Raw genomic sequence first — 52,463 nt, 5'->3', positions numbered from 1 at the left:
TGCACTCGACGCTGGGCTACCTGCCGCCCACGGCCTATGAACGGAAAACCGCAGTACAGCACCCTATCGAGGTGTCCGGTATTACTTGACCACTACACTGCCCTGCATCGCGCCAAGCACACCACCACCGCCAGGCCACAGACAAAAAAATCGGGCGCCGAAGCGCCCGATTTTCAAACGTTGAAGCCCGAAAAACTTATTCGGCCTTCTCGTTCAGCAGTGCCTTCATGGACAGGCGCACACGGCCCTTTTCGTCGGTCTCGAGCACCTTGACGCGCACGACCTGACCTTCCTTGAGGTAGTCGGACACGGCATTCACGCGCTCGTTGGCGATCTGGGACACGTGCAGCAGACCATCGCGGCCCGGCATGATGTTGATGATCGCGCCGAAGTCGAGGATGCGGACGACCGGGCCTTCGTAGACCTTGCCCACTTCCACTTCAGCGGTGATCGCCTCGATGCGGCGCTTGGCTTCCTGGGCACCTTCGGCGCTCACGGAAGAGATCGTCACGTTGCCGTCGTCGGTGATCTCGATGATGGTGCCGGTCTCTTCCTGCAGACCACGGATCACCGCACCGCCCTTGCCGATCACGTCACGGATCTTCTCCGGGTTGATCTTCAGGGTGATCATGCGCGGGGCGAAGGTGGACACTTCACCACGGGCTTCGCCGAGAGCCGACTTCATCAGACCCAGGATGTGCATGCGGCCTTCCTTGGCCTGAGCCAGGGCAACCTGCATGATTTCCTTGGTGATGCCGAGGATCTTGATGTCCATCTGCAGGGCGGTCACGCCCTTGTCGGTGCCGGCCACCTTGAAGTCCATGTCGCCCAGGTGATCTTCGTCACCCAGGATATCGGTCAGCACGGCAAAACGGCCGCCGTCCTTGATCAGGCCCATGGCGATACCCGCCACCGGCGCAGACAGCGGGACGCCCGCATCCATCATCGCCAGCGAGCCGCCGCAGACGGAAGCCATCGAGCTGGAACCGTTGGATTCGGTGATCTCGGACACCACGCGAACGGTGTAGGAGAACTCTTCCTTGCCCGGCAGCACGCCAGCCAGGGCGCGCTTGGCCAGACGACCGTGGCCGATCTCGCGACGCTTGGGCGAGCCGAAGCGGCCGCATTCGCCAGTGGAGAACGGGGGGAAGTTGTAGTGCAGCATGAAGCGCTCGCGGTATTCACCGGCGACCGCGTCGATGATCTGCTCGTCACGGCCGGTGCCGAGGGTGGTGACCACCAGCGCCTGGGTTTCGCCACGGGTGAACAGGGCGGAACCGTGGGTACGCGGCAGCACGCCGACACGGATGTCGATCGGGCGGACGGTGCGGGTGTCACGGCCGTCGATACGCGGCTCGCCCGACAGGATGCGGCCACGCACCACCTTCGATTCCAGATCGAAGATGATGTTGTTGACGGTGTTGGTGTCGTATTCGCGGCCTTCGGCGGTCAGGGCGGCATGCACTTCGTCGCCGATGGCCTTCAGCTGCTGGGAACGCTCCTGCTTGGCGGTGATGCGGAAGGCATCCTCGATCTTGGCGGCGGCGATTTCGGTGACGCGGGCGATCAGGGCCTCGTCCTTGGCCGGGAGCTGCCAGTCCCACTCGGGCTTGCCAGCGACTTCAACGAGTTCGTTGATGGCGTTGATGGCGGCCTGCATCTGGGTGTGGCCGAACACCACACCGCCCAGCATCACATCTTCCGGCAGCTCGAGGGCTTCGGATTCGACCATCAGCACGGCGGTTTCGGTACCGGCGACCACCAGATTCATCTGGCTGGTCTGCAGCTGGGTGGCGGTCGGGTTGAGGATGTACTCGCCGTTGGCGTAACCCACGCGACAGGCGCCGATCGGGCCAGCGAAGGGGATGCCGGCGATCGCCAGGGCGGCGGAGGCGCCGATCATCGCCGGGATGTCGGCGTCGACTTCCGGGTTCAGGGAGACGACCTGGACGATGACCTGGACTTCATTGTAAAAGCCGTCCGGGAAGAGCGGGCGGATCGGACGGTCGATCAGGCGGGAGGTCAGCGTTTCCTTCTCGGTCGGACGGCCTTCGCGCTTGAAGAAACCACCGGGGATACGGCCGGCAGCGTAGAACTTTTCAACGTAATCAACGGTAAGCGGGAAGAAATCCTGGCCCGGCTTGGCATTCTTGGCGGCAACCACGGTCGCCAGCACAACGGTGTCGTCAACATTGACGAGCACGGCACCATGGGCCTGGCGGGCAACTTCGCCGGTTTCCAGGATGACGGTGTGGGAACCGTAGGTAAAACTCTTCTTGATTGCGGTAGGCAAGGGATGTCCTTTCATTCAATCGGCAGGCGGCAAACCACAACCGCGCGCGTAGCCGAGGTAAAAACGCCGTTTTTCTCTGGCGCACAGATATGACAAAGCCGGCGAAGCCACACGGACTTACACCGGCTGTGCCCATGACCAGCCCTGCGCGTTCGGCAGGATTGTCATGTTCGGTAACGAAGCTACTTCTATCCGCTTACTTGCGCAGGCCGAGGCGGGAGATCAGCTCACGATAGCTGTCGACGTTCTTGCGCTTCAGGTAGTCGAGGAGCTTGCGACGCTGGCTCACCATCATCAGCAGACCACGACGGGAGTGATGGTCCTTGACGTTAGCCTTGAAGTGGCCGGTCAGATCGTTGATGCGGGCGGTAAGCAGAGCGACTTGCACTTCCGGAGAACCGGTATCGCCCTTGGCGCGCTGGTAGTCGCCAACGATTTGCGCTTTTTGTTCAGTGGAGATTGCCATTGTTTAACTCGGTTAGTTGTAGCCTTGCGAAGCGCGCGATTATACCAACCGCGCGCAGGATTACTCAAGACATTTCATTGATTTCCGGTGGCCATCAAACGTGTCGGCACCAGCAGCCCGCCTTCGGAAAGCGTCCCCACACCGAGAAAACGCGTGCCGTCGTAGGCCCGGTACATCGCACCAACCACCCCCTCGATCCCCGCAGCCGACTGGCCGTGGGTGAAACTGCGGGTCTGTACGGCATCGAACGCGAGCTGCGGCAGATGCCCCAGCAACGCGTCCACCGACGCCAGACGCCCTTCCCTGTCCTCAGCCGGCAAGGCTTCGAGTTCTGCCAGCGAGATGCTGCCGTTCAGATCGAAAGGCCCGATCCGCGTCCGCCGCAGGGCGGTGAGATGCGCCCCGCAACCCAGGAATGCACCCAGATCCGAAGCCAGCGTACGCACATAGGTGCCCTTGCTGCATTCCACGCGCACCACCAGGCTGTCGCCATCCCGCGAGAGCAGGTCGAAGCGATGGATGGTGACCCGTCGCGGCTCGCGGGGAATCTCGACGCCCTCGCGGGCATATTCATACAGCGCCTTGCCGTGATGCTTGAGGGCCGAGTACATCGGCGGCACCTGTTCGATGTCGCCGCGCAGCCGGTCGATCGCCTCGGCAAGGGCCGCATCGGTGACATCCACCGGGCTGCGGGCCAGCACCTCGCCTTCGGCATCGGCAGTGGTGGTGGTCACACCGAGCAACACCGTCGCTTCGTAGGCCTTGTCGGCGTCGAGCAGAGTCTGGGAGAACTTGGTCGCCTCGCCGAAGGTGAGCGGCAAGAGGCCGGTCGCCATCGGGTCCAGCGTGCCGGTGTGGCCGCCCTTCGCCGCGTTCAGCAGCCAGCGGGCCTTCTGCAGTGCATTGTTGGAGCTGATGCCGGTCGGTTTGTCGAGGAACAGCACGCCATGCACGGCACGGCGCGGAATGCGTCGCTGAGGGGGCTTGGCCAAACGGGAAATTCCTGAAAAGGCACCGCAGACTGCGGCGCCTGAAGACTCAACGGGACGGATCCGGCGTGTCGGATTCAGGCTTCTCAGCCCCCTCCTCACCCGCATCGTCGGCGTAGTGACGGTCGGACTCGATGGCCTTGTCGATCAGCGCCGAGATCCGGTTGCCGGTTTCCACCGACGGGTCGTAGACAAAATGCAGCTCGGGCAGCGTATGGATGCGCACGCGGCGGCCGAGCTCCCGGCGAAGGAAACTACTGGCCCGACGCAGACCCCGCAGGATCTCGTCGAGGCCTTCCTGGCCGGTCATCGAGGTGAAGAAGACCTTCGCGTGGGCGTAGTCCGGCGTGAGCTCCACGTCGGTCAGGGTGATGAAACCGACGCGGGGATCCTTCACCTCAAGGCGGATCAGTTCGGCCAGTTCGCGGCGGACTTGCTCCGCCACGCGTTGGCCACGGGAAAACTCCTTGGGCATGGCTTAGAGCGTCCGGGCGACTTCCTGGATTTCGAAGACCTCGAGTTGGTCACCTTCCACCAGATCGTTGAAGTTGCGAACCTGCAGGCCGCACTCGTAGCCAAACTTGACTTCCTTGACGTCGTCCTTGAAGCGCTTGAGCGATTCGAGTTCGCCGCTGTGGATGACCACGTGGTTGCGCAGCACGCGAACCTGGGCGTTCCGCTTGACCAGACCTTCCAGCACGTAACAACCGGCGATGGTGCCGACCTTGGAGATCGTGAAGACCTGACGGACTTCGACCAGACCAAGCACCTGCTCGCGCTTTTCGGGGGCCAGCATGCCGGACAGCGCGCTCTTCACCTCATCCACGGCGTCGTAGATGATGTTGTAGTAGCGGATATCGACACCGAAGGTCTCGGCCAGCTTGCGGGCGTTGGCATCAGCACGGATGTTGAAGCCGATGATGACCGCACCGGAAGCCTGCGCCAGGTTGACGTCGGATTCGCTGATCGCGCCGACACCACCGTGGATGACCTGCACCCGGACTTCTTCGTTGGACAGCTTGACCAGCGACTGGGCCAGCGCTTCCTGGGAACCCTGCACGTCGGCCTTGATGATGAGCGGCAGCGACTTGACCTCGCCCTCGCCCATCTGTTCGAACATGCTTTCGAGCTTGGCAGCCTGCTGCTTGGCCAGCTTGACGTCGCGGAACTTGCCTTGACGGAACAGGGCGATTTCGCGCGCCTTGCGCTCGTCGGCCAGGGCCACGACTTCGTCACCGGCACCCGGCACTTCGGAAAGACCGAGGATCTCGACCGGAATCGACGGGCCAGCCTCATCGATGGGCTTGCCGTTCTCGTCGAGCATCGCACGGACACGACCGAAAGTTGCACCGGCCAGCACCACGTCGCCACGCCGCAGCGTGCCGGACTGGACCAGCAGGGTCGCCACCGGGCCGCGGCCCTTGTCGAGGCGGGCTTCGATGATCAGACCCTTGGCCATGCTTTCGCGCGGCGCGGTGAGTTCGAGCACTTCGGCCTGGAGCAGGATGGCTTCGAGCAGGTCGTCGACGCCGGTACCGGTCTTGGCGGACACTTCCACAAACATGGTGTCGCCGCCATAGGCTTCCGGAACCACGCCTTCGGCGATGAGTTCCTGGCGCACGCGCTCGGGGTTGGCGCCCGGCTTGTCGATCTTGTTGACCGCCACGATCAGGGGCACTTCGGCCGCCTTGGCGTGGTGGATGGCTTCCTTGGTCTGGGGCATCACGCCGTCGTCGGCTGCAACCACCAGCACGACAAGGTCAGTGGCCTTGGCGCCACGGGCACGCATGGCCGTAAACGCTTCGTGACCCGGGGTGTCGAGGAAGGTGACCATGCCACGCTCGGTTTCCACGTGGTAGGCGCCGATGTGCTGGGTGATGCCACCTGCTTCACCAGCGGCAACCTTGGCGCGCCGGATGTAGTCGAGCAACGAGGTCTTGCCGTGGTCGACGTGACCCATGACGGTGACGACGGGGGCACGGGGCTCCAGCGGCACATCCTTGTGCTCGACATTCTCCTCGAGGAAGGCATCGGGATCGTCCAGCTTGGCGGCGAGCGCCTTGTGGCCCATCTCCTCGACGACGATCATCGCGGTGTCCTGGTCGAGGACCTGGTTGATGGTGACCATGGAACCCATCTTCATCAGGGTCTTGATCACTTCGATGGCCTTGACGGACATCTTGTGGGCCAGATCGGCCACCGAGATGGTCTCGGGCACGTGGACTTCACGGACGATCGGTTCGGTCGGGGCGACGAAAGCCGTCGTTTCCTGATGACGGCCGTTGCCGCGACCGCCGCTGCGGCCACCGCCACGCCAGCCGCCGGCGCCGCCGGTGGTGTCGCCACGGGTCTTGATACCGCCACGACGCTTGGCGTCGGCGGGGACTTCCTTGCTGACGACCTTCTTGACATCCTTGCGGACGCCCTTGTCTTCGGTCTTGGCGGGCTTGTGCAGCGTGCCGGACTTCGGCGCGGCCTCACCTTCGATCTTCGCCTTCTCGGCGGCAGCGACGCGCGCCTTTTCGTCTTCAGCGCGCTGCAGCATCGCGGCGCGGGCACGGGCTTCACGCTCCTGCTTTTCCTTCAGATCGGCAGCCTGGCGGGCAACCAGTTCGGCGTGGCGCTGGGCTTCGCGTTCACGGGAAGCCTTTTCCTCGGCGCTCAGGATCGAACCGGCCACGACGCGGCGAACCGGGGTCGACGGACGAGTCTCGCCCTTCGGCTTGACGGGTTCGGACGGAGCAGCAACCGGGGCCGGAGCCTCGGGCTTGACTTCGGCGACGACGGGTTCGGGTGCCGGCGGCGGCGCCACGACAACCGGCTCGGGTTCCGGCTCGGGAACCACCTCGACCACGGGCTCGGGCTCAGGTGCCGGCGGCGGCGCCACGACAACGGGCTCCGGTTGCGGCACCGGCTCGACCACGCTTTCAACGATGGGTTCGACCACCGGCTCGAGCTGTTCGGCGGCAGTCGCGCCAGCCGGCGTTTCGGTCAGCGGAGCGTCGTCGCGCTTGATGAAAGTGCGCTTCTTGCGAACTTCGACCTGCACCGTGCGAGCACGCCCGGTGGAGTCGGTTGCACGGATCTCGCTGGTCTGCTTGCGCGTCAGCGTGATCTTCGACTTGGCTGCCGTCTCGCCGTGAGCGCGACGCAGAAAATCGAGGAGGCGAGTCTTGTCCTGCTCGGAGAGCAGGTCGGATTCACGCACCTTGTCGACGCCAGCCTTCTGCAACTGCTCGAGCAACACGGAGGCCGGCATTTTGAGTTCGCCGGCAAATTGTGTAACGGTTGTCTGTCCCATCTTGAACCTCCGGGTATTACTCGAACCAGTGCGCGCGCGCCTTGGTGATCAGATTCTTGGCCCGCTCTTCGTCCAGCCCCGACATTTCCATCAGTTCGTCCACCGCCAGATCGGCCAGTTCGTCGCGGGTATGAACGCCACCCTGGGCCAGTTTGGCGGCCAGGGGCTTGTCCATGCCCTCGAGGTCCAGAAGGTCCTCGGAGACGGTTTCCAGCTGCTCTTCGGTGACGATGGCTTCGGTGAGGAGCACGTTGCGGGCGCGATTGCGCAGCTCGTTCACCGTTTCTTCGTCGAAGGATTCGATTTCCAGCATTTCAGCCAGCGGCACATAGGCGATCTCCTCGAGAGACGAGAAACCCTCGTCGATCAGGATGTCCGCCACTTCCTCGTCCACGTCCAGCCTGGAGATGAACAGTTCGCGTACCGTATTGTGCTCTGCCTGGGATTTGCGCTCCGACTCGGCTTCGGTCATCAGGTTGATGGTCCAGCCGGTGAGTTCGGAGGCGAGCTTCACGTTCTGGCCGTTACGGCCGATCGCGATTGCCAGGTTGTTTTCGTCCACCACCACATCCATGGCGTGGGCTTCCTCGTCCACGACGATGGAAGACACTTCGGCCGGCTGCAGCGCGCCGATCACGAACTGGGCGGGCTCCGGCGACCACAGCACGATGTCGATGTTCTCTCCGCCGATCTCGTTGCGCACCGCGGTGACGCGGGAGCCACGGAGGCCGACGCAGGTGCCGATCGGGTCGATGCGCGGGTCGTTGGACTTCACGCCGATCTTGGCGCGCAGGCCGGGATCGCGGGCGCAGGCCTTGATCTCCAGCAGACCATCGTCGATCTCGGGGACTTCCAGTTCGAACAGACGAATGACGAATTCCGGCGCGGTGCGCGAGAGGATCAGCTGCGGGCCGCGGGCGCCGCGATCGATGCGCAGCAGGTAGGCCTTGACGCGGTCGCCCACGCGCAGGTTTTCCTTCGGGATCATCTGATCGCGAGGCAGCACGGCTTCGAGGCGACCCACTTCGATGATCGCGTTGCCACGCTCCATGCGCTTGATGGAGCCGGAGATGATGAACTCCTTGCGCTCCAGGAAGTCATTGAGGATCTGCTCGCGCTCGGCGTCGCGGACCTTCTGGAGGATGACCTGCTTGGCAGCCTGGGCACCAATGCGGCCGAAGTCGATGGGCTCGAGGCCTTCCTCGACGTAGTCGCCCACCTGGATCTCCGGGTATTCTTCGCGAGCGTCGATCAGGCCCATCTGGGCTTCGTCGTTCTCCACGTCCTCGTCGGGCAGCACCTGCCAGCGACGGAAGGATTCGTAATCGCCGGTTTCCCGATCGATGGAGACGCGCACATCGGCGTCGTCGTTGATGCGCTTCTTGGTTGCCTGGGCGAGAGCGGACTCGAGCGCCGAGAAGACGATCTCCTTGGAGACGTTCTTCTCACGGGCAAGTGCATCAACCAACAGCAAAATTTCGCGGCTCATACCTGCAAACCTCCAAATTCCTTAAAACCTGGGCACCAGGCGGGCCTTTTCGATATCTTCAAACGGGATCGCCATCGATCCCTTTTCCGTTTCCAGGGTGACGACGCCATCTTTCAGGCCCTGCAGCACCCCGGCAAAATTACGCTGATTGGAAATGGGCATGGCGAGACGGACCTGCACCTCCTGACCGGCGAAGCGCTCGAAATCGGCCGGCTTCTTGAGGGCCCGATCCAGACCGGGCGACGACACCTCAAGGCGGTCGTATTCGACGTTCTCGACTTCGAAGATCCGGGTCAGCTGATTGCTCACGGTGGCGCAATCATCCACCGTGATGCCGTTCGGCGAGTCGATGAACACCCGCATCAGCCGGCCACGGGGAGAGGTCTCAAAATCGACCAGCTCATAGCCAAGACCTTCAGCGGTCTGCTCGATCAGTTTCAGCAGCTCCATGCCCACACTTCCTAAACCACAAATAAAAAATGGGCGAAACGCCCATCCCTGTTAATTCGACCGGATGTCGGCTCTTTCGAGCCGATTCGGTTCCTTCGAACCGATAAAACGTGCTAAGTATAGCAGCCCGCCGAGGCGGGCGCAATTTCCACCCTCAAAACAAGTCGTGCACTAGCCCGGGCGACGCGCCGGGCGGGCCGGTTTGCGGGCTTTTCCGGGTTGCCCGACAGGCTTGGGAAGGCCAGCGAGGGCGCATACATCCTCGACCGCCATGTCTTCCCACATTCCGCGCTTGAGGCGCGACGGCAGCACCACCGGCCCGTAGCGCACGCGCATCAGGCGGCTCACGGTGAGGCCCATCGCCTCGAACATCCGGCGGACTTCGCGGTTGCGGCCTTCCGACAGGGTGACCCGGTACCAGTGATTGGCGCCTTCGCCGCCCGCGTCGAGCAGGGTGTTGAACTTGGCGGGGCCGTCTTCGAGCTCGATGCCGGCCAGCAGCGCCTGCTTCTGGACATCGTCGAGCTCGCCCAGCAGCCGCACGGCGTATTCCCGGTCAAGCTCGTAGCGGGGGTGCATCAGCTTGTTGGCGAGGTCGCCGTCATTGACGAACAGCAGCAGGCCGGACGTATTGAAGTCGAGCCGCCCCACCGCGATCCAGCGCCCCTTGCGCAGGTTGGGCAGGCGATCGAAGACAGTCGGACGGCCTTCGGGGTCGTCACGGGAGACGATCTCGCCTTCCGGCTTGTGATACAGCACGACGCGCGGGATGCGCGGCGCGAAGCGCAGCGGCATCAGCTTGCCATTGACCCGCACCCGATCGCCGGGGCCGACCTTCTGGCCCACATCGGCGGGTTCGCCATTGACCGAGATGCGACCGGCGACGATCCACTCCTCGATCTCCCGACGGGAGCCGATGCCGGCCGCAGCGAGCACCTTGTGCAGGCGCTGGGGCTCGGTGTAGGTGGTGTCCTGGGGCTTCTTGCGGCGCTCGCCCTCGGCTGCCGGCGGCAGTTCGTTGCTGACCAGCGGATAGCTGTCGTCGCCACCGCCGAAGCCCACGTTGCCCTGACGCTTGGCACGCCAGTTGCCGCGGCCAACGCCCAGATCGGACAGGCCGATCGCCGAGGCGTTGCTCTTCGGCTGACGGAAGCCGTCGTCACGCTCGGCGCGGGGTACGCGACTGCCGTCGCCCTCGGGTCGACCGCGGCCACGGCGTCCGCCCTGGGGCTGACCTGCTGCGGCGCCCTGGGGGCGCGGGCCATTGCCGCCGGGGCGGGCAGGACCGCCGGGCTTGCCGGTCTTAGCCCTGAACGGCTTGTTCTTCGGTTTTTGGGAGGTCGACAAGATCCATGATCCTCAAGAAGTCGATTTTTTGTGAAGTACATCGAGGTACATACAAGCCGCCTAAAGCGGAACAATCACAAAAAATCATGGTGTTACTTATAAATCGGCGCCCGCTTAACATCCAGAATGGTACATTGAAGCAATCGAAACGCGCGTACACGGCGCGTACACCGACGAAATTCCAGGGCCCAAACGGTGACCGCCATCAACGAATCATCAACTGACAACCGGGCACAGCCTTCGCGAGTGCGGCTCACGCTGGATCGCATCCGTCGCTTCACCTGCCCGCCGGACAAGGCTCAAGCCTTCCTCCGAGACCTGATCGCACCGGGGCTTGGCATCCGCGCAACGGCCGGTTCCAAATCCTACATCTTCCAGTCCAAACTGAAGGACGGCCGGACGGTGCGTATCACCATCGGCGACTGGCACACGCTGGACATTGACCAGGCGCGAGAAGCCGCACGACAACTTCAGGTGGTAGTGGATCAGGGGAAAGACCCCCGTCAGGAGAAGCGAAAGCAGACCGCCGAGGCCGTCGCACAGCTCGAACGGGACCGCCTGACACAGGCGCCCGCACTCGAAGCGTGGGCGCATTATATCCATGCGCGCCGCCACCATTGGGGAGAAGCGCACATTGCCTGCCATGAGGACGCAGCCAAGCCCGGCGGCGAGCCCCGCCCCCGCGGCCGGAAGGGCCTCACACAGCCCGGCATTCTTCGCACCTTGCTGGAGCAGCCCCTAAGCCAACTCCGGGCGCCCACCATCGAGACCTGGCTTAAGGCAGAGGCCGCTGTGCGCCCCACCCGCGCCCGGCTGGCCTACAGCATCCTGCGCGCGTTTCTCAACTGGTGCGCCGAGACGGACGAATACCGCGACCAGGTCGACCCCACCGCCTGCACCACCAAGGCTGTGCAGCAAGAGCTGCCGAAGAAGAAGGCCAGGAAGGACGCGCTACTACGGGAGCAACTCGCAGCGTGGTTTCAGGAGGTGCAGCGCCTGCACAGCCCCGTGGTGTCGGCCTACCTGCAGGGCGTCCTGCTGACCGGTGCCCGCCCCGGGGAACTGTGCATCCTGAAGTGGGATGACGTGGACTTCCAGTGGAACAGCCTGACCCTGCGCGACAAGGTTGAAGGGGATAGGACGATACCCCTCACGCCCTACTTCGCTGCCCTGCTGCGCAACCTGAAGGCCAGGAACGAGACACCGCCCCGGCAGCCCACCCGACTGAAAAAGGGTCACCAGGAAGAGGCCGCCGCCGCGGCTCCGTGGAAGCCCTCCCCCTGGGTGTTCAGCAGCTCGCAATCTGCAACCGGCTGGCTGCAGGACCCGAGCAACCAACACAAGCAGGCCTGCCGCCGTGCGGGGATCGAACACCTCACGCTGCACGGCCTGCGCCGCAGCTTTGGCTCCCTGGCCGAATGGACCGAAACCCCGGCCGGCGTGGTAGCGCAGATCATGGGGCACAAGCCCAGCGCCACCGCCGAGAAGCATTACCGGGTTCGGCCGCTCGACCTGCTGCGCATGTGGCACAGCAAGATCGAGGCGTGGATGCTGGAACAGGCCAGGCTTGAACAATCGGCAGGCTCGCAAGCGCCAGCCCCCCGGGCGGTGGCCTGAACCGTCCCAATGGATTACACTCTAAACGATGCTCACCGTTGCCGAACTCTCCGAGTACATGCGCACCGCCGACAAGCTACTCAGCGCTGCTGAGCGGCAGGACGTTATCCGCTACCTGGCAGAGAACCCCAAAGCCGGCGACCTCATGGAAGGCACGGGGGGCGTGCGCAAACTGCGCTGGGGGCGAGGCGGGCAAGGCAAGAGCGGCGGGGTGCGCGTCATCTACTACTTTCACGATGAGGCCATGCCCCTGTATCTGCTGACGCTGTTCGCCAAGGGCGACCGCGCCAACCTGAGCAAGGCTGAACGCAACGAGCTGGCAGACCTGACCGCCTTGCTCGTGAAGGCATGGAAAGGAAAACGACTATGAGCACCGCTTTTGAGAGCATCAAGCGCGGGCTGCTGGAGGCCATTGAGCACGCCGAAGGCCGCGCCCCCGAAACCCGCATCCATCGCCCCAAGCCGGTGGACGTGAAGGCACTTCGCGCAAAGGTGGGCATGACCCAGGAGCAATTCGCCGCCCGCTTCGGCTTCTCCACCGCAACCCTTCGCCACTGGGAACGGGGCGACCGCGCCCCGCACGGCCCCGCCCTCGTGCTGCTGAATGTCATCGACCACAACCCCAGAGCCGTGATCGAAGCCCTCAGTGCATGACGGTCCGCGTAGGGCCGGGGTACAAACATGCGGCTAGGGCACAGGCCGAACGATCATGCCGCGCCTAGCCTTTGGCCGGGCGAAAAGTCGGACACCTTCACCGGCCTGGCGCGGCATCGCGATGAAGGAACGCCACGAAGGGGCGGACCATGGTGAAACTCACTCCAGAGAAACAAACGGAAGTCGATCAGATATTTTCAAAGATATACGCGGGACTGCCACCAGAGGCAAAAGCTAAGATCGATCAGATCAAGGCAGAGGGCGCCCAAGAAATCAGAGATCTCGAAAGCGAATTTGAAGCCCGCATCAAGCAACTCGAAGCGGGCGGTTGCCGACTTATCCCCATCGCGGAGTTAGTCTGGGGAGCAGCGTTTGCCGCACGTCGGGCAGAGCCCTTGGAGTCACGCAAGGATCTGGCCTCTTACGAGTCTGGAAGGGCTTTCATTCGGGCAATCAAGGCTGCCCTCTTAGACGGAAGCCTTGTTGCCCGCGAACAGGGCAGCGGGATTCCCATAAGTGATCGCGCGTGGTGCCTGGAGAACGACACCCTCTTGTCACTGCCGAAAATGATGCCTCATGACCGGCTGATGGTTCGAACAGATGAGGTAAGGGCTTGGCTCGAGAAAATGGGTATCGCCATTGACGCTCTACCCCTTGTGCAACTGGCGCAGGAGGGAATTACATCGATTCCGCGGGCCCCGACCAAAGCCAAGCCGGAAGAGCTGGCCGGCGAGCAGGCGGAGATTGATCGAAAAGAAACCGGCCCTGCGCGCACGCTCAAGCCTGAAGAGTCACCAGAGGAGCGAGGGGAACGACTGAGGAAGAGGGTCGAAGAGAAGAAAGCCGCCGGAGTCAAGGCGTACCTAAAAGAGGTAGCCGAAGAGGAAAAAGTATCCATATCGACCCTCAAGCAGATTGTGACAAAGGCGAGGAAAAGGCGCGATAAACAGTAAGACGGAGCACGTAGACGTACGTCTACTTGAACTAGACGTACGTCTGCGTCTAACGCCAACCAGAATTAAAAACAAGCACTTATAAAATATCGAAGTAGACGTATTGCTAGACGGACCTACGTCTAGCGCAGAGTGCCCCCACTACTTGAATGTACGTGGGTGCCAAAATGCAAAAAGCCTCCGGGTCCGCCTCAACCCCTTCCGCCCCCTGCACACTCTCTACCGCTGAATTCGCCAAGCTGCATGGCATTCAGCCGCGCTCTGTTCGCCAGCGCGTGAGCGATACCGGCAGCTACTACGGCATTCGTCCGCAGAAGCTGGCCAACCGCCGGCTTCTCTGGCCCGCCATCCGTGTGACCCTCGACGCCTGATCGAGGCCAGCGCCGTGTCCCCCTTCCGCGCCATCGCCGCCCGCTGGCTTCCGCTCGCCCGGAAGGCTGCCGGGCTGGCCGACGTGCCCGCCTCTGCCTTCGGCCGGGCGTGGGACAAGGGCACGCTGCGGGATAGGCGCATGCTGGCGACGATTGCCCGGGTGCCCATCCCCGAGGACGTGGCGGCGCTGCCGTGGCTGAAGATTCCCGCCGCCCTGCGCCAGGTGATCATGCTGCGCGCCAGGGAGATGCAGGAGTGGCTGGGCGCCTTCTGCGCTGAGCCGGAAGGCGAGGAGGCCGGGCAATGACGTGCCGCCGAGCCCGCCCTTCGCGCCTCCGCACCCAGCCCCCGTGGCGGCCCACCGCCGGCCGCGCCGGCACGCGCCGGGCGGATGAAGAGTTCGTCGCCTACTGCTTGGCACCCATCCCTTCCGAATGGCGCCCGGAAGTGGCTATCGAATATGAGTTCCGGCGTACCGCCAAGGGTGAAACCGCGGCCAACACCTGGCTTCGGGAGATCGGCGAGCGCCTGCGCACCTTGCCCCTGCCGGTGCCCCTGCCTGCCACCGACGACGACGTGCAGGCCAAGGCCGATCGCCTCGCACGCCAAGCGTTTGAGCGTCAGAGCCCCAAGAGGGCCGCGAACGCCTCGAACGGTGCTTCCCTGATCGGCACCTATCTGGCCCTGTGCGCCTTCTGCACCGACAACTTCATCGAGCCGCCCGCCGTGAAGGACGGCACCGTCGAAGAGGTGCAGGGAGCCGTCGCCCGCATGGTCTGCCGCAAGTGGTGGCGCCGCCAGGTGGGCCGGCTGCACCAGCGCACCAAGGAGGCCTGCGCGATCGAGCTTTTCGGGATTGTGCATGCCAAGAAACAGAAGTACGTCACCAACGCCAACGTGCGGCGGTGGGAGCGGCAGAAGCGCCGCAACGCGGCGTATCTGGAGGGGCTGGAAGCGGTCAACCAGCACGACTACGCGGCGACACTTGCCGAGCTGGCCGAGAAGAGCACCGCAAACCCCGCCATTCGCCGCGGCGAGCTACTCGCCCGCGCCCGGGGCTTTGAGGAGATCGCCCGGGGCCTGGAGCACACGGCCTTCTTCATCACCGTAACCTGCCCCTCTGCCATGCACGCCAAGCGCGCGGTGTACCGCAAGGGGAAGCCGGTCCGGGTTCGGGACAACCCTTCCTTCGACGGCACCACGCCGCGGGAAGCACAGCAGCACCTATGCAAGGCGTGGGCGAAGACCCGCGCTTACCTGCAGCGCCGGGGCATCCGCCTGTATGGCTTCCGGATCGCCGAGCCCCACCAGGACGGCGCGCCCCACTGGCATCTGCTGCTGTTCATGCCGGCGGCCGCCGTCAAGCCGGTGCGGGAGGCCGTCACCCGCTACTTCCTGACCCAGCACAGCCCGGACGAGCCCGGCGCCGTGAAGAACCGGGTGAAGTTCGTGCCGATCAAGATGGACGCGACCCATTCGGCAACAGGCTACATCCTGAAGTACATCGCCAAGAACATTGACGGTTACAAGGTGCAGCAGGATCTGTTTGGCGACGATGCTATCGAGGGCGCTGCGCGGGTGAATGCGTGGGCGTCCACGTGGGGCATCCGGCAGTTTCAGCAGATTGGGGGCGCCCCGGTGGGCGTGTGGCGCGAGCTGCGCCGCATGGAAGCCGCGCCCGAGCATACCCCCCTGATCGAGACCGCCCGCCAGGCCGCCGACGCGGGCGACTGGGCAGGCTACGTGAAGTGCCAGGGCGGGCCGGCCGTGGCCCGCAAGGATCTAGCCGTTTCACTGACGAAGACCCGCCCCGGCGAACGCTGGTGCCCGATTGCGCAGGCACCGGAGCCCGCCCCCCTCACCCGCTACGGTGAAACCCGCCCCGCCGGCGTGTACGGCGTACTCGATACGGCCAAGGATCGCGCTTTCGAGAGCCGCCGATTCAAGTGGGAGATTCGCCGCGCAACCAGCACGGACAAAGCAAGGCCCGCCCGGGCCGCCGCGCCTTGGACCCGTGTCAATAACTGTACGCCTCAACCCTCCGGCGCCTGTGCCGGCGTGCCAAGCGCCGCCCTGGATGGCTTCGCCGACACCTGGCCGGCGCCCGCCGCCGGCCTTTCACTCTTCTCCGCCAGCCCGGTCACCCCTTCGACCGACTGGTTTCCGCCCCCCGACCACTACCCACCCGAGGACTTCAACCATGTTTGACCCCACCACCCCCGCCAACGCCGACGTGCAGGCCATGCGCGTCGAGCTCTTCGTCGCCGAGAAGCGAGTAAGGGATCTGCGAGAACAGCTCAAGCAGGCCGGCGACGGCGCCTTCGTCGCCCAGCACGATCGCGAGCAAAGCGGCTCCACGGAAATCGACTGCCTCTGAATTCCACGAGAAGGAAATTCAATAATGACTTACGCATTAAAACCCGAAGCTATCCAGCAACTCGACGCCTACATCGCCGAGGTGAAGAAGATCAACGGCGCCTCGGGCTCCGAACGCGCGTTCACGGTTAATCCGACCGTCGCGCAAAACATCGAACTGAAGACGCAAGAAAGCTCGCATTTCCTGAGCCTCATCAACATCGTTCGCGTCGATGAGCAGGCGGGAGAAAAGATCGGGATTGGCGTCAACCAGCCCATCGCGTACCGCACCACAGGTATGCGGGAGCCTGTCGATCCGACCGTTTTGGATTCGTCTGGCTACGTTTGCCGGAAGACGGACTTCGACACCCATATCACCTACCAACACTTGGATCAGTGGGCCAAGTCTCCGAATTTTCAGCAACTCATCCGTGATGCCATCTTGGGGCAGATCGCGCGTAATCGGATCATGATCGGCTGGAACGGGACCAGCGCCGCGGATACCACCAACCGCACCGTCAATCCCCGGCTGCAGGACGTGAACATCGGCTGGATCCAGAAACTTCGGCTTGCCGCTCCCGGGCGTGTCATGAGCGAGGCCATCCATGGAACGGGAAAAGTCCGAATCGGACTGACGGGCGACTACGTCGACCTCGATGCACTGGTTTTTGATCTCCTCAACAACATCATCGACCCCTGGCACCGGAACGCATTCGAGGCGCTCGGTTTCGTCGCCGTCATGAGCCGCGATCTGAACGCCGACCGGCTTTTCCCCCTGGTGCAGACGGTGAATCCGCCATCCGAGTTGATGGCCGCCGACGTGATCATCCGGTCAGGCAAGGCCGGGGGGCTCCCCGTCATTCAAGTGCCGTATTTCCCGCCCAATTCGCTGCTCATCACGCCACTCAAGAACCTGTCGATCTACTGGCAGAACGGCACCCGCCGGCGTCGCATCGTCGACAACCCCGCCCGTGATCGCATCGAAGATTACCAATCTGTGAACGAAGCCTATGTCATCGAAGACATGGGCCAGTGCGCGTTCGTCGAAAACATCCAGTTCGTCTGAACCCGAAAGGAAGCATCATGAACGAATCCACCAAGCCCATGTGCTACGGGGCCACCGATCTGAAGGCCTTGTTCCAGGCCATGCTCGAGCGCGACAGCGCCGCCAATTACGCGGACCTCCACACGAACGGGCAACGCATCCAGGCGCTGGGCAAGGCATACGCGAAACAGGAAAAGGTCATCGCCCGCGTGCGGGCGCAGCTTGCCGCGGCCGAGGGCAAGATCGAAGCCCAGGCCGTCGTGCAGCAGCTGCGCCTCGCGGAGATAAAGCAGGCGCTGGTGAAGGGCGAGCAGCCCGACCCGCAGCGGATGAAGGCCATTTCCGGGCGCCTGTCCGAACTCGAAGACGCGGACGAGGAATTCCCCTGCAGCACCGACGATCTGCGGGCGGTGCTGGTTGAGCTGGAAGGCGAGCTGAAGGCCATCACCGCGGAGCACCAAGAGGCCATGCAGCGCGGCCGAGATCTTGCACGCACTGCCGCGCTGGATGAGTTCGCCGAGCTCGAAGTCATCTATCAGCATCTGGTCGGCCAGCTGCAGCAGTGCATCGAGTTCATGTTCGTGCAAGCCGCCGTTGCCGGCGCCTTCTTCGACCCCGACACCCCCGAGCGGCGCCGTCAGTCTGGTGGCGATACGCGCAACCCCACCATGCTGAAGGCCGAGAACTACCGCACCCGCACGAGCGCGTTGATGGATGGCAATTACGCCCAAGGCCTGCGAGTCGACCCGCTCGCCGTGCTGGCTGCAGCCGAGGGCGACATCGAGGACATCGTCAAGCGGTTCGCCGACTTCGGCGCGCTCTCCATCACGCCCATCGGCACGCCCCGCACCACCGCGGAGGCCATGCAGAAGCGCGTGGCGGAGATCGAGAAGAACCGGCAGCTGATGGGCATCTGAGGGCCGGAGCCATGAGCATCGACTGCGAACAACAACCGTCCCTACGCCTGCGCTGCCCTGCCTGCAACGGTCCGGCGCGTGTCCGCAACAGCCAGGACATCTCGCCATCCACACGACAGCTCTACATGCAGTGCACGAACACGCGATGCCTGTGCATTTTCGAGAGCATCGCCGAAACGACCAAGGTGTTTGCGCCCTCGATGCTGCCCGAGTCCGAACAGAACCCGCAGATGCGTGCGATGCACAAAGGAAAACGGTTCGCCGCCAAGGCGAAGGACGGTGCCCATGCCCTGTCGACCGGCCCCGAAGAATCGGCGACGTGAGCGTGCACAGCCTCAGTGCACAAATCCGCAACGATTCGCACCGGCTCACCATGCCCACACCTACCACGCCGCCACAAGGCTCCCAGGACCTCGCGCAACCGCACAGAACGCCATCAATGAAGCGAGCAGGCGGGGCGGGGTCTCGACCGCGCGCGGCGGGGCGTGGCGGCCCTTACGGTGGCGCGAGCCACAACGCAGATTAGGCCCGCCGGGGCCGCAGGGGCGCCGCCTGGCGCACCCGGAACCCGGCAAGCAATCCAACCAACCCAAGGAACTGCAATGACTTCGACGACGAAAGCCGACCAGGCATCCGAACTGCACACCGTGCACCTCGATCAACCCGTGAAACGCGGCGAAACCGAGATCAAGGCGGTCACCCTGCGCAAGCCGCGCGCAGGCGAACTGCGCGGGGTCTCGATCTCCGATCTGTTCAACATGGAAACCTCAGCCCTGCTGAAGGTCATCCCCCGCATCACCACGCCATCACTGCTCGACCATGAAGCGGAACAGCTGGAAGTGTCGGATCTCGCGAAGATCGGCATCCGGGTGGCCGCGTTCCTGCTCCCGCAAGCAGACCAGGCCCACGCCGAAGCCCTCGGTCTGAACTGAAACCAGCCCGCCGGCAGGTAGCGCCTGCCGGCGCCATAACGAGAGAGACACCATGGACGCCCTTCGCCTTCGGATCGAACTGGAAGCCATCAACCGTGCCACCGGCCCGCTGCGCGACATCCTGAAAGGCAGCACGGCCTTGGGGAAGTCGATCAAGGAAACGAAGGCGCGCCTCAAGGAACTGGAAACCCAGGGCAAGCAGCTCGAATCGTTCAAGGAAGTCACCTCGAGGCTGAACGAGACCGGGGCAGCGCTCAACACGGCCAGGCAACGGGTTCGCGAACTGCGGGCAGAGATCATCGCCGCCGACAACCCGTCGAAGAACCTCACGGACAGCTACCGACAAGCACGGTCCGAAGTGCAGAAGCTGGAGCGGGCGCACGAGCGGGCCACCGACGCCCAGCGCCAAGCCAACGAAGACATGCGGAAAGCCGGCGTGCCCGTCGATGAGCTGGCACGTCGGCATGCCAACCTTGCGCGAGAAATCTCGGGCGCCAGAGCGCAATTGGAGCGGCAAGCCGGCCAGCTTCAACGCTGGAAGGACATCAAGCAACGCTACGACGCGACACAGGAGATGCGCGGCCATCTGCTGACGGCCGGAACCGCAGCAGCCGGCACCGCGGCGGCCGTGGGTTTGCCGATGCTGAAGACGGTAAAGGACTTCGCCGACCTGCAGACCGCCACCACTGATCTGAAGATCGCCATGATGGAGAGCGGCAAGATCGTCCCGGCCGAGTTTGAGCGCATCGCGGCCAAAGCCCGCGACTTGGGCGCCCGACTGCCCGGAACAGGACAGGATTTCATGCTCGCTGGCAAGGCGCTCGTCGAACAGGGCGTGAACTTCAAGACTATCGTCGATGGCGGCCTTGAAGCCACGAGCTATCTTGCCGTGCTGCTCAAGCTCGAGAAGGATCGCGCTGCTGAGTTCATCGCCAAGGCACGTGAGGTTCACGGGCTGCAGGACCGCGACCTGCCGGCCGGCGCAGACCTCATGCAGCGCGCCCGCTTCGGGTTCGGACTCAAGCCGGATCAGATCTACGAAGCCATGTCCTACTCGGGAACCGACATCAACATCAAGGGATTGGTCGGCGACCTGCAGAAGATGAAGGAGTACCTCGCTCTCCAGGGCATCGCCGCCGGGGTAGGCCTTGAGGGATCCTCGTTCGGCACCAACTTCGCCCACATGCTCAAGTCGATGGCGAACGTCAACAAACTGGACGATGCTCGGGGTTCCGAAGGCCGCTATGTGAAAGACCTGCTCGCATCCAAGGGCGTGAAGTTCGACTTCTTCGACGCCGCGGGGCAGTTCGCGGGTTTCGGCAAGATGGTTCAAGAGCTGGAGAAGCTCAAGCAGTTCAACCCCCAGCAGCAGGAACGCATCCTCAAGAAGCTCTTCGACACCGAAGGGGGGCGTCCGGCCGCTATCTTCCTGAAGTCCGGCATGCAGGGCTTTCAGGACGCCATCGAGAAGATGGACAAGCAGGCGTCTCTCATCGACCGGGTGAGCGAGGCCAATGGAACCCTGCAGAATCGATGGGATACGCTTGGCGGAGCGATCAACGAATTTTCGACGAAGGTCGGCGGCATTCTCTCCCCTGCGGTCGAACGCATCATCGATCTGGTCGGGAAGATGGTCGGCGGCCTCAACAACTTCATCGACGAACACCCGACGCTCTCCAAGGTACTGGTGTCGGGCGCGGCCCTCTTCACGGCCGTCGCCGGCGGGATCGGCGGGATTGCCCTTGCGGCATGGGGGATCAGCGGCCCCCTTTCCGTGCTGAAGACGGGATTCGAAATCCTCGGCGTGGGAAAGTACCTCCCCGACCTGACCAACCTCGGCAAGACGGTACTCCCGTTCGTCAAGGATGCCTTCCTGGTGCTGCTCAACGTCATCCGCGCCCACCCCGTCGGCGCCGTCATCGCCACCCTGGCCGGCGCCGCGGCTCTCATCTACTCCAACTGGGACAAGATCGGCCCGAAGCTGGCCGAGTGGTGGGAATCCCTCAGCAACTGGATCGCGGAGAAGGTCAAGGCCATTGCGGACAAGATCGCCACCCTCAAGCAGGCCTTCGGATTCACCTTCTGGCAAACCGGTGCTCCCGTGGGCGGGACTGGTGTCATCGCTGCCCCTGGGTCGGCGCTGGTCAGCGCCCTTCCCCCGATCCGCACCTCAGGTGCAGGCAGCTTCAACTACACCAACGCCGCCCAGATCACCATTACGCCACATCCAAACCAGTCGCCGCAGGACATCGGCCAGGCAGTGAACCGAGCTCTCGATGAGCGGGACCGCCAGCGCGCCGCCCAACGTCGGTCGATCTTTGCCGACACGTACACCAACTGACCGCCAGCTCCATGCGCCACATCCACATCCGCCAACCTCGGGCCGGCGATCTGCTGGGCGTCTCAATCAAGGATCTGCTCGACATCGAAATGGGGGCCTTGATCCAGGTTCTCCCCAAGATCACCACCCCACGAATCCGGCGCAGCGAGGCCGAGCACGCGCCGCCCGCCGCATTGATCGCCCTCGGGGCGCGCGTTGCCAACCTGCTCATCGACGGACTACAGGAAGCCCAGCAGACCATGTCCGATGACTCGCTGAGGCTACCGCCGGCCGTTGAGGAGGCCATGGCCGACATCGCCACCGTGTTTCATTGGCCCATGGCCGAACTGCGCGCGCTCACCATTCCCGAATTGCTCACCTGGCACGCCAGGGCTCGCGCCCGCGCTTGCCCCGACGAACAGGACTGATGCATTCCGGGCCTTGACGCCCGCAAAATCGAAGCGCATCATCAGCCGCAGCTTCCGAAACAGAGGAAGCCGGGATTGGAACCCCGGAAAGCTCAGGCCTAGAAAGGCCGCGCAAGCGGTTTTTTTACGTCGATTGCATGGTGACGCCTGTTCAATGGCGGGCCGTGTGGGGCAGCCGCAAGGCTGGCCGGACCCTGAGCCCGGTAGTTCCAACCCCGCACGGTTCCGCCGCCCCCATTGGAACGGGAGCAGCGGAGAACAGACCACAAGCTCAGGAGCACCACCATGCGCCAATCCGCCTCGGGCACGCACGCCCACACCTCGGCCCCGACCGACACTCCGGCCACGCTCAGCACCGCCGAATTCGCCGCGCTGAACCACGTCAAGCCCAACACCGTACGGCAACGCCTGTGCGACACCGCCAGCTTCTACGGCGTCCGCCCGGTCAAGCTCGCCAGCCGCCGCCTGCTGTGGCCCGCGATCATGGTCACCGTCGATGGTCCTGTCGTCCTCCCCGTGGAGGGCGGTCACCATACTTATGCCGGCCCACAGCCCTTCCATCGTTTTCCGCTTCCGCCTCTACCGCGCCCTGCGTTGCGTTGTCGGCCCCTTGTTCGCCTTCCGACTCACCCTGGCCGGGAGGGCGCAAGCATGAACGCACGCGCGCCCCGCCGATTTCTTCAACTCGTGGTCGACAACACGGAAGCGGCTGCCCTACGTGCCCGAAACCTCCAACTCGCCGACGACATCGAAACCATCTCCGATATCGCCCGCGGCGGCCGGATTAGCACCTTCGCGTGGATTATCGTGAGGCCGAACGGAGAGACCGAACAGGGCATTCTCGGAAAGCAGGGCGCCGACCTAACGGGAGTCCTTCGCGGCGCCAGAAACCTGCAGAAGATCTTTCAGAAACGGATCGACGAAGGCGCCAACGCATCGCAAGGGGCGCGGTTATGAACGCATGCCAATTCACCCTTGGACCCTGGCGCCGCGCCGGGCACCGAGCCATTGCAGCAGGAACGGGAGAGAACAGAGTCACCATCTGCGAGGTCTTCTCGTGGGGAGACTGCACCGAGGCGGACGGAAACGAAGCGCTGATCGCAGCCGCACCTGAACTGCATGCTGCCGCTGCAGCAGTCTTCGACTTCATCGATGCCGGCTTCCTGACGGTTGGGATACTCGCCGAAGACAACCTGGAACGCGTGGCGGCCTGTGGCCGGGCAATCGACGCCCTTGCCGCCGCCCTTACCAAAGCGCGGAGCCCCCGCGGGGGTGCATCATGACTTCAGGGGAACAGCTCATTACGTTCAAGCGCACCGAGTTGGAAAGCCTGATCGGTGCCGGCCCCCTCGCCTTCCAGGCCTACGTGCTGCTGCGGTGGTGGATGGACTACCGGACCGGAATCACCGGGCGGCAGCGCCCCGTCAGCCTTGCCATGCTCGCCGCCTACTGCGAAACCCACACCCCGCGGGGCGCGGGCCTGCAGATCGAGAAACCCACCGAGAAGAGCATCCGTTGCGCCATCGACCGCCTACAGCGAATCGGCTTGCTGCGCCGGCTCGCCGGCACACGATTGGCTTTCAGCTTACCCATGGCCGCCATCGCCTCCGCTCGCCCGATTCAAACCGGGCACGGTGCGGGCAGGCATTCATCCACAGAACAGGGCGGCTCGGAAGCCAAGCGGAGAGCGACTTACAGGCCCATACAGGGCATGCAGTTCGCAGCCATCCGACAGCCGAACCGGGCACACATCAAGAATCATGTTTGTGAACGTGTACCGGACTGGCTTGTGGATAAACTCACCGCGGCCGGCATCCTGCCCGACAGCGCAGCTTCGGCCATCGACCACCTTGCCGAACTAGCGAACTCACCGGAACGCCTCGATGACGCCATCGAGCGTGCCCGCCGCTTGCGCCAACGGGCCGGCAGCACCCAGGCGCTGAACGCGGGACTCCTCCGCTCGATCCTGCAGGGCGCCGGGAACCATCCTGGTATCTGGATGAACGCCCTGCCGGCCACCCGGCAACTAACGAACCGACAACCGCAAATCGACCCGCAAGCCCCGCCACGTCCCGGTGAAAGCTGGGATGCGTACCGGCTGCGCCTTCACCGGAGCGCACCGAACGGCGAAGGCGCAGACCAACAAGGCCGCCGCTCGCAACTTGAAGGGAAGATCCATGACCAACGATGACGAACCAGACCCTCAGAACAAGAACGCCGCCCTAAGCCTCTCGAAGGAACGAGCCGACGAACTGAAGCGCGCCAGTACAGCATTGCTTCACTGGATGGCAGAGCAGATCGTCAATGAGCTTATCGAGGAATCGCAACAGGTGCGAACGCCGGGCGATGAAGCCCTTGAAAGCGCGACTACCTCCAAGCTGCAGAAGACGGTGGTTGAGCGCCCCAGGACGCCGCCCCGCACGTCACAGCCCACCCATCCGGGCACAGTGCCGCCTCGCTGGAAACCGGAGTCGGAAACCTGAAAAGAGAAAGGGCGATTGAGCCGAAACTCAACCGCCCTTCCGCCATCGACCGCCTGATCGAATGAAGACTCGCCACCGAAAGATAGAGAACACATCCCGCTGAATCAAGGGGAAAAAGCGTACACGGCGGGTATACGGGTAAAAAAATCGACCCAACAGCGGATAAAAATAAAACCTAACTTGCTGTTTTTTCTGTTATTTCCGAAACAGAACCAGGAATCTCTACAAGATCCATGATCCTTTCGATTTCAGTCAACGGAGGCAACTCGGTCAGGCTTCGCAGTCCGAGGTCCTCCAGGAATTTTCGGGTCGTGGCATACAGGCCCGGCCGACCGGGGGTATCCCGATGACCGACCACATCCACCCACCCTCGCGACTCGAGGGTCTTCAATACATTGGTCGAGACCACCACGCCACGGATGTCCTCGATGTCACCGCGCGTCACAGGCTGGCGGTAGGCAATGATCGCCAGGGTCTCGAGCACCGCCCGGGAATACTTGGGCGGCCGCTCTTCCTTCAGGCGATCGAGATAGACCTGGTACTCGGGGCGCGTCTGGAAACGCCAGCCACCAGCCGTCTGGATCAGCTCGACGCCCCTGCCCTGCCAGTCTTCAGCCAGCTCGCCCAGCAGGCGCCGGATGAAATCGGAGCCGGGCTCTTCGTCGAAGAGCCGGCGCAGCTCGCTCACCGACAAGGGCGCAGGCGCCGCCAGCAGGGCCGTTTCCAGCACCAGCTTGAAGGCTTCAGTCGATTCCGGCTGCACCATCGGCACGTTTCACATAAATCGGCGCAAAGGCCTCGTTCTGAGTGACCACCACGAGGCGCTCCTTCACGAGCTCGAGGGTGGCAAGAAAGCTCACTACCAGGCTGGGTACGCCCAGGTCGGGGTCGAACAGGGATTCGAACACCACAAAGGTGTCGTCCCGCAGTTTTCGCAGGATCAGCGTCATGTGCTCGCGCACCGACAGCTCTTCCCGCTGGATCGTGTGGTGCCGCTTGAGGCGGCTCTGGCGGGCGATCTTCAGCCACGCCAGTTGCAGGTCGTGCAGGCTCACGGCCGGCAGACGCTCGACGACCTTCTCGGCCACGAACACCCCGACCCACTCGAAATCCCGCTCCACGCGGGGCAGTTCATCGAGGCGCGCGGCGGCGAGCTTGACCTGCTCGTATTCGAGCAGACGACGCACCAGCTCGGCGCGGGGATCAAGCTCCTCGGCTTCTTCGGCCCGCGGCGGCCGGGGCAGCAGCATGCGCGACTTGATCTCCAGCAGCGTCGCGGCCATCAGCAGATAGTCGGCAGCGAGCTCGAGATTGTGCTGGCGCATCGCCTCCACGTATTCCAGATACTGCACCGTCAGCGGTGCCATCGGAATGTCGAGGACGTTGATGTTGGCCTTGCGGATCAGGTAGAGCAGCAGGTCGAGCGGGCCTTCGAAGGCGTCGAGGAAGACCTCCAGCGCATCGGGCGGGATGTACAGATCCTTCGGCAAATCGAAGATCGGCTGGCCGTACATCCGGCCGATGACGGCTTCGATGGGCTCGGCGGGCGGCGCCAGATCGAGCGGCGCCGTCATGGCTGGTCAACCGCCGCGCAGGCTAACACGCCGGACGCAGGGCTCCAAGGCAAAAATCCGCGTCCGGCCACGGCCTGAAACATCAGCTGTAGCTCAGGCCCATCGCGTCGCGGACTTCGCGCATGGTTTCCTGGGCGAGCTTGCGGGCCTTGTCGCAGCCGTCGGCCACGATGCTGCGCACCAGGCTCGGGTCGTCGAGATAGGGCTGGGCGCGCTCGCGCATCAGGTCCTGCTCCTTCAGCACGGCGTCGATGACCGGCTGCTTGCACTCGATGCAGCCGATGCCGGCGCTGGTGCAGCCCTGGGTCACCCACTCGCGGGTCTTGTCGTCGGAGTAGATGACGTGGAACTGCCACACCGGGCACTTTTCCGGATTGCCCGGATCGGTGCGCCGCACGCGGGCCGGATCGGTCTGCATGGTGCGGATCTTCTTGCCCAGGGTGTCGGCCTCTTCGCGCAGGAAGATGGTGTTGCCGTAGGACTTGGACATCTTCTGGCCATCGAGGCCAGGCATGCGGGAGGCTTCGGTGAGCAGCGCGCCCGGCTCGACGAGGATCATCTTGCCGCTGCCTTCGAGGTAGCCGTAGAGGCGCTCGCGGTCGCCCAGCGACAGGCTCTGGGCTTCTTCGAGCAGCGCCTTGCCGAGAGCCAGGCCCTCTTCGTCGCCGTTCTGCTGAAAGCGAGTGCGGAACTCTTCGTACAGCTTGGCGCGCTTGCTGCCGAGCTTCTTGATGGCTTCCTTGGCCTTGTCCTCGAAGCCGGGCTCGCGGCCGTACATGTGGTTGAAGCGGCGAGCGAGTTCGCGGGTGAATTCGACGTGGGGCAGCTGGTCCTCGCCCACCGGCACCTTGTCGGCACGGTAGATCAGGATGTCGGCGCTCATCAGCAGCGGGTAACCGAGGAAGCCGTAGGTGGTCAGATCCTTGTGGGAGAGCTTCTCCTGCTGGTCCTTGTAGGTGGGCACGCGTTCGAGCCAGCCCTGGGGCGTCATCATCGACATGAGCAGGTGCAGCTCGGCGTGCTCCGGCACGCGGGACTGGATGAAGATGGTCGCCTGGGACGGGTCGACGCCAGCGGCCAGCCAGTCGACGATCATCTCCCACACGCTGCCCTCGATGCCCTTCGGGTTGTCGTAGTCGGTCGTCAGGGCGTGCCAGTCGGCGGCAAAGAAGAGGCAGGGGTACTCGGACTGCAGCTTGACCCAGTTTTTCAGGACGCCGTGGTAGTGGCCGAGGTGGAGACGCCCGGTGGGGCGCATGCCGGAGAGGACGCGTTCAGCGAACATGGGATGTCAAAGTCCAATAACGGTTGCGAGAGCAAAACGGAAAAGGGCCACCAGCGGCCCGAGGATGTCGCCAAGGATACCGGTTAGCAGCAGGAACAGCAGGATCGGAAAACCATACGGCTCGATCTGCGCAAACTTGTAGGCCGGGCCCGGCGGGAGCAGGCTCACCGCGATGCGGCCACCGTCGAGGGGCGGCAGCGGCACGAGGTTGAGGAGCATCAGCACGGCGTTGATCTGCATGCCGGCGTCGGCCATCTTGGCCATCGGCAGCGCGTAGGCATTGTCGGGCATCCCCACCGCCACGCGGAACAGCAGCGCCCAGCCGATGGCCATCACCAGATTGGCAAAGGGCCCTGCGGCGGCCACCCACAGCATGTCGGCCTTGGGGTTCTTCAGGCGGCCAAAGTTGACCGGCACCGGCTTGGCCCAGCCGAACAGCATCGCCCCGGCGCCCACGAGGCTGCTGGTGATGAGGATCAGCCCCGGCACCAGGATCGTGCCCACCGGGTCGATGTGGCGGATCGGGTTGAGGCTGATCCGGCCGGCGAGCTCGGCGGTGCGGTCGCCAAAGTGCCGTGCGGCATAGCCGTGCGCCGCCTCGTGCAGGGTGATGGCGAACAGCACGGGCAGCGCCCAGATGGTCAGCGTGACGATGAGTTCTTGCATGAATTTGGTCCGAGCGGGGGCGTGGATTCTATCAGAGCCAGCCCGCCGGCCCCGCGGAATCCAGCCGAATCCCCAAGGCCGGCAACAACTTACAACCCGAACGGGGCGAGACTGCCCCGTCCTTCGCGCACCAGCACCGGGCTTCCGCCGGTGAGATCGATGACCGTGGTGGCCTCGCCGCGACAGGGGCCGGCCTCGATGATGAGATCCACCTCCTTCTCGAGGCGGTCGCGGATGTCTTCCGGATCGGTCAGCGGATGCTCGTCGTCGGGCAGGAGCAGCGTGGAACTCAGCAGCGGCTCGCCCAGTTCGGCGAGGAGCGCCGACACCACGGGATGATCAGGCACCCGCAGGCCGATGGTCTTGCGCTTGGGGTGGAGCAGCCGGCGCGGGAGCTCCTTGGTGCCTTCGAGGATGAAGGTGTACGGCCCCGGCGTGGTGGCCTTGAGGAGCCGGTACTGGCTGTTATCCACCCGGGCGTAGGTGGCAATCTCCGACAGATCGCGGCAGATCAGTGTGAAGTGATGGCGCTCATCCACCCCGCGGATGCGGCGGATGCGCGCCAGCAGCGCGTTGTCGCCGGTGTGGCCGCCGAGGGCGTAGGCCGAATCGGTGGGAAAGGCGACGAGACCGCCGCCGCGCATGATCTCCGCCGCCTGCTTGATGAGGCGGGGCTGGGGTTGCTCGGGGTGCAGCGTGAAGAACTGGGCCATGATGAAGAAACGGGACTTTCAGATCAGACGCGACCACACGGGCGTGAGGTCGGGCGGCAGCGGAGGCGCCCGACCGAGATCGATCGGGCTGTCTTCCGGGCCATGGAAATCGGAGGCGCGGGAGGCCATCAGGCCAAACTTGCGCGCCATCCGCGCAAAGGCGAGCACCTGCCCGCCGTCGTGGGCGCCGCAGGCAACCTCGACAGCATCGCCGCCGAGCTCGCGAAACTTGTCGAAGAGGATGTCCATCTCCACGTGGGACAGCCGGTAGCGGCCCGGGTGGGCGATCACCGCCAACCCGCCGGCACCCTTGATCCAGCCGACGGCATCCTCCAGCGTCGCCCAAACGTGCTCCACGTAGCCCGGCTTGCCGCGGGCAAGGTAATGGAGGAACACGTCATGGACGTTCTTCGCGCAGCCGGCTTCAACCAGAAAACGCGCGAAGTGGGCCCGGCTGATGAGCGCCGGGTTGCCCACGTAGCGCAGCGCGCCTTCGAGGGCGCCGTGGATGCCGATGCGGTCGAGCTCGGCGGCAATCTTTGCCGCCCGGCCATCGCGGCCGCTGCGCACCTGATCGAGCCCGGCGATGAGCGCCGCGTTGGATGGATCGACGCCCAGGCCGACGATGTGCACCGTCTGGTCCAGCCACGACACCGACACCTCGACCCCGGGCACGAACCGCAGCCCCAGCTCGGCAGCGGTGGCGGCAGCCTCGGGCAGACCGAGAAGTTCGTCGTGATCGGTCAGGGCGAGCAGATCGACCCCGTTGGCGTGGGCGCGTCGCACCACTTCGGCGGGCGCCAGGGTGCCGTCCGAAGCGGTGGAGTGGCAGTGAAGATCAGCGTTGACGGCGTTCATGATCCCTTGGACAGCAGAAAATCTTCGATGATCCGGGCTGTGATGCCCGGCTGGTCGTGATGCAGGTTGTGGCCGCTGTCGGCCACGTCCACCTCACGAAAATCCCGGAAGGCGGCCCGCGCCTCGGCGTGGGCTTCGTCGGTCACGCCAAGCCGGCGACGCAGATCGGGCTCGGCCGGCTCGACCCACAGGGTCGGCGCCGTCACCCGTCGCCACGCGGCAAGGGCCTCGGCGCGCCGGTACAGCACGGCATTCACGCGGCGATGGGCCGGATCGCCTGCGAGGCGGATACCGCCCTCCCCATCCGGCTCGCCCAGGTGCTCGGCGAGAAACGCGGCCTTGTCGGCCGAAAGGCGCGGGTTGTCGGCCTGCAGACGGGCGGCCAGCGCGGCACGATCCGGGTAGCGCCGGAAGCCCGCCGGGCGTTCGAGATCATTGAGCCACTTCTCGAGCCTGCCCGGGGCGTTCTCCGGCGGGTTGTCGGCGAGCCCGAAGGCGTCCAGCGCCACCAGCCGCGCAACCCGCGCCGGACGCACGCCAGCGTAAAGGCAGGCCACGTTGCCGCCCATGCTGTGGCCAACCAGCCGCACCGGCTCGTCGGGCGAACAGCTGCGCAGGATCGCATCGAGATCGGCCACGTAATCGGGAAACCAGTAGGCATCGCCGCCGTTCCACTGGCTGAGGCCGAAGCCCCGCCAGTCGGGGGCGATCACATGCCAGTCGGCTTCCAGCGCATCCACCACGAACTGGAAGGACGCCGAGACATCCATCCAGCCGTGCAGCAGGAACACCTTGGGCGCACCTTCCTCACCCCATTCGCGGAGGTGGTAGCGCAGGCCGCGAACGTCGAGATGGCGGCTGCGGGAAGGGCGTCGGATCAGGGTCATCCCTCGAAGTTTAGCAGACCCTTGCCGTAGGCCATGCCCGGTGGTAAGGTGCGCGCCGTCGTGTGGGAGAGTGTTCGCGCAGCTGCTGCGAACCGCCGAAGGCGCAACCCCCGGAACCGCTCAGGCAAAAGGACCGCCGACGAATCAACAATCTGGAGAGTGATGCCGCCCGTTTTCCGTGCTCTGCCACGGCCGGCCGCATCCACCGAAGGGGCACGCAGCCGGCACCAATCGCCGCTGCAATCTCTCAGGTACAAAGGACAGATGGGGCCGACGCGATTTCCGAATCGCGTCGGCCCCATTGCTTTTCTACACTGTAACGATTGCCCCCGGAGATCCACGATGACCCAGCGCACCCCTCTTCACGCCACCCACGTCGCCGCAGGCGCCCGCATGGTGGATTTCGCCGGCTGGGACATGCCGGTGAACTACGGCTCCCAGATCGAGGAACACCACGCCGTCCGCCGCGACGCCGGCATGTTCGACGTCTCCCACATGCTTGCACTGGATCTCGCCGGCGCTGGCGCCAAGGCCTTCCTGCGCGGCCTCATCGCCAACGACGTGGCCAAGCTCACCGAGCCGGGCAAGGCGCTCTACAGCTGCATGCTCAACCCGGAAGGCGGCGTGATCGACGACCTGATCGTCTATTACCTCTCCGACACCGAATACCGTATCGTCGTCAATGCCGGCACCGCCGACAAGGACGTGGCCTGGATGCAGCAGCAGCTCGCCGCCACCGGCCTCGCCGCCACCCTCACCCCGCGCCGTGATCTGGCGATGATCGCCGTCCAGGGCCCCAACGCCCGCGCCAAGACGTGGGCCGCCATCCCTGGCGCCGAAGCCGCCTCTGCCGGCCTCAAGATCTTCCAGGCCGCCGCCTTCGGCGACTTCTTCATCGCCCGCACCGGCTACACCGGCGAAGACGGCTTCGAGCTCACCCTGCCGGCCGATCAGGCTGCCGCGACCTGGGACGCCCTCGTCGCCGCCGGCGTCAAGCCCTGCGGCCTCGGTGCCCGCGATACCCTGCGCCTCGAAGCCGGCATGGCCCTCTACGGCAACGACATGGACGAGACCATCTCGCCGCTCAACGCCGGCCTCACCTGGACGGTCGATTTCAAGGATACCGACCGCGACTTCATCGGCAAGGCCGCCCTCCAGGCCAACCCGGCCACCAAGCAGGTGCTCGGCCTGGTGCTTGAAGACAAGGGCGTTCTGCGCGCCCATCAGACCGTCTTCACCGCCCAGGGCGAAGGCGAGACCACCAGCGGCACCTTCTCGCCGACCCTCGAAAAGGCCATCGCCATGGCCCGCCTGCCCCTGGGCGTGGCACCCGGCGATGCCGTCGAGGTGGACATCCGCGGCAAGCGCCTCAAGGCGCGGGTGGTCAAAGCCTCTTTCGTCCGTAACGGCAAACCCCTAATCTGATTCCTGCCGCATTCCTGCGCTCTTCAACCATTCCACAAAGGACATCCCCATGAGCAAGCTCCAGGCCGATCTGCGCTACACCGCCTCCCACGAATGGGTCCGCACCGAAGCGGACGGCTCCCTCACCGTCGGCATCACCGACCACGCCCAGGAAGCCCTCGGCGACGTGGTCTTCCTCGAGCTGCCCGACGCCGGCCGGGTCGTCGCCGCCGGTGAGAGCATCGCCGTGATCGAATCGGTCAAGGCTGCCTCCGACATCTACGCCCCGGTCGCCGGCGAGATCATCGCCAACAACCAGGACGCCGTGGACGCACCCGAGTCCGTCAATGCCGACGCCTACGCCGCCTGGCTGTTCAAGATCAAGCCGGCCAACGCCGCCGACGTGGACGCCCTCCTCGACGCCGCCGGCTACGAAGCCGCCATCGGCTGACCTCCCGTCGCCCGACTGGGGCGTGCCACGTCGGCGCGCCCCCTGTGAGCCGCCCGTGCTCGCCTTTGCCGTAACCCAACCCGAGTTTTTCCCATGTCGAAGACGCTTCTCTCCGCCCCGCTCGCCACGCTCGAACAGGGCGACGACTTCATCCGCCGCCACCTGGGCCCCTGTGCCTCCGAGCTGCCAGCGCTGCTCGCCGCCGTCGGTGTCGACTCCCTCGACACCCTGATCGACCAGACCGTGCCGGCCGGCATCCGCCTGCCCGCGCCGCTGGCCATCGGCGAACCGACGCCCGAGCACGTGGCCCTGGCCCGCCTGAAGGCCATCGCCGGCAAGAACGTGCTGAAGAAATCGCTCATCGGCATGGGCTACTACGACACCATCACGCCCAAGGTCATCCTGCGCAACGTGATGGAAAACCCGGGCTGGTACACCGCCTACACGCCCTACCAGGCCGAGATCGCCCAGGGCCGGCTCGAGGCCCTGCTGAACTTCCAGCAGATGGTCATCGACCTCACCGGGCTCGAGCTCGCCAACGCCTCGCTGCTCGACGAAGCCACCGCCGCGGCCGAAGCCATGGCCATGGCCCGGCGCATCTCCAAGGTCAAGAGCCAGGCCTTCTTCGTGGATGAAGGCGTCTTCCCGCAGACCCTCGACGTGGTGCGCACCCGCGCCGACTACTTCGGCTTCGAGCTGATCGTCGGCCCCGCTGCCGAGGCGGCCCACCACGACGTGTTTGGCGCCCTGCTGCAATACCCGGACGAGCGTGGCGTGGTGGCCGACATCGCCGCCCCGATCGCCGGCCTCAAGGCCAAGGGCGCGGTGGTGGCAGTCGCCTCCGACCTGCTGGCGCTGGTGCTGCTCAAGTCGCCCGGCGCGCTGGGTGCCGACATCGCCCTGGGCTCGGCCCAGCGCTTCGGCGTGCCGCTGGGCTTTGGCGGCCCCCACGCGGCCTTCTTCGCCACCCGTGAGAGCCATGTCCGCTCCATGCCGGGCCGCATCATCGGCGTCTCCAAGGACGCCCGCGGCAAGACCGCCCTGCGCATGACCCTGCAGACCCGCGAGCAGCACATCCGCCGCGAGAAGGCCAACTCCAACATCTGCACGTCCCAGGTGCTGCTGGCCAACATGGCCGGCATGTACGCCGTGTATCACGGCCCGGAGGGCCTGCGCACCATCGCCGCCCGCGTCCATCGCCTCGCCGCCACCCTGGCTGAAGGCCTGCGCCAGGCCGGCTTCGTGCTCGCAGCCGACACCTTCTTCGACACCATCCAGGTGGAAACCGGCGCCCGCTCCGCCGAGATCTACGCCACCGCCCAGGCCGCCGGCTTCAACCTGCGCCACGTGGATGGCCGCGCCCTTGGCATCGCCATCGACGAGAAGACCACCCTCGACGACATCGCCGCGCTGCTGGCCGCCTTCGGCGCCAAGGCCGACGTTGCCGCCCTCGACGCCACCGTCGCCGCCCGTGGCGGCAACCTGCCGGCCGAGCTGCTGCGCGACGACGCCATCCTCGCCCACCCGGTGTTCAACACCCACCACACCGAGCACGAGATGCTGCGCTACCTCAAGCGCCTGCAGAACCGCGACCTGGCGCTGGATCACTCGATGATCTCCCTGGGCTCGTGCACCATGAAGCTCAACGCCACCAGCGAGATGATCCCCGTCACCTGGCCCGAGTTCGCCGACATCCACCCGTTCGCCCCGGCTGACCAGACCGCTGGCTACCTCGAGATGATCGAGGGCCTCGCCGCCCAGCTGCGCGAGATCACCGGCTTCGACGCCATCTGCATGCAGCCCAACTCCGGCGCCCAGGGCGAATACGCCGGCCTCGTGGCGATCCGTCGCTACCACACCGCCCGTGGCGATCATCACCGCACCGTGTGCCTGATCCCCAAGTCGGCCCACGGCACCAACCCGGCCACCGCCCAGATGTGCGGCATGGATGTGGTGGTGGTGGCCTGTGACGACAACGGCAACGTCGACCTCGCCGACCTCAAGGCAAAGGCCGAGCAGCACGCCGACAAGCTCGCCGCACTGATGATCACCTACCCGTCCACCCACGGCGTGTTCGAAGAAGCCATCCGCGAAATCTGCGCCACCGTGCACCAGTACGGCGGCCAGGTTTACATGGACGGCGCCAACATGAACGCCCAGGTCGGCCTCACCTCCCCCGCCACCATCGGCGCGGACGTGAGCCACATGAACCTCCACAAGACCTTCTGCATCCCCCACGGCGGCGGCGGCCCGGGCATGGGCCCGATCGGCCTGAAGGCCCACCTCGCCCCGTTCATGGCCGACCACGTCGTGGCCGCCACCGGCAGCGAGGATCGCCCCAACGCCGGCCAGGGCGCGGTGTCCGCCGCCCAGTTCGGCTCGGCCAGCATCCTCCCGATCTCGTGGATGTACATCACCATGATGGGCGGCCGCGGCCTCAAGCGCGCCACCGAAGTGGCCATCCTCAACGCCAACTACGTGGCCAGCCAGCTCGCGGCGCACTACCCGGTGCTCTACACCGGCAGCCAGGGTCGCGTCGCCCACGAGTGCATCCTCGACATCCGCCCGATCAAGGCTGCCACCGGCATCTCCGAGGTGGACATCGCCAAGCGCCTGATGGACTACGGCTTCCACGCCCCCACCATGTCCTTCCCGGTGGCAGGCACGATCATGGTCGAGCCCACCGAATCCGAGGATAAGGGCGAGCTCGACCGCTTCATCGACGCGATGGTGGCGATTCGCGGTGAGCTCCGCGCCATCGAGGAAGGCCGCCTTCCCGCTGACAACAACCCGCTGAAGAACGCGCCCCACACCCAGGCCGACTTCCTGGGCGACTGGGACCGCCCCTACTCCCGCAGCGAAGCCGCCTTCCCGCTGGCGTGGGTGAGCGACAACAAGTTCTGGCCGAGCGTGAACCGCATCGACGATGTCTACGGTGACCGCAACCTGTTCTGTTCCTGCGTGCCGATGGACGAGCTGGCCTGATCTGCCAAGGCATAAAAAAGCCCGGGGTCTTCTGGACCTCGGGCTTTTTTACGCCGGTGCGGCAGGCTCGCGTAGCGCGTGGCTCAGGGCGTGAGCAGCGTCTTAACGAAGGCGGCGGGAATCGCGTAGGAGATGCCCGACGGCGAGGTTATTGCGGATTCCTTACCGCCCTTGACAAACACCATGCTGAGCACGCCCAGCACCTCGCCCGTACCCGCATCGAACAGCGGGCTACCGCTGTTGCCCGGGTAGGAGATCAGATCGAGCTGAATCACCGAGTAGCCGCCCGCGGCAAGCCTGCGCACGGCGGCGCCGTCCAGCTGCTTCGCAGTGGCGACCGGCCGACCGATGGGGGTGATCGCAGACACGATTCCCTTGTGGGTCACCGGCACGATGCCGATGCTGCCGCCAAGGGGGAAGCCGGTCACGGCCACGTCCTGGCCGTCGCGCACCGCGGCCGAATCGCCCAGCGGCAGCGCCGGCATGGGCGGGCCTTCGAAGCGCACCACCGCCAGATCGTGCTCGATATCGACGGACTCCTTGGTGATTGGCCGGGCCGTCACCTTTCCCGAGCCCGCCATCGCCATCACCAGCTTTTCGTCGTCGCCGAGATCGGAAACGCCAACAACGTGGGCGTTGGTGACGATCTGATTGCCGTTCCCCGCGACGAAGCCGGTTCCGAGAAATCGGAAACGGGGGTTCCGCGTGGGAGACAGGGTCCCAATCGCAACCACGGAGCGCTTGACCGACGCCACGGTATCGGGGAAGTCAGCCCTTGCCGGCGGAGCGACGACACAGGCGAGCGCCATCACCCCGGACATCAGCGAACGGGAAATTCGGAAACCCATCGGGCTCACCTCACTAATTGACGGCCTTGATCGCAGAGAGCGCAGGCGATGCGTTTACGAGTCTCGCATCGAAGGGATGTTCCGTCCGCGGGAAGAATTCGAGGATGCGCCGGACGTAAGCCTGGGTTTCCTTGTACGGGGGCACGCCCCGATAGCGGTCCACCGCGCCTTCACCAGCGTTGTAGCCGGCCACGGCCAGCGCCACGTTGCCCCGGTAGTAGGCCAGCAGCCAGCGCAGGTAGGCAAGGCCACCCTTGATGTTCTCCACCGGATCGTAGCTGTCCTTGACGTTGAAACGGCTGGCCGTCTCGGGGATCAGCTGCATCACGCCCATCGCGTTCTTGGGCGACAGGGCATTGGAATCGAAATTGGACTCGGTCGTCGCGATGGCCAGCGCCAGCCGCGGCTCGATCGAGAAACGCGGGGCGAGCGTGGTGATCAGCTCGACCATCTTCTTCTTGCGCTCAGGCAGCGACGCCAGATACTTGCGGGAATCCCAGTTGTCGCGGATCGAGAACGCCCACTCGACGCTGTGCGTCTTCAGGCATTCGGGCACCGCGCCGGTGTATTCGCCGGCCACCCGACGGGCCTTGCCGGCGCCTTCGTGACCCTTGAACACCGCCATCTCGAACAGCGTCGCGGCGATCCCGTCGTCCCGGGGCACACCGCGGCCGTTCGCGTACATCCAGCCCAGGCTGTACATCGCCTCGGCACTGCCCGAACGGACCGCCTCGCAATACAGCTCGGCCGCCCGTTCGGGATCACGGGGGACGCCTTCACCGTGCTCGAAGGCCAGCGCCTGCTCGACGATCTGCCGGGCATCGACGTTGGCGGCCTCGAACTTCGGCTCGGCGGCCTGCACGACGCGCGCGCCGCCTGCCAGGCTCGCACCCAGCAGGACGATGGAAAGCAGCTGCTTCACGCGCGTCATGCCCCGGGGCCCGCTTAGAGACGCCAAACCTTGGCGCCCACCGCTTCGATCTCGGCCGGATCGTAGAAGCTCTTCACGTCGGTGAACACGCCGTTCGGCACCAGCTTGTCGCACAGCTTGGCCACGCCCATCTCGGCGTATTCCTTGTGGGCGACGGCGGCGACGATGGCGCCGGCCTTCGGGAGCTTGTCCCAGGCGGTGAGGCTCACGCCGTACTCGTGCTCGGCCTCGGCGGATTCGGCCACCGGGTCGTGCACGTGCACCTTGACGCCGTAGCTCTGCAGTTCGCGGATCACGTCGATGACCTTGCTGTTGCGCAGGTCCGGGCAGTTTTCCTTGAAGGTGAGGCCCAGCACGATCACGTCGGCGCCCTTGATGTTGAGACCGTTCTGGATCATGGTCTTGACGGTTTCTTCGGCGACGTACTTGCCCATGCTGTCGTTGATGCGACGGCCGGCGAGGATGACTTGCGGGTGGTAGCCCAGCATGTCGGCCTTGTGGGTGAGGTAGTACGGGTCGACGCCGATGCAGTGGCCGCCCACCAGGCCCGGACGGAAGGGCAGGAAGTTCCACTTGGTGCCGGCGGCCTTGAGCACTTCGAGGGTGTCGATGCCGATCTTGTGGAAGATCACGGAGAGTTCGTTCATCAGGGCGATGTTGAGGTCGCGCTGGGTGTTCTCGATGACCTTGGCGGCTTCGGCGACCTTGATGGAGCTGGCCGGGTAGACGCCGGCGGTGATCACGGAGGCGTAGGTGTCGGCGACGATCTTGAGGGTTTCCGGGGTATCGCCGGAGACGACCTTCATGATCTTGGTGACGGTACGTTCCTTGTCGCCCGGGTTGATGCGCTCGGGGGAGTAGCCGACGTTGAAGTCCTGCTTCCACTTCATGCCCGAGAACTTCTCGAGGATGGGGATGCAGACTTCTTCGGTGGCGCCGGGATACACGGTGGATTCGTAGACGACGATCGCACCCTTCTTCATGTACTTGCCGACGCTCTCGGAGGACTTGACCAGCGGGGTGAAGTCCGGCTGGTGGGCGTCATCCACCGGGGTGGGCACGGCGACGATGATGAAGTCGGCTTCTGCGATGATCTTCGGGTCGGTGCTGCAGGTGAGGTGCACCGCGGCCTTCAGGTCTTCGGTGGCGACTTCGCCGGTCGGGTCCACGTGGCGGGCGTAGGCATCGACCTTCTCCTGGTGGAGGTCGAAACCGACGGTTTTCACTTTCTTGCCGAATTCAACGGCGAGGGGCAGGCCAACGTAGCCGAGGCCGATAACTGCAATGGTGGTCATTTCAGAGGTTCCTGATAACGAATGTGAAGACTTGATCAGAGGGTCGCGCGGATCTTTTCGATCTCGGCGGCAACCGGGGATTTTTCGGGGGCGTTACGCTGAGCTTCGTCCAGCTCCTTGCGGGCACCGTCCTTGTCGCCGCTCTTGATGAGGGCGCGGGCAAGGTTGATGCGCAGCTGCGGCAGCTTGGGCCCGAGGCTCACGGCCTTCTTCAGCGTCTCGATGCCCTTGGCCGTGTTGCCACTGTCCATCAGCAGCGTGCCGAGGGTGTCGAGCACAACCGGGCTGTTGGGGGCCAGGGACACGGCCTGCTCGGCGACGCTGACGGCACTCTTGTCGTTGAGCTTGCCCAGCGCCCACGCCAGGTTGTTGAGCAGCATGGCGTTCTTGGGTGCCATCTCGAGCATCTGGCGATACTGCTGGACGGCCGATTCGTACTTCTGCTCGGACAGGCTGCGCTCGGCGAGGTAGGTGCGGATGACCATATCCTTCGGATTGGCCTTGACCCACTCGGACACCAGCTTGGCCGCTTCCTGCTCCTGGCCTGCGGCGAGCCGCGCGGAATGCACGCGGATCAGCGACTGCGGGCTCTTGTCGCGCTTGAAGGCTTCGGAGTAAGGCCCGACGGCATCGGCAGACTTGCCCATGGCGGAAAGGGCCTCGCCTTCGAGTAGGAAACCGACCGACGATTCGCCGTGCTGCTTCTGCACGTCCCTGGCCACTGCGATCGCCGCGTCGCCACGCTTGCTCTGGAGCAGCAGCGAGATCAGGCGCTGCTGGGCTTCGACGGCATCGGGCTTGAGCGCCAGGGCCTTGCGCAGGCTCTGCTCGGCACTTGCGAAATCCTTGGCTGCCACCTGCAGGTCGGACATGGCCACCAGCGGCGCTACCGAATTCGGCATGCGGGAGCTCAGCTTGCCGAAAGTGGTGAGGGCCTGCTGGTTCTCGCCGGCGGCCACCTGGGCGCGGGCAAGGAGTTCGAGCAGGGCCGGATCGTCCGGCGAGCCGGCCTGGGCTTCCTGGGCCAGCAGCAGCGCGCGCTTGGTGTCACCCGACTGCGCCAGCATCGCCACCAGCGCGGTGCGGATCGGCAGCGAGGTCGGCACGGCGGTCAGGCCCTTTTCGAGCAGCGCCTGGATGTCCTTGTTCTGGCCACCGGTCATGGCCTGGAGTTCGGCGTACTGCATGTAGCCCTGGGCCACCTTCGGGTTGGCGGCAACGAAGGTCTCGAAGCGCTTGCGGGCCGCATCGATGTTCTTGTCGGCCATGTCGAGGCGGGCAAGGTTGCTCACCGCCGGCAGGAAGTCCGGACGCAGTTCGAGCGCCTTCTCGAAGGCCTTGCGGGCACCGGCCGTATCCTTGCTGGCAAGCAGCACGCCGCCCTTCATGTTGTAGGTGACGGGATCGTTCGGCTTCTTCTTCTCGAGGGTCTGAACCGCGGCGACCGCCTTGGCCACTTCGTTGCGGCGCAGGTGGGCCATGATCAGGGTGATGTCGGCCTGGATGTTGTCCTGGTCGAGGGCAGACGCGGCTTCCAGATCCTGGAAGGCCTGGTCGGCTTCGCCGCCGACAAGGCGAGAGACGCCGAGCCGGGTGCGGTACTGGGCGTTCTTCGGATCAGCCTGGGTGGCACGCTGGAAATACTGCTCGGAACGGTTGAAATCACCGTTCATCGCATAGACCTGACCGGCGAGGTTGAGCACGGCGACGTCCTCGACCTTGTCCTTCAGCAGCGGCTGGAGCGCTTCGAGGGCGCGGGACGGCTCACGCGTGCCGATGTAGGCGGTCACGAGCAGGCGGCGGGCCATCCATCTGCAGATTGGGGGCGCGCTCGATGACCTTCTTGGCGTTTTCCTGGGCCTGGACGAAATCCTGGCGCTGCAGTTGCAGGGTGGTCGCCAGCAGGAGAGCCGGGATGTAGTCGGGGGCCACGCGCAGCACCTGCTGCACGCCGTCGTAGGCTTCCTTCGCCTTGCCGCTGCGCAGATTGATGTAGGACTGCAGGTACACCGCCATCGGGTGACCGCCGAGGGCCTTGCGCATCTCGGTCACCTTGGCCTGGGCCAGATCTACCTTGTTCTGGCGCAGCAGCACCGAGATGAGGTTCTGGTAAGCACCCACATCGGTGGGCTTGGCGGCAATCACCGCCTCGAAGGCCGGGATCGCTTCATCGACGCGGCCCATGGTCAGCAGCAGGTCACCGCGCAGGGAGTGGGCTTCGGGCAGGGTCGGCGCATCCTTCAGCACCGCATCCACATCGACCAGCGCGCCGTCGAAGTCGCGGCCGATCGCCCGCAGGCGGGCCAGGCCCACACGGGCGAGCGGGTAGTTGGCCGATTCGCGCAGGGCCGAATTGAAGGCTTCGCGGGCCTCGTCGATCTTGCCCTTGCCGATCAGGTTGGTGCCCTGCATGGTGAGGATGGCAGCCCGGCTCTCGGGCTTCTCGAGCCGGCGGTTGGCGAGCTCGGTGGTGATCTTGTCACCCTGGCCGGTGGCGACCAGCGCCTTGGCCAGCAGCGGCACGACTTCATCGGGCGAATAGCCGGCATCCAGCGCGCGGCTCAGTTCCTTTTCGGCACCGGCGTAGTCGCCCTGCTCGTAGTTGATCTTGCCCAGCAGGAAACGGGCTTCGCCGAGGTTGGCATCTTTCTGGAGCGCATTCTTGAGCTGGATCGACGCCGCGTTACGATCGTTCTTGGCGATGTACTCCTTGGCGGACGTGACCATGGACTCGGTACTTGCACCGCATGCAGCCAGAAGGAAGGCGCAAAGGGTGCTGATGGCAGCATTCCGCACGGTACGGCGTTGATTTTGAACACGCATTAGCATGGTTCCTTGAGTCACGTTGAAGTCTCTTTCTTGATTCCGAACCGGTTCATCAGATCGTAGAGCGTCGGACGGCTGATTCCCAGCACCTCCGCCGCCCTGGCCACGTTGCCATTGACCCGTGCCATCACCCTGACCACCGCACGTCGTTCGGCTTCCTCGCGGACGACACGCAGGTTGAGGGCTTCCAGTTCTTCGTCGGGATTGACGTCAAGGCCGATGTCCTCGGCCGTGATGCAGTTGCCGTCGGCCATGATGACCGCGCGCTTGATCGCGTTCTCGAGCTCACGGATGTTACCCGGCCAGCGATGGGTTTCGATGCTGTGGACGGCGTCGTCCGTGAGCGTCATCGCGCCACGCCCGTGATCGCCCGCGAAACGCTGGACGAAGGCGTGGGCCAGCAACACCGCATCGCCGTCCCGGTCGCGCAGGGCCGGGATGTCCACGACGATCTCGGCGAGGCGGTAGTAAAGGTCTTCCCGGAAACGGCCGGCCTGGATCAGGCCCTTCACGTCCTGGTGGGTGGCGCAGATGATGCGCACATCCACGGGGATTTCCTCGCGTCCGCCGATGCGCTCGATCACCCGCTCCTGCAGGAAGCGCAGCAGCTTGGCCTGCAGCGGCATCGGCAGATCGCCGATTTCGTCGAGGAACAGCGTGCCCTTGTTGGCCACTTCGATCTTGCCGAGGGTCTGCTTGACCGCGCCGGTGAAGGCGCCCTTCTCGTAGCCGAAGAGTTCGGATTCGAGGAGGTTTTCGGGAATCGCCGCACAGTTGATCGCCACGAAGCGCTCGTTGCGGCGGGGCGACAGCTCGTGCAGGCCGCGGGCCAGCACTTCCTTGCCCGTGCCGCTTTCGCCCAGCAGCATGGCCGTGACGTTGGCGGAAGCCACGCGCTCGATGAGGCGGCACACCTTGAGCATGCCCGCGTCGCGGGTGATGAGACCGGACAGGGCGCTGCCCTGCTGGATCTTCAGACGGCGGTTGTCCTGCTGCAGATCGTAGAGGCGCAGCGCGCGATCCAGGGTGAGCGCCAGCAGCTCGGGCTCGAAGGGCTTGGCGAAGAAATCGTAGGCACCCATGCCCACCGCACGCACGGCGTTCTCGCGGTCGTGCTGCCCGGTGAGGACAACCACCTTGGTGTCGGGGGCCAGCGCGAGGATCTCACCCAGCAGCTTGAAGCCCTCGGTCACGTCGTCCGGCGCCGGCGGCAGACCCAGGTCCATCGTCACGACGGCAGGTTCGTAGCGCCTCAGCTGCGCGATGGCCTCTTCACGATTGTTGGCAACCACCGTCTCGTACTGATCGAAGGCCCAGCGCATCTGCTTCTGAAGCGCCGGATCATCCTCGACGATCAGCAAAGTCCTGCGTTTATCAGTCATATCCCTATTCTGCTACCGCTTTGTTACCGGCATTCTGAGCGTTCGCGGCAATGGGCAACCTGATCTCGAAGCAGGTTCCGACACCCACCTCGCTCTGAACGGTCAGATTGCCACCCAGTTCCTGAACATATTGGTGCGCCTCGTAGGCGCCGATCCCCATTCCGCTCGCCTTCGTTGTCTGGAATGGCTTGAAAAGCTGGTCCCGGATGAATGCGGTCGACATGCCCGACCCGGTATCCCGGACGGTGATGCACGCCTGATTACCCTCCTGGGATAGCCGTACTGACACACTACCATGCTCCAAAGTAGCGTCTAGGGCATTTTGCACGATATGCCCAAGGATACGTTCGAGTCGTTCGGAATGCGCAAAAACTGCCAGCTCCGGCGCCCCTTCCTCAAAGGTGGGGCACGGACGGAACATCCTTTTCGACTGGACGATGTGCTCGAGCAACCCCTTCAGCAAGACCGGCTTGCGCTGGTTGATCGGGGTCTTTTCCATCAGCTGGGCCATCAGCCCGCGCATCCGCGACTCCACATGCCGGACGGTGTCGAGCATGTCGGCCTGGAACTCCGGATTGTCCTTGTGTCGCTCGGCATTGCGAAGCATCAGCGACATCTGTGCAACAAGATTCTTCAGATCATGGACCACAAAGGCCGACATCCGGTTGAAGGCGTCGAACTTCTGGGCCTCGAGCAGGGCTTCGGTAGCCTGCATCCGGGCAAAATAGCTGGCGGCCTGCCGGCCCGCCATCTTGAGCAGATCCAGGACTTCCCAGTTCACATCCACCGGCGTGCGCGGGGTAAGCAGCACCACGAAGCCCACCAGCACGCCCGACGAGATCAGCGGCACGATCAGCCACATGTCGGCGAGCTCGGACGCCCACTCGGGCAGCGGCGCCGTCACATCGGGCGAGAAACCGCTGCGGGCCTCCTGCAGATTGACGATCCACTCGCGCTCCAGCATGAAGCGGGCAAAATCGGAATCCTCGCGCTCCTGCAGGCCATAGTGCGGCATGTTGAGCCGCGCCTGCTGGCTGAAGCAGCCGTTGGCATCCCGCAGCCACACGCCACCACCCGGGCTCTCGACCAGATCGGCCAGCGCCTTGACCACCGATTCGCCGAGACTGAGCCCGTCCCCTGCCACCGACAGGGCCTGGGTCACGCCCAGCCACTCGGTGCGGTAGTCGTACCGGTAGGCGAAGAAATGCTTGGCGAGGAACACCCGCAGCCGGGCCCGGAAGGCCCCTGAGAAGAACACCACACCCAGGAACAGCACGCCACCAAACAGCAGCGCCAGTTGCAGCGCCTCGCCCCACTCGCCACCGAAGTAGCGCATGTAGTAGCCGGCGCCGGCGATGATCAGCAGGTACAGGCCCGACCCAGCCAGCGCGGTTGAATGGAACACCACGTGCCGCGAGACCGAGATCCGGAAGGTCCATTCCGGATTGCGCGACGCCGACACCGCCACCAGCGGCAGCGCCAGGGCGTGGGCAAAGCCGCGTACCCCCCAGATCACCGGGTGGATGCGGCTGAACAGCAGCATTTCGGAGTACAGATAGACGTCAAAGGCGAACAGCCCGCCCAGCGCCAGCACCAGCGGCTTGACGCCCCAGCGGGAGCGCTCGATGACCGCCCGGTAGAAGAGTTCCAGCAGCACCAGGCCGAACACCGCGGTCATCAGCGCCGTGGCGGCCCAGGTGCGCAGCGGCGTGCCATACAGCGGCACACCCAGGGTGAAGCAGATCACGCCGATCGCCCCGAGGGTGACGATGGCCAGCATGCCCGGCTTGGGCCACGCCGGCAGCCCGGAATCGGGCCCGTCGCCCGACGCCTGGGACAGCATGCTCAGGAGGAAGCCGAACCACGCCGCCATCCGCAGCACGTCCAGCAGATTGGCCAGCTGGAACATCCAGACCCAGCCCGAGGTGGAAAACACCCAGTTCGCCACCGCCCACAGGGCACTGGCCACCACCGCTGCGATCAGCAGGATGCCCTGCCGGCCCCTGCGCCAGGCCACGCCGAGGTAAAGCGCAAACAGCCCGTGCAGCACCGCCGCAAAGGCGTAGCTCCACGCCGAGACCTGCGAAAGGATTGATTCCATCGAGCCTCAATAAAAGCAGACGCTCCCGGCAAGGGGAGCGTCCTGGGTTCAGACCATCCCCTGCCGGGGAACGCGACGCCTGAATGGTTTAGTGTGCACCGTCTCCGGTCAGCACAACCCGCACCGTCTCGAACAGGACCACGGTATCGAGGAACAGGGTGTGATTCTTGACGTAGTACAGATCGTACTGCAGCTTGTTGATCGCATCATCCACCGACGAACCGTACTGGTAGCGGACCTGAGCCCAGCCGGTCACGCCCGGCTTGACGCAGTGGCGGACGGCGTAGAAGGGAATGTCGCGGGTGAGCTGATCGACAAAGAAAGGGCGCTCCGGGCGCGGGCCGACGAGACTCATGTCGCCCTTCAGCACATTGAACAGTTGCGGCAGTTCGTCGATGCGGCACTTGCGGATGAAACGGCCGACGCGGGTCACGCGGTCATCGTTGGCGGTCGCCCAGCGGGGCTTGCCATCGCGCTCGGCATCCCGGCGCATGCTGCGGAACTTGGTCACCTTGAACAGGCGGCCACCCAGGCCGACACGCTCCTGGCGGTAGAACACCGGCGCGCCGTCCTCGATCACGATCAGGAGCGCCGCCAGCACCATCACCGGCGCCGCAAGCACCAGCAGGAGTAGCGACACGAAGATGTCGAACACGCGCTTGACCAGCGTGCGACCCCAGCCCTGACGGAAGCCTTCGCCGTAGATCAGCCAGCTGGCACGCAGGGAATCGATGCGCACCTGACCACGCACACGTTCGAAGAAGCTGGAGAGGTCGAGCACCTTGATGCCGGCCATCTTGCAGTCGAGCAGCTCACGCAGCGGAATGGCACCACCGCGACGCTCCTTGACCGCCACGATGATTTCATTGACGCGCAGGTGATTGGCCGCGGCAAGCAGGCTGCCATCGAAATGGATGACCCGCTTCGGATCGATGCGAATCTCGTCGCCAGCGCCGGCGGGATAGAAACCCACCACCTGAAGGCTGGAGTTGGCGGGATGGGTCAGCGCATGCTCGACGGCTGCGGCGTCCGACCCGGTCCCGATCACCATGATACGTTTCACAAAAACCCCTGCACCCGTCCGCCGGGCAGTGAAACCACGGACGGCGACCACGAAACCAAGAAGGGCGATCACGTTGAGTTCAAGCGCCTCATGTGCGAACTCGCCCCACGGAAGGACCTGAAATATACCGTAAGCCACGGGAACGCTCAGCACGATCGACATGCCGACACGCATCAGGGTCTGCCGGAAATCCGAGCCGAAACCCGCCCGATACAGGCCAAGGGCGCCGTTCAGGATCATCATGGTCACCGCGAAGGCAAACGCCGACGGCACCACAGTCGCCACCAGGCCACCATCCACCCGGGCCTGCATCACGAACACGACAACCACCGCCACAAAAAGCAACAAGGCGTCAAAGACCAGTCGCTGGATCGTGCTGGACGGAACGTAATGATTGAAGAGTTTGAGCATTCTGAGCACCGACCGCCCTTGAAGGACAGCCTCCCATGCAAATTTGATCAAGCCGAGTGGCGGACAACTCAACCACAAGCCCCTACGAAAACCGCTTTTCCGAGCGGCCAGGAACGGCTACCGGACATGCCAGGCACGCGACGCATACTTGCAAAATGCGTGAAAATCCGTGCAGTCGAACGATAGCGCTTATGAACCCTGCCTCCTGTGATGCCCGTCACAAGGGGGATGACTTCGCCGACCCGACGTTCTACCACAACAAAATATCACCATCGAGACACCCGTCGAATTTACGGTCGGAAACACATCCAAAATGAACCGGCCGGCAACGGCAGACAAGGCAGCGCCCCGCGCTTCCTCGCCCGACGACCCGGACCGGTTTCTGGCCGACGTTAAAGCCTGTCAGCACCAATTATTATAACGTCGTAATGCCCGCTTTAGGTACTCTGCCAGTTGTCTAAAATTGTCAAAGCTCGACCTGCGTACCGAACTCGACCACCCGGTTGGGCGGAATGCTGAAGAAGTCGGCCGCGCTGTGGGCGTTCCGGAACATCAGGATGAACAGCCGGTCCCGCCACAGGGTGAGCGGCGAGGTCTTGCGCGGAATCAGCGTCTCCCGCCCAAGAAAGAACGAGGACTCCATCAGCTCGAAGGGCAGGCCCTGGTCGGCGCACATCGCCAGCGCCGCCGGAATGTCCGGGTCGTCCTTGAAGCCGTAGCGCACGAACACCCGATAGAAGCCGAAATCGAGTTCTTCCACCCGCACCCGCTCGCACACAGGCACGCACGGGATGTCCTCGGTCACCACATTCACCAGCACCACCCGGGCGTGCAGCACCTTGTTGTGGAGCAGGTTGTGGAGGAGCGCCCGGGGCACGCCGTCCGGCGCGGTGGTCATAAACACGCCGGTGCCGGGCACGCGCAGCGGGGGATCATGGAACATCGACTGGATGAACAGGGTCAGCGGCATCGTGTCCTGGCGCATCCGCTCGGCCAGCGCCTCGCGGCCGCGCTTCCAGGTCATCAGCAGCCCGTGCACGCCCAGGCCCATCGCCAGCGGAAACCACCCACCGTCGAAGATCTTCACGCTGTTGGCGCTGAAGAACGCAAAGTCGACGATGAAGAACAGGATCAGGAAGCTCACCGACGCCAGCCAGCCCCAGCGCCACAGGGCACGCACCACCACGAAGGCGAGCAGGGTGTCGATCATCATCGTGAGCGTCACCGCGATGCCGTAGGCCGACGCCAGCGCGCTCGACGAATGGAAGCTGATCACCAGCGCCACCACCGCCCCCAGCAGCATCCAGTTCACGTTGGGCACGTAGATCTGGCCAATCTCCCGCTCGGAGGTGTGGATCACGTGCATCCGCGGGGAGTAGCCCAGCTGGATCGCCTGCTTGGTAAGCGAGAAGGCGCCGGAGATCACCGCCTGGGACGCGATGATCGTCGCCAGCGTGGCGAGGCCCACCATCGGCAGGATCAGCGCGTCGGGCACTAGGTTGTAGAAGGGATTCCTGACCGCTGTCGGGTCGTCGAGGATCAGCGCGCCCTGCCCCAGGTAATTGAGATACAGCGCCGGAAACACATAGCCGAACCACGCCACCTTGATCGGCCGGCGCCCGAAGTGGCCCATGTCGGCATACAGCGCCTCGCCGCCGGTGATGGCGAGCACCACCGCCCCCAGCGCCAGAAAACCGTGCCAGTGGTTGTTGGCGAAGAAATCCATCGCATAGACCGGATTGATCGCCCGCAGCACGTCCGGATGGCGGGTGATGTTGACCGCCCCGAGCACCCCGAGGGTGGTGAACCAGAACAGCATCACCGGCCCGAAAACCGCCCCGACCTTGGCCGTGCCCTTGCGCTGGATCACGAACAGCCCGGTGAGCACCGCCAGGGAGATCGGCAGCACGTAGGGCCGGAAGGCCGGCGTGGCCACTTCAAGGCCCTCGACCGCGGAGAGCACCGAGATGGCCGGCGTGATCACCCCGTCGCCATAGAACAGCGCCGCCCCGAACAAGCCCAGTGCCGCCATGCCCGCCCCGAGCCGGGGCGAGTTGTTGGTGCGCAGGGCCAGCGAGGTGAGCGCCATGATGCCGCCCTCGCCCCGGTTGTCGGCCCGCATGATGAACACCACGTACTTGAGCGACACCACGATGGTCAGCGCCCAGAAGACCAGCGACAGGATCCCGATCACGTTGTCCGGCGTCACCGGCACCGCATGGGGGCCGTTGAAGACTTCCTTCATCGTGTACAGGGGGCTCGTGCCGATGTCCCCGAATACAACACCCATCGCCGCCAGCGCAACGGGCAACACCCGCTCCGGCTTTGCGTGGGTGATTTGTCCTTCAGCAAGCACCGTGGACATCCAGACCTCCAGAATCTGCACGGGCCCGCCAGTCATGCGCGGGCGCCAAATCCATCAGCAGAGGCTGGTCGCCTCCGCGCGGACCGCGATACTACCGCATTGCAGCATTTGCGGGCGCCCTCCTTCGGGCACGGTATCTGCATGGTTCCGGGGGTCGCGGAACGTCCCATACCCATCCGAGCAGTTACAATGCTGCGATTGGCTGCCAGACACCCGCCTACCGTACTCAAACCAACCCGATGCGCATCGCACCCGGCATCCGCCCGCAACTGGGCATCGCCCTCGCCTACACGGTCTGCGGGCTCATCGCACTTCACCTCGCCATCCCGCCGGGCTACGTGGCGCCGCTGTTCCCGGCCGCCGGGGTCGCGCTCGCGGCGATGCTCATCTACGGCTACGGCATCTGGCCGGCAATTTTTGCCGGCTCGATCATCACCAACATCTATGCGGGCTATCATGCCGGGCTGCCCGACCGCAGCCTGCTGCTGCCGCTTTACGTTGGCGCCGGCGCCTCGCTCCAGGCGATCGCGGGCAGCTTCATGGCCCGGCGCTGGATCCGTTTTCCGATCACCCTCGACACCGCGGATTCCATCGTCCGCCTGCTGTTTGCCGCCGCGCCCCTGAGCTGCCTCGTGGGCGCCACCATCGGCGTGACCGCGCTCGTCGTGCTGGGCGGGTTGCCCCCGGCTGAAGCCGCCTTCAGCTGGTGGAACTGGTGGGCTGGCGACGCCATCGGAATCCTCATCGCCGCGCCGCTCACCTTCGTCTTCATCGGCACCCCGCGCAACGAATGGGCACCGCGCCGGCTGCCCATCGCCCTGCCCCTGGGCATCGCCCTCGTCCTGCTGGTGGGGCTCGAGATCCAGGTTGCCCGGTGGGAACAACAGCGCCTGCAATCCCGCTTCGAGCGCGACGCCAGCCACCTCGCCAGCCTCGTCCGCACACGCTTTGCCGACTACCTGGACGTGCTCCAGGCCAGCGAGCGCGTGATGGTGGCCTCTCCCGCCATCGATACGCCCACTTTCGAACAACTCTCGTCCACCTGGCAGTCGCGCTACCCGGGGCTCCAGGCCATCGGCTGGATTGCCCTCACCCCCGCTGCCGGGGTTCCCGCCCTTGAACGCAGCGCCCGCACCTCGCCTGCCACCGCGGATTTCCGGGTTGTCGACCGGGACGGCCACAACCAGCTGGTCCCCCTCGCCCCGCGGGACGAATACTTCGTCATCCGCCACATCACCCCGCTCAGCCGCAACCGCCGCGCCCTGGGCGTCAACGTCAGCTCGATCCCCAACTCCTTCGACGCCGTCCAGCGCACCGTGGCCAGCGGCACCGCCGCCGCCACCCGCGCCTTCGAACTCACCCAGGAAACCGAGCACAAGCTGGGCGTGGTGATCTACCAGCGCACCCTCGCCCCCGGCAGCACGCTCCAGACCCCGCCGGCCGGCCTCGTGTTCGTCGCCCTGCGGCTCGAAGAGGCGGTCGAGAGCGTCCTCAGCCAGCAACCGGTGCCCGGGGTGGGCTACTGCCTCGAAGAAGTGACCATTGCCCAGCCCCGCGGCAAGCGCCTTGCCGGCCTTGCCCAGTGCCCCTCGGTGGGCCAGGCCGGCCCCGGCGGCATCCACACCTGGCAGGAAACCTTCGACTTCGCCGGCCAGACCTGGCGCCTCGGCTTCGCCCCCACACCGGCCTACGCCGCCCTCAACCGCGGCTGGGAAACCTGGACCCTGATCGCCATCGGCCTGGTGTCCACCGGCCTCCTCGGCGCCTTCCTCCTCGCCACGACCGGGCGCGCCCGGCGCATCGAGGAGATGGTGGGCCAGCGCACCAGCGAGCTCGCCGACACCAGCCGGCGCCTCCAAGCCCAGCAGGCCATCCTCACCCACGCCGAGCGCATCGCCCGCCTCGGCTCATGGGAGGCCGACCCCATCACCGGCGCCAGCCACTGGTCGGCCGAGCTCTACCGGGTGCTCGGCATCCCCGCCGAGTGCGACAGCCAGCTCGGCGCCCTGCTCGACGCCGTGCTCCCGTCCGACCGCTCCACCCTTCGCGATGCCCTCCACCGGGTGGCCAACGGCCAGCCCAATGCCAGCCTCGACGTGCGCCTGCCCCCCGAAAACGGCGAGAGCCGCACCGTCCATTTCACCATTGAGGCCACCCCCAACCCCGCCGGCGGCACCCTGCTGCGGGGCACCGTGCAGGACGTCACCGCCAGCCGCGCCGCCGAAGCCCACATCCACTACCTGGCCCACTACGACACCCTCACCGGCCTGCCCAACCGCACCCTCTGGATCAACCGCGCCGAGCAGGCCCTCGCCTTCGCCCGCCGCAACCAGCTGCGCCTGGGCGTACTGTTCCTCGATCTCGACAACTTCAAGACCATCAACGACACCCTCGGCCACCCGGTGGGCGACCGCCTGCTCTCGGCCGTGGCCAAGCGGCTCTCCGGCAGCCTGCGCGACGAAGACATCCTGGCCCGCATCGGTGGCGACGAATTCGTCGTGCTGCTGCCCCAGCTCGGCCGCCCCGACGACGCCGCCACCGTCGCCCGCAAGCTCATCGCCAGCCTCAACGCTCCCTTCCACGTGGGCAACCAGGATCTCGTCACCTCCACCAGCGTCGGCATCGCCCTCTACCCCGGCAACGGCGCCGACATCAACACCCTGCTCAAGCACGCCGACACGGCCATGTACGACGCCAAGAGCGAAGGCCGCAACGACTTCCGCTTCTTCACGCCCGACATGAACAGCCGCGCCTACGCCCGGCTCAAGCTCGAAAACGCCCTGCGCCGCGCCCTCGACCGCAATGAGCTGATCCTCGAATACCAGCCCCAGTGGCAGATGCCCGGCCAGACCCTCGTCGGCGTCGAGGCCCTGGTGCGCTGGAACCACCCCGAGCGCGGCCGCGTCTCGCCCCACGAGTTCATCCCCATCGCCGAAGAAACCGGCCTCATCCAGCCCCTGGGCGACTGGGTGCTACGCGAAGCCTGCCGCCAGCAGGCCGAATGGCAGACCCTGGCCCAGCGCACCGGCCACACCTGCCCGGTGGTCGCCATCAACATCTCGGCGCTGCAGTTCCGCAAGCCGGATTTCCTCACCCGGGTCCGCCAGATCATCGCCGATAGCGGCGCCACTCCGGATCGGCTCGAGCTCGAACTCACCGAGAGCGCCCTGATGCAGCCCACCCCCGAGATCGAAGCCCAGCTGGCCGCCCTGCGCGCCATGGGCATCGGCCTCGCGCTGGATGATTTCGGCACTGGCTACTCCAGCCTCGCCTACCTCAAGCGCCTGCCCCTCACCCACCTCAAGATCGACCGCTCCTTCGTGCGCGACCTGCCCGGCGACGCCGAAGACGCCGCCATCGCCGCCGCCACCCTCTCCATCGCCCGCGACCTGGGCCTCAAGGTCATCGCCGAAGGCGTCGAAACCGAAGCCCAGCGCGATTTCCTCCTCGCCCGCCAGTGCAGCGTGATGCAGGGCTTCCTGTTCGCCCGCCCGCTGCCGACCGAAGAGATCACGCGCCTCATCACCACCGGCTGACCCGCCCCGCGGCACGCCGCGCCCTGCCCCGGCGGCATCCCCCACCGGGCAAGCGCCCCCACGCCCACCCCCGCAGCCCTCGCGCCACCCCGCCGCGCCATCCCTTCACGCCCCCGCGACGTCGCCGCAACCCGCAGGGACGTCACTGCAACGCGCAGCGTCATCGCCGCAAGCCCCAGCGACATCGCCGCAACCCGCAGGGACGTCGCTCCAACACGCAGCGTCATCGCCCCATGTCATGGCGACATCCCTGCGCGGCGCAGGGACATCCCTTCAACGCAAAGGGACGTCACTGCACGCTGAAGGGACTTCTCTGCACCGTAAAGGGACGTCACTCCAGCTCAAAGTGACGTCACCGCACCACGCAGCGTCGTGGGAGTGTCAGTAATTTTGTGTTCGAGGCGGTCTTGATTCTTCCTGCGCTGCCGCGGCAGCGCAGGAAGAATCGGCTCACCGTGCCATCGCCGGGAT

The 52,463-nt window shown here is 65.0% G+C and carries 46 protein-coding genes and 1 riboswitch; of the genes, 22 read left to right on the top strand and 24 right to left on the bottom strand.

What is annotated here, in order from left to right; all coding sequences use genetic code 11:
- Window positions 1–196: 196 nt before the first annotated feature.
- The 8 genes from pnp to rluB all read right to left on the bottom strand — a co-directional run bounded on the left by pnp (window position 197) and on the right by rluB (window position 10,335).
- The gene (gene pnp / locus QQK25_RS11420; RefSeq protein WP_284188042.1) at window positions 197–2,293 is read right to left on the bottom strand and encodes a polyribonucleotide nucleotidyltransferase; all 2,097 of its coding nucleotides are present in this window, start codon (window positions 2,291–2,293) and stop codon (window positions 197–199) included.
- 196 nt (window positions 2,294–2,489) lie between these two features.
- Entirely contained in the window at window positions 2,490–2,759 is a 270-nt protein-coding gene (gene rpsO / locus QQK25_RS11415; RefSeq protein WP_153160264.1) for a 30S ribosomal protein S15, read from the bottom strand.
- Window positions 2,760–2,833: 74 nt separating this feature from the next.
- Window positions 2,834–3,751, bottom strand: coding sequence for a tRNA pseudouridine(55) synthase TruB (truB, locus tag QQK25_RS11410; RefSeq protein ID WP_284188041.1), 918 nt, complete (start codon window positions 3,749–3,751; stop codon window positions 2,834–2,836).
- A 46-nt stretch (window positions 3,752–3,797) separates the two neighbouring features.
- Window positions 3,798–4,223: a 30S ribosome-binding factor RbfA gene (rbfA, locus tag QQK25_RS11405; RefSeq protein ID WP_284188040.1), complete on the bottom strand. Its 426-nt coding sequence runs from the start codon at window positions 4,221–4,223 to the stop codon at window positions 3,798–3,800.
- Between the two features lie 3 nt (window positions 4,224–4,226).
- Entirely contained in the window at window positions 4,227–7,049 is a 2,823-nt protein-coding gene (gene infB / locus QQK25_RS11400; RefSeq protein ID WP_284188039.1) for a translation initiation factor IF-2, read from the bottom strand.
- Window positions 7,050–7,065: 16 nt separating this feature from the next.
- Window positions 7,066–8,538 (bottom strand): transcription termination factor NusA, encoded by a 1,473-nt coding sequence (nusA, locus tag QQK25_RS11395; RefSeq protein WP_284188038.1) that lies wholly within the window; start codon window positions 8,536–8,538, stop codon window positions 7,066–7,068.
- 21 nt (window positions 8,539–8,559) lie between these two features.
- Window positions 8,560–8,988 (bottom strand): ribosome maturation factor RimP, encoded by a 429-nt coding sequence (gene rimP, locus QQK25_RS11390; protein ID WP_284188037.1) that lies wholly within the window; start codon window positions 8,986–8,988, stop codon window positions 8,560–8,562.
- Between the two features lie 171 nt (window positions 8,989–9,159).
- Complete coding sequence (gene rluB, locus QQK25_RS11385) at window positions 9,160–10,335, bottom strand: 23S rRNA pseudouridine(2605) synthase RluB (protein ID WP_284188036.1); 1,176 nt, start codon at window positions 10,333–10,335, stop codon at window positions 9,160–9,162.
- A 195-nt stretch (window positions 10,336–10,530) separates the two neighbouring features.
- Here rluB and QQK25_RS11380 point away from each other — a divergent pair, with 195 nt between their 5' ends.
- The 18 genes from QQK25_RS11380 to QQK25_RS11295 all read left to right on the top strand — a co-directional run bounded on the left by QQK25_RS11380 (window position 10,531) and on the right by QQK25_RS11295 (window position 24,411).
- Window positions 10,531–11,952 carry a tyrosine-type recombinase/integrase gene (locus tag QQK25_RS11380; protein ID WP_284188035.1) on the top strand — a complete coding sequence of 474 codons (1,422 nt, stop codon included), beginning with the start codon at window positions 10,531–10,533 and terminating at the stop codon, window positions 11,950–11,952.
- A 28-nt stretch (window positions 11,953–11,980) separates the two neighbouring features.
- Window positions 11,981–12,322, top strand: coding sequence for a type II toxin-antitoxin system RelE/ParE family toxin (locus tag QQK25_RS11375; RefSeq protein ID WP_284188034.1), 342 nt, complete (start codon window positions 11,981–11,983; stop codon window positions 12,320–12,322).
- On the top strand, window positions 12,319–12,606 hold the full coding sequence (locus QQK25_RS11370) for a helix-turn-helix domain-containing protein (protein ID WP_284188033.1): 288 nt from the start codon (window positions 12,319–12,321) through the stop codon (window positions 12,604–12,606). Before QQK25_RS11375 ends, QQK25_RS11370 begins: the two co-directional genes overlap by 4 nt.
- A 149-nt stretch (window positions 12,607–12,755) precedes the next feature.
- Window positions 12,756–13,559 (top strand): hypothetical protein, encoded by an 804-nt coding sequence (locus QQK25_RS11365; RefSeq protein ID WP_284188032.1) that lies wholly within the window; start codon window positions 12,756–12,758, stop codon window positions 13,557–13,559.
- Window positions 13,560–13,726: 167 nt separating this feature from the next.
- The gene (locus QQK25_RS11360; protein WP_284188031.1) at window positions 13,727–13,930 is read left to right on the top strand and encodes a hypothetical protein; all 204 of its coding nucleotides are present in this window, start codon (window positions 13,727–13,729) and stop codon (window positions 13,928–13,930) included.
- A 14-nt stretch (window positions 13,931–13,944) separates the two neighbouring features.
- Entirely contained in the window at window positions 13,945–14,238 is a 294-nt protein-coding gene (locus QQK25_RS11355) for a hypothetical protein (protein ID WP_284188030.1), read from the top strand.
- Window positions 14,235–16,139 carry a replication endonuclease gene (locus tag QQK25_RS11350; RefSeq protein ID WP_284188029.1) on the top strand — a complete coding sequence of 635 codons (1,905 nt, stop codon included), beginning with the start codon at window positions 14,235–14,237 and terminating at the stop codon, window positions 16,137–16,139. The genes QQK25_RS11355 and QQK25_RS11350 overlap by 4 nt, the downstream gene beginning before the upstream one ends.
- Complete coding sequence (locus tag QQK25_RS11345) at window positions 16,132–16,308, top strand: hypothetical protein (protein WP_284188028.1); 177 nt, start codon at window positions 16,132–16,134, stop codon at window positions 16,306–16,308. Before QQK25_RS11350 ends, QQK25_RS11345 begins: the two co-directional genes overlap by 8 nt.
- Window positions 16,309–16,332: 24 nt before the next feature.
- Complete coding sequence (locus QQK25_RS11340; RefSeq protein WP_284188027.1) at window positions 16,333–17,352, top strand: phage major capsid protein, P2 family; 1,020 nt, start codon at window positions 16,333–16,335, stop codon at window positions 17,350–17,352.
- 17 nt (window positions 17,353–17,369) lie between these two features.
- Window positions 17,370–18,248: a hypothetical protein gene (locus tag QQK25_RS11335; RefSeq protein ID WP_284188026.1), complete on the top strand. Its 879-nt coding sequence runs from the start codon at window positions 17,370–17,372 to the stop codon at window positions 18,246–18,248.
- Window positions 18,249–18,259: 11 nt separating this feature from the next.
- Complete coding sequence (locus QQK25_RS11330; RefSeq protein WP_284188025.1) at window positions 18,260–18,571, top strand: ogr/Delta-like zinc finger family protein; 312 nt, start codon at window positions 18,260–18,262, stop codon at window positions 18,569–18,571.
- 279 nt (window positions 18,572–18,850) lie between these two features.
- Entirely contained in the window at window positions 18,851–19,180 is a 330-nt protein-coding gene (locus QQK25_RS11325) for a phage tail assembly protein (protein WP_284188024.1), read from the top strand.
- 52 nt (window positions 19,181–19,232) lie between these two features.
- Complete coding sequence (locus QQK25_RS11320; protein ID WP_284188023.1) at window positions 19,233–21,521, top strand: phage tail tape measure protein; 2,289 nt, start codon at window positions 19,233–19,235, stop codon at window positions 21,519–21,521.
- Between the two features lie 11 nt (window positions 21,522–21,532).
- Window positions 21,533–21,928 carry a GpE family phage tail protein gene (locus tag QQK25_RS11315; RefSeq protein ID WP_284188022.1) on the top strand — a complete coding sequence of 132 codons (396 nt, stop codon included), beginning with the start codon at window positions 21,533–21,535 and terminating at the stop codon, window positions 21,926–21,928.
- 285 nt (window positions 21,929–22,213) lie between these two features.
- A complete protein-coding gene (locus QQK25_RS11310) occupies window positions 22,214–22,885 on the top strand; it encodes a hypothetical protein (protein WP_284188021.1) in 672 nt (223 codons plus the stop codon).
- Window positions 22,882–23,211 (top strand): XkdD/Y8K6 family phage-associated protein, encoded by a 330-nt coding sequence (locus QQK25_RS11305; RefSeq protein ID WP_284188020.1) that lies wholly within the window; start codon window positions 22,882–22,884, stop codon window positions 23,209–23,211. Before QQK25_RS11310 ends, QQK25_RS11305 begins: the two co-directional genes overlap by 4 nt.
- Window positions 23,208–24,119, top strand: a complete 912-nt coding sequence (locus QQK25_RS11300) for a hypothetical protein (protein WP_284188019.1) — start codon at window positions 23,208–23,210, stop codon at window positions 24,117–24,119. Before QQK25_RS11305 ends, QQK25_RS11300 begins: the two co-directional genes overlap by 4 nt.
- Window positions 24,106–24,411 carry a hypothetical protein gene (locus QQK25_RS11295; RefSeq protein WP_284188018.1) on the top strand — a complete coding sequence of 102 codons (306 nt, stop codon included), beginning with the start codon at window positions 24,106–24,108 and terminating at the stop codon, window positions 24,409–24,411. Before QQK25_RS11300 ends, QQK25_RS11295 begins: the two co-directional genes overlap by 14 nt.
- Before the next feature lie 175 nt (window positions 24,412–24,586).
- Here the strand turns inward: QQK25_RS11295 and scpB are convergent, their stop codons facing one another.
- The 7 genes from scpB to QQK25_RS11260 form a co-directional block, all read right to left on the bottom strand.
- Entirely contained in the window at window positions 24,587–25,177 is a 591-nt protein-coding gene (gene scpB / locus QQK25_RS11290; RefSeq protein WP_284188017.1) for an SMC-Scp complex subunit ScpB, read from the bottom strand.
- Window positions 25,155–25,985 carry a segregation and condensation protein A gene (locus QQK25_RS11285; protein ID WP_284188016.1) on the bottom strand — a complete coding sequence of 277 codons (831 nt, stop codon included), beginning with the start codon at window positions 25,983–25,985 and terminating at the stop codon, window positions 25,155–25,157. The genes scpB and QQK25_RS11285 overlap by 23 nt, the downstream gene beginning before the upstream one ends.
- Window positions 25,986–26,067: 82 nt before the next feature.
- Window positions 26,068–27,270: a tryptophan--tRNA ligase gene (locus QQK25_RS11280; RefSeq protein ID WP_284188015.1), complete on the bottom strand. Its 1,203-nt coding sequence runs from the start codon at window positions 27,268–27,270 to the stop codon at window positions 26,068–26,070.
- Window positions 27,271–27,276: 6 nt separating this feature from the next.
- On the bottom strand, window positions 27,277–27,936 hold the full coding sequence (locus QQK25_RS11275; RefSeq protein WP_284188014.1) for a site-2 protease family protein: 660 nt from the start codon (window positions 27,934–27,936) through the stop codon (window positions 27,277–27,279).
- 89 nt (window positions 27,937–28,025) lie between these two features.
- Window positions 28,026–28,649, bottom strand: a complete 624-nt coding sequence (locus QQK25_RS11270; RefSeq protein ID WP_153160274.1) for an L-threonylcarbamoyladenylate synthase — start codon at window positions 28,647–28,649, stop codon at window positions 28,026–28,028.
- 18 nt (window positions 28,650–28,667) lie between these two features.
- The gene (locus tag QQK25_RS11265) at window positions 28,668–29,507 is read right to left on the bottom strand and encodes a 3',5'-nucleoside bisphosphate phosphatase (protein WP_284188013.1); all 840 of its coding nucleotides are present in this window, start codon (window positions 29,505–29,507) and stop codon (window positions 28,668–28,670) included.
- Window positions 29,504–30,394, bottom strand: coding sequence for an alpha/beta fold hydrolase (locus QQK25_RS11260; protein WP_284188012.1), 891 nt, complete (start codon window positions 30,392–30,394; stop codon window positions 29,504–29,506). Before QQK25_RS11260 ends, QQK25_RS11265 begins: the two co-directional genes overlap by 4 nt.
- 53 nt (window positions 30,395–30,447) lie before the next feature.
- Window positions 30,448–30,539, top strand: a riboswitch (glycine riboswitch).
- 197 nt (window positions 30,540–30,736) lie between these two features.
- Between QQK25_RS11260 and gcvT the strand changes: the two genes are divergently transcribed.
- From gcvT to gcvP, 3 genes are all read left to right on the top strand, one after another.
- Window positions 30,737–31,819 carry a glycine cleavage system aminomethyltransferase GcvT gene (gene gcvT / locus QQK25_RS11255; protein ID WP_284188011.1) on the top strand — a complete coding sequence of 361 codons (1,083 nt, stop codon included), beginning with the start codon at window positions 30,737–30,739 and terminating at the stop codon, window positions 31,817–31,819.
- Window positions 31,820–31,868: 49 nt separating this feature from the next.
- Complete coding sequence (gene gcvH / locus QQK25_RS11250) at window positions 31,869–32,249, top strand: glycine cleavage system protein GcvH (protein WP_284188010.1); 381 nt, start codon at window positions 31,869–31,871, stop codon at window positions 32,247–32,249.
- A gap of 93 nt (window positions 32,250–32,342) precedes the next feature.
- Window positions 32,343–35,234 (top strand): aminomethyl-transferring glycine dehydrogenase, encoded by a 2,892-nt coding sequence (gene gcvP / locus QQK25_RS11245; RefSeq protein WP_284188009.1) that lies wholly within the window; start codon window positions 32,343–32,345, stop codon window positions 35,232–35,234.
- 83 nt (window positions 35,235–35,317) lie between these two features.
- Here the strand turns inward: gcvP and QQK25_RS11240 are convergent, their stop codons facing one another.
- From QQK25_RS11240 to QQK25_RS11200, 9 genes are all read right to left on the bottom strand, one after another.
- The gene (locus QQK25_RS11240; protein ID WP_284188008.1) at window positions 35,318–36,082 is read right to left on the bottom strand and encodes a S1C family serine protease; all 765 of its coding nucleotides are present in this window, start codon (window positions 36,080–36,082) and stop codon (window positions 35,318–35,320) included.
- Between the two features lie 13 nt (window positions 36,083–36,095).
- On the bottom strand, window positions 36,096–37,013 hold the full coding sequence (locus QQK25_RS11235) for a transglycosylase SLT domain-containing protein (RefSeq protein ID WP_284188007.1): 918 nt from the start codon (window positions 37,011–37,013) through the stop codon (window positions 36,096–36,098).
- Window positions 37,014–37,027: 14 nt separating this feature from the next.
- Window positions 37,028–38,308: a nucleotide sugar dehydrogenase gene (locus tag QQK25_RS11230; protein ID WP_284188006.1), complete on the bottom strand. Its 1,281-nt coding sequence runs from the start codon at window positions 38,306–38,308 to the stop codon at window positions 37,028–37,030.
- 35 nt (window positions 38,309–38,343) lie between these two features.
- Window positions 38,344–40,116, bottom strand: a complete 1,773-nt coding sequence (gene prsT, locus QQK25_RS11225; RefSeq protein ID WP_284188005.1) for an XrtA/PEP-CTERM system TPR-repeat protein PrsT — start codon at window positions 40,114–40,116, stop codon at window positions 38,344–38,346.
- Window positions 40,073–41,035, bottom strand: a complete 963-nt coding sequence (locus tag QQK25_RS11220; RefSeq protein WP_284188004.1) for a tetratricopeptide repeat protein — start codon at window positions 41,033–41,035, stop codon at window positions 40,073–40,075. Before QQK25_RS11220 ends, prsT begins: the two co-directional genes overlap by 44 nt.
- 113 nt (window positions 41,036–41,148) lie before the next feature.
- Entirely contained in the window at window positions 41,149–42,516 is a 1,368-nt protein-coding gene (prsR, locus tag QQK25_RS11215) for a PEP-CTERM-box response regulator transcription factor (protein ID WP_153160284.1), read from the bottom strand.
- A 4-nt stretch (window positions 42,517–42,520) separates the two neighbouring features.
- The gene (gene prsK / locus QQK25_RS11210; protein WP_153160285.1) at window positions 42,521–44,617 is read right to left on the bottom strand and encodes an XrtA/PEP-CTERM system histidine kinase PrsK; all 2,097 of its coding nucleotides are present in this window, start codon (window positions 44,615–44,617) and stop codon (window positions 42,521–42,523) included.
- 88 nt (window positions 44,618–44,705) lie between these two features.
- The gene (locus QQK25_RS11205) at window positions 44,706–46,091 is read right to left on the bottom strand and encodes a TIGR03013 family XrtA/PEP-CTERM system glycosyltransferase (protein ID WP_284188003.1); all 1,386 of its coding nucleotides are present in this window, start codon (window positions 46,089–46,091) and stop codon (window positions 44,706–44,708) included.
- A gap of 466 nt (window positions 46,092–46,557) precedes the next feature.
- Window positions 46,558–48,456, bottom strand: a complete 1,899-nt coding sequence (locus tag QQK25_RS11200; protein WP_284188002.1) for a potassium transporter Kup — start codon at window positions 48,454–48,456, stop codon at window positions 46,558–46,560.
- Window positions 48,457–48,695: 239 nt separating this feature from the next.
- Here QQK25_RS11200 and QQK25_RS11195 point away from each other — a divergent pair, with 239 nt between their 5' ends.
- A complete protein-coding gene (locus QQK25_RS11195) occupies window positions 48,696–51,992 on the top strand; it encodes an EAL domain-containing protein (RefSeq protein WP_284188001.1) in 3,297 nt (1,098 codons plus the stop codon).
- The last annotated feature ends 471 nt before the right edge of the window (window positions 51,993–52,463 follow it).

Source organism: Zoogloea oryzae (assembly GCF_030161255.1).
In the GTDB taxonomy this organism is placed as follows: Bacteria; Pseudomonadota; Gammaproteobacteria; order Burkholderiales; family Rhodocyclaceae; genus Zoogloea; species Zoogloea oryzae.
This window is presented reverse-complemented; position numbering and strand designations above follow the sequence as displayed.

What these genes read in the sequence shown, in the direction of transcription:
- QQK25_RS11270 (WP_153160274.1), bottom strand. Translation starts at nt 28,649, where the DNA reads ATGGCCCAGTTCTTCACGCTGCACCCCGAGCAACCCCAGCCCCGCCTC.
- QQK25_RS11230 (WP_284188006.1), bottom strand. Translation starts at nt 38,308, where the DNA reads ATGACCACCATTGCAGTTATCGGCCTCGGCTACGTTGGCCTGCCCCTC.
- QQK25_RS11295 (WP_284188018.1), top strand. Translation starts at nt 24,106, where the DNA reads ATGACCAACGATGACGAACCAGACCCTCAGAACAAGAACGCCGCCCTA.
- QQK25_RS11320 (WP_284188023.1), top strand. Translation starts at nt 19,233, where the DNA reads ATGGACGCCCTTCGCCTTCGGATCGAACTGGAAGCCATCAACCGTGCC.
- QQK25_RS11375 (WP_284188034.1), top strand. Translation starts at nt 11,981, where the DNA reads ATGCTCACCGTTGCCGAACTCTCCGAGTACATGCGCACCGCCGACAAG.
- rbfA (WP_284188040.1), bottom strand. Translation starts at nt 4,223, where the DNA reads ATGCCCAAGGAGTTTTCCCGTGGCCAACGCGTGGCGGAGCAAGTCCGC.
- QQK25_RS11205 (WP_284188003.1), bottom strand. Translation starts at nt 46,091, where the DNA reads ATGCTCAAACTCTTCAATCATTACGTTCCGTCCAGCACGATCCAGCGA.
- QQK25_RS11240 (WP_284188008.1), bottom strand. Translation starts at nt 36,082, where the DNA reads ATGGGTTTCCGAATTTCCCGTTCGCTGATGTCCGGGGTGATGGCGCTC.
- gcvH (WP_284188010.1), top strand. Translation starts at nt 31,869, where the DNA reads ATGAGCAAGCTCCAGGCCGATCTGCGCTACACCGCCTCCCACGAATGG.
- QQK25_RS11235 (WP_284188007.1), bottom strand. Translation starts at nt 37,013, where the DNA reads ATGACGCGCGTGAAGCAGCTGCTTTCCATCGTCCTGCTGGGTGCGAGC.
- rimP (WP_284188037.1), bottom strand. Translation starts at nt 8,988, where the DNA reads ATGGAGCTGCTGAAACTGATCGAGCAGACCGCTGAAGGTCTTGGCTAT.
- QQK25_RS11275 (WP_284188014.1), bottom strand. Translation starts at nt 27,936, where the DNA reads ATGCAAGAACTCATCGTCACGCTGACCATCTGGGCGCTGCCCGTGCTG.
- QQK25_RS11200 (WP_284188002.1), bottom strand. Translation starts at nt 48,456, where the DNA reads ATGTCCACGGTGCTTGCTGAAGGACAAATCACCCACGCAAAGCCGGAG.
- QQK25_RS11350 (WP_284188029.1), top strand. Translation starts at nt 14,235, where the DNA reads ATGACGTGCCGCCGAGCCCGCCCTTCGCGCCTCCGCACCCAGCCCCCG.
- QQK25_RS11365 (WP_284188032.1), top strand. Translation starts at nt 12,756, where the DNA reads ATGGTGAAACTCACTCCAGAGAAACAAACGGAAGTCGATCAGATATTT.
- QQK25_RS11360 (WP_284188031.1), top strand. Translation starts at nt 13,727, where the DNA reads ATGCAAAAAGCCTCCGGGTCCGCCTCAACCCCTTCCGCCCCCTGCACA.
- rpsO (WP_153160264.1), bottom strand. Translation starts at nt 2,759, where the DNA reads ATGGCAATCTCCACTGAACAAAAAGCGCAAATCGTTGGCGACTACCAG.
- prsR (WP_153160284.1), bottom strand. Translation starts at nt 42,516, where the DNA reads ATGACTGATAAACGCAGGACTTTGCTGATCGTCGAGGATGATCCGGCG.
- infB (WP_284188039.1), bottom strand. Translation starts at nt 7,049, where the DNA reads ATGGGACAGACAACCGTTACACAATTTGCCGGCGAACTCAAAATGCCG.
- QQK25_RS11345 (WP_284188028.1), top strand. Translation starts at nt 16,132, where the DNA reads ATGTTTGACCCCACCACCCCCGCCAACGCCGACGTGCAGGCCATGCGC.
- nusA (WP_284188038.1), bottom strand. Translation starts at nt 8,538, where the DNA reads ATGAGCCGCGAAATTTTGCTGTTGGTTGATGCACTTGCCCGTGAGAAG.
- QQK25_RS11280 (WP_284188015.1), bottom strand. Translation starts at nt 27,270, where the DNA reads ATGTTCGCTGAACGCGTCCTCTCCGGCATGCGCCCCACCGGGCGTCTC.
- QQK25_RS11330 (WP_284188025.1), top strand. Translation starts at nt 18,260, where the DNA reads ATGAGCATCGACTGCGAACAACAACCGTCCCTACGCCTGCGCTGCCCT.
- QQK25_RS11195 (WP_284188001.1), top strand. Translation starts at nt 48,696, where the DNA reads ATGCGCATCGCACCCGGCATCCGCCCGCAACTGGGCATCGCCCTCGCC.
- QQK25_RS11300 (WP_284188019.1), top strand. Translation starts at nt 23,208, where the DNA reads ATGACTTCAGGGGAACAGCTCATTACGTTCAAGCGCACCGAGTTGGAA.
- QQK25_RS11260 (WP_284188012.1), bottom strand. Translation starts at nt 30,394, where the DNA reads ATGACCCTGATCCGACGCCCTTCCCGCAGCCGCCATCTCGACGTTCGC.
- prsT (WP_284188005.1), bottom strand. Translation starts at nt 40,116, where the DNA reads ATGGCCCGCCGCCTGCTCGTGACCGCCTACATCGGCACGCGTGAGCCG.
- gcvP (WP_284188009.1), top strand. Translation starts at nt 32,343, where the DNA reads ATGTCGAAGACGCTTCTCTCCGCCCCGCTCGCCACGCTCGAACAGGGC.
- QQK25_RS11285 (WP_284188016.1), bottom strand. Translation starts at nt 25,985, where the DNA reads ATGACGGCGCCGCTCGATCTGGCGCCGCCCGCCGAGCCCATCGAAGCC.
- QQK25_RS11265 (WP_284188013.1), bottom strand. Translation starts at nt 29,507, where the DNA reads ATGAACGCCGTCAACGCTGATCTTCACTGCCACTCCACCGCTTCGGAC.
- QQK25_RS11310 (WP_284188021.1), top strand. Translation starts at nt 22,214, where the DNA reads ATGCGCCAATCCGCCTCGGGCACGCACGCCCACACCTCGGCCCCGACC.
- scpB (WP_284188017.1), bottom strand. Translation starts at nt 25,177, where the DNA reads ATGGTGCAGCCGGAATCGACTGAAGCCTTCAAGCTGGTGCTGGAAACG.
- QQK25_RS11335 (WP_284188026.1), top strand. Translation starts at nt 17,370, where the DNA reads ATGAACGAATCCACCAAGCCCATGTGCTACGGGGCCACCGATCTGAAG.
- prsK (WP_153160285.1), bottom strand. Translation starts at nt 44,617, where the DNA reads ATGGAATCAATCCTTTCGCAGGTCTCGGCGTGGAGCTACGCCTTTGCG.
- QQK25_RS11315 (WP_284188022.1), top strand. Translation starts at nt 21,533, where the DNA reads ATGCGCCACATCCACATCCGCCAACCTCGGGCCGGCGATCTGCTGGGC.
- QQK25_RS11305 (WP_284188020.1), top strand. Translation starts at nt 22,882, where the DNA reads ATGAACGCATGCCAATTCACCCTTGGACCCTGGCGCCGCGCCGGGCAC.
- QQK25_RS11325 (WP_284188024.1), top strand. Translation starts at nt 18,851, where the DNA reads ATGACTTCGACGACGAAAGCCGACCAGGCATCCGAACTGCACACCGTG.
- QQK25_RS11340 (WP_284188027.1), top strand. Translation starts at nt 16,333, where the DNA reads ATGACTTACGCATTAAAACCCGAAGCTATCCAGCAACTCGACGCCTAC.
- QQK25_RS11220 (WP_284188004.1), bottom strand. Translation starts at nt 41,035, where the DNA reads ATGGTCACGTCCGCCAAGGAGTACATCGCCAAGAACGATCGTAACGCG.
- QQK25_RS11370 (WP_284188033.1), top strand. Translation starts at nt 12,319, where the DNA reads ATGAGCACCGCTTTTGAGAGCATCAAGCGCGGGCTGCTGGAGGCCATT.
- gcvT (WP_284188011.1), top strand. Translation starts at nt 30,737, where the DNA reads ATGACCCAGCGCACCCCTCTTCACGCCACCCACGTCGCCGCAGGCGCC.